Below are 57,671 nucleotides of genomic sequence, written 5' to 3' on the forward strand. Positions count from 1 at the left end.
GGGATGGATTCAATCGGTGCGTAAAATTCTATTCGGAAATTGCCGTAGTACTTACCGTTCACAGGTTTCAACTCGATTTTTGTTTCGGACTTTGTTATCTGGTTGAGTAATTTACTGAGGTTGCTTTTCTCATTTTTGTGTACGTACGTAACATTCACACCGTCTAAGAATTTCATTTTCTCTTTCCTCCTTTTTTAGTACAGTTTGAAAATCTTTGCTGGGTTGCCTATGTAATCGGCTATCATGTGGACCATAACTCCTGAAAATGCGCTGATACCGAAGAATATAGCTGAGCTGCTTTTCGGTGATGCGAAAAGGTACACAAGAAAACCATAGATTGCTGCAAATGTAACTGAGTGTGCAAAACCCCTGTGCGAAAATATTGGTAATGAGAGAAATAGGTTAATAAGCCCAAGGCCTATGAGCATGGATATTGCAACAGAAAATGCTAATACAATTTCTTTCGGAACTACTGACAATTGTTCAATTGCGCCTAATTTATCGTATATAAAAGCTGTGAAGACGTATATAGCAAAGGCCAAAGAAATTGATTTTGTGAAATTCCTAAGTGGTGCATTCGAACTATCCAAGTCCGGCAGATCGCTTCCCAAGATAAACACAGCGTAGCTGATAGCAATTTCAACAGGTGCTGGAGAAAATTCGTAGCCCAAAAGTTTTGCTACTATGCCGTAGATTAACAAAAAAATGGGGTAGGAAATCATACCTATCCTTAGGTGAGCTACTAAATTTGGCATTATCTCAAACCTCTCTTTCTTCAGATGTCTTGTAATTTCTTTATTCTCTCGTCAATTGAAGGATATGTGCCCGATATGAAATTCACCTTACCTTTTGCATCTGCACAGTGTGGATGAACGAAGAAGTGATACCTTATGAAAGAAAATTCTGTATCGAACTTCTGGCAGTTTTCTTTTGCTTTGGAAAGCAAGCTGATCACGGCATCTTTTCCAGCCAATTCTGAGGCAAAAAGGTCAGCATCGAATTCTTTTCTTACGCTTACAAAGACATTAGAGAGAAAACTTAGTGGTATAAAGAGAATAGAAAATCCTATTATTAAGGAATGTAAAAGCAAGCTATTTATAAATTCTTTTGTGCTAATTTTATTATCATTCCAATTCCTTTTCAGCTTTAATAACTTCTCGCGTGAAAGCTTATAGATAAGCATCGGACTTCCAAAAGTTCCACTGACCGTTGTTAGGTAATCCGTGTCTTTTTGGGTTATGTGGTACAACTCGTGAAGAAGTAATGCCTTCAATTCATCTATTTCAAGTTTCTCCAAAGCTCCTTTCGTGATGCACACCGTATGAGTGTGTTCTCCGCGCCCAACAGAAAGAGCATTTATACAGGAAGATTCTATTAGCATTAAATCAACGTCAGATTTCAAATTCAAAGACTCCTTTATCTCACTTAATATGTGCCCAGCGGTTTCAATTTCGATGTCTTGGGTTTTGTTGTTGTTTCTCAAGCTCATAAGCCTCACGATTATCTTTCCGACAACCGATAAGCCAAAGATCACTTGGAACAAGGAAAAGAGACCAAAAATGATAGTGAAAAGCACTATGGTCCCAAGTAAAGTGTCCAAAATAAGTCCGAGCAAGAGGCTCAACATTAAAAAAATTACCATCACGATGTACATTGAAATCTTGTTTGATAGCTTACGGTCAAATTTGGATTTTTTCACAATGAATGAATTGCGCATTTTTCCATCCCTTCTATTATTTTTTCCTTATCCAATGTTCGAAAGGTGGATTTTTGTATGCTTCATTGATGATAGTATTTACCAATTCTTCGAAACTCAGGCCATAGGCCTTTGCGGACATGGGTAAATCACTCAGTTCAGTCATGCCTGGTAAGGTGTTAACTTCTAGGAAATAAAATGTGCCGTTGCTGATGATACCATCAACCCTAGCAAAGTGTTTGCAACCGAGTTTATTGTAGATTCTCAGCGCGATATTCTCGACGGTTTTTGTCATTTCTTCACCGATTTGTGCGGGAATTACAAATTCCGTCATCCCATCTGTGTATTTGGCTTCGTAGTCGTAGAAAAGTTTTTTTGGGCGGAGTTCTAAAATTGGTAGGACGGACGGGACACCGTCGATATCTATTATTGAAACGGTGATTTCAGTACCTTTCACATATTCTTGAACTATCATTTCCTCGTAGTTTTGAAATTCACAATTCAAGTTACTCAATAGTTCTGCTTCTGAAAAGCATATATGAGTCCCTATGCTCGAACCTTCTTTCCTTGGCTTTATTACACATGGGAGTCCTATCTGTTGCTTTACCTTTTCAATTCCATGTTGGGTGAATTCTTGTCGAGTTAGCAGTAAAAACTTCGGCACGTGTGCTACATCTTGGACGTATAGATTGCAGATGTATTTATCAAATGCAATCATACTCGTTTCCATTCCAGAACCTGTGTAAGGTACCTCAAGCGCGTCGAGAATAGCCTGAAGGTGCCCATCCTCACCAAATGTGCCGTGCAAAATATTGAAAATAGCGTCGTAGTTCTTCAGTTGTTTTAGGTTTTCCATATACGCCAAAGTGAAATCTATCTCATCCACTTCATGTCCAAACTTTTTCAACGCTTGAGCTATTCTCTTTCCACTTCTGATAGAAATTTCCCGTTCCCTTGATATTCCACCAAGTAGCACTGCTATTTTCAATTTCTTTCAACCTCCAATTCTTGTTTTGTCCAAGAAATACTCTACGTAGCTCTTACTACAAGCTCGGGTTTTAAGATGTATTTCTTTGGTTTTTCTTTCAACTTTCCGGCAATGCGCTTTACAACAGTTTCTGCTGCCAATCGTCCCATTTCTGCGATTGGCTGTTTAACCGTGGTGATTTCGAGAATTTGAGCGATGGGTAGATCATCGAACCCGCACACCCGAACATCCTCGCCAACTTTTAATCCCATTGTTCTTGCGACTTCTATTATTGGAACGGCCAGATAGTCTGTTGTTGTAAAGATGGCACACCGCTTGAACCTGTAGAATATCCGGCGAGCAACTTCGAAAGTGCTTTCCCAGTCAAGTGGGACGTAGTAAACTTTGTCTATACTTCTACCCTTTTTTTCAAGCGATTCTTGGAAACCTTCGAGTCGCTCGTCGAAAACCGTGCTTTCGAGTTCATGACTTTTCCTGTGAGTTACCACAAAGATATCCATATCTAAGTCCGCAAAGTAATCTCCTGCTATAACGCCACCGTAATAATTGTCCACCATTATCGAATCGTAGTCTTCTGAATCTTGTTCGATGCAGACAACAGGAGTTTGAGGATTAATGATGTTACTTAACACTCTGTCAACGCTTACTGCATCAACTATCAGGCCATCAGTGGAGAGGATTATATCGGAAGATTTCTTCAACGCTTCGTACTTTTTTTCGTTGTAGAGTGGATACAAAAGCGAAGAGTAACCGTATTTGAAGAGCACTTCATCTATCGCAGACATCAGGATTTGATAAAAGTCTCCCTTCATTTCGGGAGTGATGACGGTTATAAGCTCACTTGAACCCGTGGATAATCGCCTTGCATGGGGATTAGGAACGTATCCTAAAGTCTTTATCGCTTCCAATACCCGCTGTCTTGTGAATTGGTCAACGTGTGGACTGTTGTTGAGAACTCTTGAAACAGTTCCAACACCAACTTTAGCATACTGAGCCACGTCTTTAATGGTTACTCTTTGGAAGTTTCTCTTTGTCTTAGCCATCTTAAAATCCCTCTCCTCGCTATATCAAATGCAAGAAGTGTACTCCTTTTTCTCACCATCTCTCGATTGCCTCTCAAATTGTGTGTTACCGTGTGTGTGAACGAATCAGACGAAAAAGCAAAACAAACGGTCCCCACAGGTTTTGCTTCAGAGCCGCCAGTAGGACCTGCTATGCCTGAAACCGCAACGGCAAAATCACTTTTAAGGATTCTTCTAACGTTCTCAGCCATGAACTTGACACACTCTTCACTAACAGCTCCATAAGTGCTAATTATGGTTTCTGGAACGTTTAAGAGGGATATTTTAACTTCATTCGAGTAGGCCACAACAGAACCGTTGTACACCTTTGAAACTCCCGGAATATCAACAAACTTTGAAGAAATCATACCACCAGTACAAGACTCGGCAAAAGAAATTGTCAAACCATTCTCACTTAAGAGCTTATACACAACATCCTCGATGTTATCGTCGTCAGTTGCATAGACGTTCTCGCCCAAGGCTTCTATCAGTTTGAGGGCGATTTTATCTATTTCTTCCTTCAAAGATTTACTTCCGGTAAGCCTGACCTCGACCCCTCTTTCATACGAAGCCATAGTTGCCACGGTAATATTTGGGTTGGAGTAGATTACATCCTTGAAATCATCCATCAATACAGCTTCGGGAATGCCTATCGTTTTTATTCTTCTTGTGTACAGCGCATCATCGGCTTTTAATTTCTCGGTGATGTTTTCAAAGATCGGTATCATTTCAGCGGGAGGACCGGGCAAGATAACAACAGCTTTTCCATCAAACTCAATCATTTGACCAGGAGCAGTTCCGACAGGATTATCCAGTACCTTCGCTCCTTCGATAACCATGGCTTGCTTTTTTACACTCTCTGGGGCTTTTCCGTAGTATTTTAAGGCCCGTTCTATCAGCTCTTGTGCTATATTTTCGTCCAAAATGAGCTTTCGTCCAAGTGCTTCTGCTAGCGCCTCTCTTGTCAAATCATCTTCTGTAGGTCCCAAACCGCCGGTTGTTATGAGTAAATCAACTTCAAGAAGGCCTGTTTTGAACCTTTCGACTAGAACATCGAATCTGTCTGGTAAGGTCTCTATGCGAATAACGTAATATCCTAGTTTTTTCAACTTTTCGCTTAAGTATTTTGAATTTGTATCTAAGATAAGCCCCTCAACAAGTTCGTTGCCTATCGAAAATATTATTGCGTTCTTCAGAACCATCCCCCTCTTTGAATCATTTTATGAAGAAATGACAAAGAACCATAAAGAATTATACCATAAAAAGAAAAAAGCTACACCACAGAAGGTGTAGCTTTTGGAATACCTTTGTATTTGCCATATTTGGCGTGCCCGGCGGGACTTGAACCCACAACCTCCAGATCCGCAGTCTGACGCTCTATCCAGTTGAGCTACGGGCACGTCTTATTTCTAAGCATTCAAAAATGGGTGATGAGATAAGTCAAGCTCATCACCCAAAACCTCCCGGTTTTGGCGGAGAGAGAGGGATTCGAACCCTCGGTGGAGAAACCTCCACACTTGCTTAGCAGGCAAGCGCCTTCGACCACTCGGCCATCTCTCCGCATAATCATCAGCGATCAATTACATCTTCAAAAATTAAGCGAACGTTAAAACTCTTTTTTCTGTCTTTGCGTTAAGATTGTACCATATACTCGAAAAATTTCAAGGGGGAAAGTACTCAGCGCAAATTATGATATAATTAAAAATTGGTGCATCCCAAGTTTTGCATTTTATTGGTACAGGAGGGAAAAAGTATGGGTATAAAGCACAACACTTTTTCAAAGCACATTCTTATGCTGGTTCTTATGACTTCCATTTTTCTATGTTCTATTTTTGTATTTTCGTACACGAATTCGTTTGCTGACTGGTACGGACTGGGTTACATTCAACCTTCTCCTATGGCACAGAAATTTATCAAAAATTCTGGACATGAATTGTCATTTTTTGATAGTGTCGCTGTTTTTTATTCATTCGAGTCGAATGCAAATCCAAGAAATCCTTCGTTGCTTTCCAACAGTTTTACATTAAAGAGCACGATTTTTAACTATCTTCCATTTTCAGAACTTAGGTACGGAGTTATCGGTGTAAGTTACGATATTAGTGCTAAGTTAATTGAAACGCTTATCGGCGGTATGAAAAAGGGTATTATATTTGGCTTTTCCGGAAAGATAGGAGCTGAACTGGAAACGGTGAGTTTGCTTGTTGGAAGCTCTTCAAACTTTGCCGATTTTACAACCAACGATTTCAAACATTATAATAGCGTATCAAACGTGAATTTGATAGGTTCCTTAGGACTTTTTGCCCAATTACCGATCGATTTGAGAAACTTTCCAGATATGCTTTTATTTGTTAGCTACAACATTGGCATTTCTTTGTTTGGACCTTTCACACCTGATCTCCAAAGAGTTGAAGGAGATTACGAAAGAACGTTCACAAATATTGAGCTAAGTTTTGCGTTACGCTATAAGTTTTAATTCTTTACCAAACGCTTTTGGAATCAGAGAACGTCTCTGAAAGGTGGCTGAAACTGATGTTGCTTAAATTGGAGTTTAAGAGAATCTTTTCCCGCCCCATGACTTATGTGGTGTTGTTAGCATTGCCGGTTCTTTTTGTCCTGCTCGGTAGTGTGTTTTTTAATTCGTTCGGTGCCAATAACTTGAAGATAGGGGTGTACAGCGAGGATAAATCTCCACTTTCGAAATTTACAGTCGGTGTAGTTATGTCCCTATTTCATGGGCAAACAATACAATACGTTGGTGCAGATTATGTAGAGAAATTAAAAAGTGGTGAACTTCATGCGGTTGTCATTATTCCAAGAGATTTTACCACATCTCTATTTTCGGCAAGACAAACACAAATCAAGTACGTTCCAAGTCCTGTAGACACACAACTGTCAGCGGCGGCGTACCTCGTTTTTAAGAAACTTTTTGAAGATTTAAGCGGAGGACCTTTCTTCAATCCGAAGGTATTGCAACAGATGTACACTTCTTCGAATGTACCTGCTCCAAGTCTTGTAACGGATAGGGAAGTGAACTTCAGCCAAGTATTTGCACCGAGTTTGATGCTTCTAATAACGATGTTTGCAGGCATGTTGTTAGGAGCAGGTAGTATTGTGAATGACAGAGAACGAGGGTTATTTATTTATTATTCCCTTGGTAAAGTCAAATCCATTAATTATTACTTTGCAAAGTTCACGACTACTTTCGTAATATCTTTTGTTGCCGGTCTAATTTCGTACGCGATGTTTTTTGCAAACGGTTTTTCTGTGAACTGGACTGTGGTCCTAATTATCATCCTGATAAACGCCCTTTTCCACACATCACTCGGAATCACAATATCGGTACTTTCTAAAAGCTCGATGACGTCAAATCTCATCTCAACGATCTTCAGTATTCTTCTGCTTTTTTCAAGTGGCTCTTTGACATCCGTCTCGTCTTTACCAGAGTTCGGTAAGAGGATTTTGAACGTGATTCCGATCTATAAATCTGTGTATCTACTTCGCATGGCACAGCTTTTCCCCGCAGACAATGATTTCACCGTATTACTAACCAAGAATGTGCTTTTCTCTATAACTGTTAGCTTTCTTTTTGCTATTGTCTCAATTTTGGGTATAATAAGAGAGTTCTTGCCAAAATCTGATTTGGCAAAGTGAGAAAATATGATTTTGGGGGGATTGGTTTGGAAGAGGTTGCAAAGTTAGTTATCGTTTTCCTACTGATCGGTTTAGTATTTATCATTTCAGTGTCTTCCAAAAGACAAATAAAATGGGATTGGCAATATTCTCAACAGCCAGCAGAATTTAGCGAAACCAGAGCTTCCACTGAGTCTCAAAACGTGGGGATGGAAACTTCCTCGGAGGTTCCACTTTCCACTTACCAAGAGAGTTCCGCACAAGAAACTTATACTCAAAGTGTTCCCAGAAGTGCAGAAGAGATAAAAACCACTACAACCGGAACGAAGGTACTTGAAACCGAAACCGAGGAAGCAACTGGCATATTGTTGGTACCTCTTGCAACGACAACACAATCTGATACCACTTCGTTAGAAAATTTGGGATTGACTGCTGAAGATATATACAATGAGCTTAAAGTCGTAGAACAAGCTGCTAGAAGTTATATAAGTGGTGGGTTTAAAATATCGACGTTAAACTCTGACTCAATTTATTCCAAAGGATACATGGAAAAACACTTGGCTGAAAGATACGAGGTGGGATACAAGGTTTCTGGCGAAGGGTACATGATATTCATTAAACCTAAGTACGAAATTCCTGCGGTTGTTTTAGAGGAGATCTCAAAGCAACCAAAAGTTCGGCTAGACGGAACAGCCGTTGTCTACGAGTTTTGGATAAGGGCATACAGATAAGCTCTTTTGATAGGTTCTGTGGTATCAAAAATCGTGCCCGGGGGGTGCTGATATGCCGGGTAAACTCAACATCTTTAGTTGTTTGATCGTTATACTTTTCTTTACCGCAGTAATTTCATCGGTGGGATATTCGCAACTCATAATTTCTCACGAGTCAGGATTTTACGATCATCCATTCACGTTAGAAATCAAATCTACGGTTGGTGGGCTAATTTATTATACTATTGACGGTAGCGAGCCTGTTTTGGGAAGAGAAGGGACATTTCGGTATAAAAATGGTATCCCCGTAACCGAAAGCTACTATAACACATTGATGTACATACCAACATCGCCACTTTGGCAAAAGCCACAAGGTGATTTCAAAAAGGCAACGGTTCTAAGGATTATCGAAGTTGTAGACGGAAAGGTCACAGATAGTGCAGTACGGAGTTATTTCGTCGGAATTCGTCATGATTTGCCGGTTGTATCGATAATCACAGAACCTTCGAACCTTTTTGATGAGGAAAAAGGAATTTATGTACCAGGGAAACTTTTTGATCCCACCAATCCGTATTGGACTGGAAACTATCATCAAAGAGGAAATGAATGGGAACGAGCAGCTGTTATGGAATATTTCGAAAACGGCAAACTCCTGTATCGAACTGACATAGGTTTGAGAATTCACGGTGAGTTTACTAGGAGCCTCCCGATAAAATCATTGAGACTATATGCAAGGAACAAGGAAGGGGAGTTCACTTATCCGTTTTTCGGGAGAGCTGGTTACAAGAAATTGGTCTTGAGGAATTCTGGCAACGATTGGGAAGACACCTATATCAGAGATTCGGCAGTTCAAGAGATCTTCAAAGGTCTGAAATTTGATACACAAGATAATTATCCTGTTGTACATTACATCAACGGAGAATACTAGGGCATAACGTATTTAATGGAATACTACGACCAAAGGTATTTGCAAGTTAAACACGGTGTGACTGAAAAAAACACAGTGATTATAAACGGTGATCTAAGTATCCAGGATGGAAAAGAAGGCAGCCAAGAAAGCTTTGTCAAACTTGCGGAGTTTGTTCGAGACAACGATCTCTCAAAACCTGAAAACTACGTTTTCATTTCTCAGGTTATTGATATTGATAGCTATATTGATTACTATATAGCCGAAATCATAGCAGGCAATATGGATTGGCCTGGTAATAACGAAAGGCTCTGGAGGGTATTAAAGCCTGAGAATAGGACTTTCGGTGATGGAAAGTGGAGATGGATGATGTACGATATGGACCTTTCCTTTTGGGAACCGTCGCACAACACATTAAAAGCTGCGATGTATGGTGACCCGAATGCACCACATATACTAACAGTCGGAGCAACTTCAACCATTCTTTTCAGAAAAATACTTGAAAACGAGGAATTTAAAAAGAAATTCCTCGAGCGGTTTGATTATATAATCAATGTAGTGTTTAATAAGAATAGGGTGATTAATATTATAGACGAACATGCAAAGAGAATAAGCACAGAGATAGCTTTTCATTCCAAACGTTGGGGAAAACCAGAAACGGATACATGGGAAGAATCTGTGGAGTGGATGAAAGAATTTGCGAAAGAGCGCAGAGGCTACCTTATGAAATACTTGAACGAAATCTTCGAAACTGATCAGTAAAACAGGAATTTATTGATTCATGTTTCGAAGGTCACTAGTTTAGACATTTAAGAAAAGAAAATAAAAAATTAAACAAACACAAGTATAAATTAGAAAAGCCACCTTTTGTAAAGAATTTGTGAAAGGTGGCTTTTTTCTACTTATGAGACTTTCGGTGAAGAAAATTGCTACTGTCTAACAACTTCAAAATTGTCGATTTTTAGGAGACTGAAACTTTGTTTTGTAATTGAAAGTTCGTAATACTTAAGATAAGATATTCTTGTAATTCCTCATGATATAAACTTGAAGCCATTTGCTTTTCTTGTTTTGTTTTCTCTGTTTTGTTAATCCTCAAGACTTTTGGGAGGTGTGGGTAGTTATGGCTAAGAACAAGTCGGTAAAGAAAGCTGGTGAGGTTACTAAGTTGAGCTCACACGAAAGGGAACACTGGGGCAGTAAGTTAGGACTGATTCTTGCGATGGCTGGTAACGCCATAGGTTTGGGGAATTTTTGGAGATTTCCATACCAAGCAGCCAAGAACGGTGGTGGCGCTTTTATGATACCCTATTTCGCTGCACTGTTGTTCATGGGAATACCTCTTCTGATTATAGAGTGGTCTATGGGGCGTTACGGCGGCCGGTACGGTTATGGTACGATAGGACCGATGGTTTATCTTCAAGCCAAAGAAGGTACTACTAAAAAGGTGGCTCTATTTCTTGGTTCGTTAGCTGGTGCGTTTGCACTTTTGATTGTTGTGCTTTTGAATTCGTACTATAACCATATTATTGGCTGGACACTTGGGTATGCTTGGTTGACCGCAACTGGTGGGTACATGGATCCTTCGATTGATACAGGAGCTTACTTTGTAAACTATATCCAAAGTCCATGGCTTGTATTCACCTTTTGGCTCATAACCTTAGCAATGCTGTAGTACATAGCTCGCGGTGGCGTGCAAAAAGGTTTGGAAAGGCTCGCAAAGATTGCGATGCCTTCAATATATATCTTTGCATTAATTCTTCTTATCAGAGCTCTCACTCTCGGCACACCTGTTAAAACAGAATGGACGCCGATTAAAGGGCTGGACTTCTTATGGTCACCGCGCTGGAATGAACTGAATTGGTCGGCCACACTTGCGGCAGCTGGTCAGATATTTTTCACACTTTCACTTGGAATGGGAATAATACAAAATTACGCGTCTTATCTGAAAGATGAGGATGATATCGTAACATCCGCTGTTGCAACTGCTTCGCTTAATGAGTTTGCGGAGGTAATCCTTGCCGGAACGGTAGTGATACCTATAGCGTTCACGTTCCTTGGACCGGATGGTTTGAAAAGTGGTGTGGGGCTTTCGTTCATAGCTCTGCCTAATGTATTCAGATCGATGGTTGGAGGCAGCATCGTTGGAACATTTTGGTTCTTGTTGCTCTTCTTTGCTGGCATAACAAGTTCAATAGCGATGTTCAACTATCTGGTCGCTTTCCTAGAAGAGCAATTTAACATCGATAGAAAGAAAGGTTCGACGTTGATATTTGCACTCTACGTTATCGCCGGTTTGCCTGTAGCGTTGGAGCCAATTCTCACAAAAACGAGTGAACTGTTATATCTAACGGAACTGGATAACTGGGTTGGTTCTTACTTGTTAGTTCTTTTGGGACTTATAGAAATAATCACGGCGGTCTGGCTTTTCAAAGAGAAGGGATTGGAAGAGGTCAACAAGGGGAGCTACTGGAAGATACCGAGATGGTTCTATTCCATAGTCATGAAACTAATCACACCTGCATTTATAGTGATATTGCTTGTATTCTCAACCGTTGAGTACGCCAGAAATGGTTATCTAAAATTGGTACCTGACTTTGCGAAGAATTATCCAAATTTGATTCCTTGGGTTTTCGCTGCAAGGGCAGTTATGGTCTTCCTGTTTGTGCTATGTTTCATCACAATTTACAACGCGTTAAAAAATATGCAAGTAGACAGGGCAGGTGAGAAATGATGAGTACCCAAGCGTTGGCATTCATGCTTTCAAGCTGGGGGGTTATAATTATCCTGGCCGCAATTTCAGTTGGGACGATTTTGAGCAAATCAAGAAAGTGAAGGAAAAAGCCGCCTTCGAGAAGGGCGGCTTTTTAATTTAATTCAGGCATTCCCTTTCGACATTGGTTCGATTAAATTTCCGGAGGATTGAGCCTTACAATCCAATCACCTGGGTATTTGGTCTTAATTTCGTTCAGTAACCGGACTATTCTTGACGAATGCACAGTTTTGACAAAAAACTGGTAGCGATATTTATTCGCCACTTTAAATATTGGATGTTCCGATGGACCAAGTATTTCAATATACAGTCCTTCAGCATTTGAAATATCTTTGTAGACAGCATCTATCGTTTCTCTGGCTATTTCTTCTGACTGGTTTGAGTACATGACATGAACGACATCGGCAAAAGGTGGATAGCTTAGTTCTTTTCTTAGCGCCAATTCTCGTTCGTAATATCCCGTAACGTCTTGCGCACTCGCGTAAATGATGACCGGATTGCTCGGATCGTAGGTTTGTATAACCGCTTTCCCTTTTTGTTTTCTTCCTGCTCTGCCGATTACTTGGACAAGTAGTTGAAATGTTCGCAGAGGCGCATTTATATCAGGATAAAATATCAGTGCATCGACGTCGATGATTCCGACAAGACCTATGCGGTAGATGTCAAGCCCCTTTGTTATCATCTTCGTTCCCGTAACGATTTCCAACTTTCCTTCTCGGAGGTCTTCCAGAACCTTTTTCAATTTCTCAGGTGTATCAATTATTTCTGCATCTATGCGACCGATGTTTTTCCCCGGGAAGAGTTCTCTGAGTTCTCTTTCGACCTTTTCGGTCCCGGTACCTTTATCGGTGAATATTTGCGAACCACAGACAGGGCACACGCTCGGAACAGGTTTTTCTAAACCACATAGATGGCATTTCAGTTTTCCCGCATCTGAGTGGTACGTCATCGATACGTCACAGTTATCGCACTTTGCTATGTAACCACATACAGCACATTGGACCCTTGAAAACCCCTTCCTTCGTGTGAATATTAAGGCAGACATACCGTCGTTCAAAACGCTTTCGATCTCTTCGCGCAACGTTTTCGATATAGATGGTGTCGATTTCTTCTCTTTTCTCATGTCGATGATTTCAACTTCAGGTAGTTCTACGTTGAACCTTTTTGTTAGCACATGGAATTGGTAGATACCATCTTTTGCAAGTTTGTATGTCTCAAGGTGAGGAGTTGCAGAGCCAAATATAACTGGGATTGGAAAATACTGGAGCAGTTTTCTGACATCGTAAAAAGGTTCGCTGTTGTTGTAATAACCTTCGTCGTGTTCTTCGTCAACTATGACGAGTTTCAAATTTCTCATTGGAACAAAAAACGCACTTCTGGGACCAACGAGGATACCGAGCTCGCCTTTTACCGCCTTAGCCCAAATTTCTACCCTCTTCGCATCCGTTTGATAGCTGTGGTAAACTCCTATCGGAACATCTGGAAAGTGTTTCCTTAATCTTGCAATGGTTTGTTCGGTTAGTGAAATCTCCGGAACTAGATAGATCACACTACCAAAGTTCAGAGCGTGTCTGATCACATCCAAATAAACTTCCGTTTTTCCACTTCCTGTTGGTCCGAAAACCATGTGTTTTAGGCTTTCTGAACGCACGCTAATGCCATCAATTTCCTCTAAAATGCTCTTTACAATCTTTGATTGTTCTTCTGTCAATTTTCTGACCAACTGCCCGCTTTCTTCATCAGCGATTAGTTCATCGTTTATCTTAACAATGCCCTTGTTTTTCAGTTGTACCAAAACACTCCTCTCGACATTTTCATCTTCCAAATCGTTGAGCAATTCATCAACTTTTGCAGTGCCTTTTAAAAGCAAATAATTGACCACTATCGATTGTTTTGACGTCAGGCGAAGTCTTGGCAATTCGTCTGGCGGAATAATAATTCTCACATATTCTTCCTTACTTCTTGGTCTGGGTTTTTTAGACTCAAAATCACGGTATATCCTGACCAGTCCGCTTTCGATGTATTCTTTGGCTTTACTCATTTTCTTGAAATCGTCGTATCTCATCTTAGGTATGTTGATCAGTGGACTGTTGCTTTCGACGAAAAGAGAGAAATACTTGTCAAAGCTAGGGGGGAAGGATAAGTCGAATAGACGACCAATGGGATATCCTAAACCCAGAGCGCAGTTGACAAAAGTAGCTGTGCGCTGATTGTCGATGAAGGAGATGTAATCACATCGTTCAGTTATTTTGGGAATTTTGGACGCAACAACGTGTGTTCTTTCCAAGTCTATAATTTCTTCTAAATTGCTTTCTGTTATTTCTTCGATACCTTCAAATTTCTGAACTACATACGCTAGGTTTTTTTTATTTCTAAAAGGTACAACAACCCTTTCACCAAGGGCTATATCTTCCGAAGAGGCATATACGAAGAGTTTGTTCTCAGAATAGTTGGATATTGCCACTGCGTAGTACATTCGTATCTACTCCTTCTTTATTCCACTCTCTTCTGGTCCTTAATATTGCGACATTACAGCATCTGAGACGACTTTTATCGTTTCCATCTTTCTTGTTGTTGAGGTGAGATAAAAGCCATGAACATATGGGGCAAGTTTTTCGATAATGGAAACACACTGGTGTTTTGAGTACTCTTCCAAGTGCGAATCATCTTTTTGCCTGAAGTATTCCTTCGGAACGTAGACACCTGGGACCTTTGAGAAGTGTTCGAGTTGCTGGAACGATTCAAAGACCATTAGGGCGATGTAGATTTTGGTTTTCTTAAAGATTTCCTCAGCTTCAGACTTTTCGAGGAATTTGATTATAGTATCGGCGTTGAAAATGGGTTGCGAGACGAAGAAGCTGCAACCGTTTTGTATTTTAAGCTCCATTCTTTCCAATGTTTGGTTCAAGTCTTTTTCAAATGGACTGAAAACACCACCCGGGTTAAATGAAAAAGAACCATAGATCTTCAATCCTGCAAGGTCTTCTCCTTTTTCGTTGAGCAATTTAGTTAATTTGAACACGTCGTATATGCTGAAGTCTTCAATACTCGATGAGAACGGGTAGGTTCCAACCCTTGGATCATCACCTGAAAGAATCAAGAGGTTCTTAATCCCAAGCATGTGGACAGCAATTAAGTCTCCTTCTATTCGAATCGCATTTCTCGTAGTCCTTGAAAAATGCATTAACACATTGAAACCCAATTCCGATAGCATGTGTGCAGGTGCTATAGGCGAGACCCTCGCACTGCCCATTGGTAGGTCTGTAACTGCGATCACTTGTGCACCGTAATCCACAGCTTCTTTGCAAAATGCGATGTACTTATCGGGGTTCGTTCCCCTCGGCGGGAGTGTTTCTAAGATAAAACGATTTTCAAAAAAATCTTCTCTATTTATTTCATTCATTGGGAGCACCTCCCTGTATACTGAAAGATGGTGGAAACGGCGCATCTTACCCTTCGCAGACGAGTTTTCTGGTTGATTCCGAAAGGTACGCTTTAACGATGGAATATTCCCTTTTTCTAAGCTTTTCTAAAAGGTATTTTCTCAAAAGCCTTGGGTCTTTTGTTTTTTCATAGCCTTTGACAAAATAGTTTTCGTCGCTTGTTAAATAATACATGATTTCATAGTACTCAGCTAACCGATCGCTTATGTTTTCCATTTTCTTTCGTAGAAGTTCCTCCAGATCTTTTCTAACAACACCTTTTGGAATACCTGTTCTTAGGTAGTTGTAAATTATCAGACAAGATTCTATATCGTACGCGGATTTGGATTTCGCAATCTTTTCTTCAAAATAGTTTTCTATATCTTCGAGCGCTTGACCTGCGTAAAGTGCTACGTCCATGTGTGGAGCTTTTTGCAAAATTCTAAGGTATTTCATAACGTCTGGCTACGGACACACGTGGCTTCAGCCATGAACAAGTAGCCCTTTCCCTCCTTTCGAACATCAGTGTCTTGGCTCTCTCAAGTAGCCTTAACTTTGTATACTTTACGCTATCGCTTATTTTTTCTCCATTAAGACTACTTATCGAAAAGTATCCGCTACTCCTTAAACCTGATACGATTCCTATTTTGCCTTCACACTCAACTCTATCAAACCTTCTAAACCCCTTCACTTGTTTTATTGTGTTTAATGGCCGTTTGCCACCTTTAATTGGGTTAGCTTTATGCAGCGACCTGTTTTGCCTTCTCAAGAGTTTACCAAAATACCACTCGTTTGCTCTTTCTTGAATATTCCCACCAGCTATCACAAATGCGTCATCTCTGTGCGACTTCTCAAGCCCATACGTGGCACGTCTTGCTTTCGTAATGCTACCATAAGTAATTGCTACTTGATAGTTTTGCTTTAGTTTGTTAACTATGTACCATCCAATTGCTGAAACGTGAGCTGCATCCTTAAGCACCTTTACTTGTTCTAATCTAGATTTAGGTATCTTTATCTTGCCTTCGTGCAACATTTTGTGTTCTTGTGTTGTTAGCACTATTAAATTGCTTGGTGTATCAGCGCCACCTTCGCTTCTTGGAATGATATGGTGGACTTCTAACACCCCTGTTTTTCCAGATAGCTCAGATTTATATCCAGCTCTCCAAAGGCAGTACTCTCTTACATCAGCAAATCCTTTCTGCGGACCGTTTTGGTAATCTTCTCCTTCTATGTCTGGATTTTGTACTTTCTGGATATCAAATGGTGCAACTTCCACAACGACTTTTGTTATTGGTATTATTTTGCTGAGCTTGTTTACTATCCTGACGTGCGCATCTACCTTCCACTGCAAACTTGGAGGCAACCAACCATCTTCCTTTCGTCTGTTTAGAAATCTGGGTTTGCGATATCTTGTTTTTCTGTATCTTCTGAACCTTCTATGCTGCCTGCGCTCAAGCAATAATTTACTGATGTCTTGCCTGAGCTGGATTTGTGCAGAGAATATCTCTTCCTTGTCAGTGATGGCAGACACACCAACAACCTTAGAGCCTATGTCTATTCCAACAGTAACAGGTTGTGTGTAGTTTGTTGTTTCGTACAAAAGCTGGATGGTAAATGGTTCTCTGTTTACTACCTTTGCCAGTCCTTGTTTCAAGAGCCTTCTAACCTTTCCATGTCTTTTGGTTGGCATGAGTGGTTTTCCATCTTTTGAAATCACGAATACCCTGCGGTAAGCCTCCTATCGGAGTTAGGTGCTCATCCCCAAAGTTAGGCTGGCTTTAACGTCTTGCCACACTGTCCCTACCCATCAGGACTGTTTAATGTCAGACGGCAGAGCATGGAACTTGAGCAGCATTCCATGGTGCCGTGACCAGCCTAACGTAGCCGATTGGCTGAGGGTAGTCAACCAGGGCTTTTTACAAGCCCGCCACTTCAGTGGTGGGTGGTTGACAGGATTTTTGACAAACAAGTAGCGTTTTACAAACGGCTGCAGCATAGAGGCTATTAACATCAATCCTAAGTTGTAGCCCAGATAAGCAAAGTATTCACCTTTCAGCCTAAAAAGGTAAACACTTCCCAGTAAACTTAGTAAGCTACCAACGAGAAAACTTACGACAACAGGGGTAAAAACCCTTATCGTTGTTATGAAAATGACTTGGACCCAGATGATAGTCAGAACAGTTAAAGAGTAAGAAAAAAGAAATATCTTCCAAATCTCAGTGATTTTGTTGAGCAAGAAAAAAACAAGTAAGAAAGTTGCAGAGGAAATAACCGCATACGTCAGAGATGAAACGTACAGTTCGTAAATCTTTTCAAATTCCTTTTTGTATATCAAGTCGGCCAGATACCTTGTTACAGAAGTGGATACGCTTCCAAAGAGTATTGTGGAGAAAATGAACGTGTATATAATTGCAGAGATGAAGAATGAGATTTCGTTTTGAGGGATGAGTAATTGTATGACAACAAGAGTAATTGAGGACATTATCCAAGGTCCAGCACTTACATTTGCTGAATAGAAAAAACCAAATATGTCAGAGAAGAACGAATTCCTGCTCAGTAATTTGTTGAGTTCAAAACCTATCCCCGCCATATTAACACCTTTCCAATGTTATTTGACCAACACAAAGAAATTATACCACACAGGAGAGTGAAATAAAAAAATACCCCCGGTCTATCAATCCGGGGGGTCTTGAAAAAGTTTTTCAACTCTTCCAAGGGGGGATAGGGGGGTCGCTGCACATATATTTTGCTATATCCAACGTAAAGTTTCAAGTATCCAAGTGTTAATGAAATGATACGATTGGCTCAAATTTGTGTTTAGCTCATCACTAAACACTTGGATATTTTGCAGCTTCACTGGGAAGTTAGAGCGTACGAGGGCATTGAATCCGTAAATATATAAAGCAAAGAAAGAAGAAAAGAAATAGTACTTAGCTCAGATTTGCATCACGTATCGTTTTGGTGTATAATAATATAAAACAACGAGCTTGTATTTAATATTTGGTTTGTGTGGCGCTTTCATTAATTTTCTTGTTTTTCTTTCATTTTTGAATGGTTATGATTTTTATTTCACATACTTTCGGAGGTGAACGGTGTGGTGGTTGTTTACTCAGCAGTCCTGCTTGGAGGACTCGGTTTTGCATTCGGTTTGTTTCTGTCGTACGTTTCAGAGAAGTTCAAAGTTGAAGAAGACCCAACGGTCAAGCTTATTTTAGAAGCGTTGCCAGGGATAAATTGCGGTGCTTGTGGCTACCCTGGATGTGAAGGATATGCAAAAGCCATAGTGAAAGGTGACAAACCAGATAAATGTTTGCCAGGTAAAAAATCAGGTGTGGAAGAAAGAATTAAAGAGATACTTAGCCAGCGTGCCAATGGCAATTAGTATGCTTCTGTATTTTAAGATGAGTTTAATTTCTACTTATTTTAGTAACGCGTTTTAGTAACGCGTGGATAACTCGGGGGATAGGGAATGCGGCTAGATTTTGATACTTCGGTAAATATTGTTGCGTTCTCGAAAGTATTTAGAAAAAAAGTATCCGAGATAGAAGAATACCTGCAATACGACACAAAACTTTTCGAAGAGTCGGCAAACTCTTCCTCTGTTTTACTCGACTTGGTAGGGAAATTGAAAAGTTACCTGAAAAAATCGGACGTTAGGCTGATGACTTACTGGGATGATGAATATCCAGATTTGCTCAAGAACATACCGGACCCACCGGTATGTTTATTTGTTAAAGGTAAATGGGAGTATTTGTCGTATAATCTTTTCGCAGTTGTTGGAACGCGTAAGATGACTAGCTACGGCAAACAGGTAACAGAAAGATTTGTTAGCGAAATTTCAAAACATTTTGTAATCGTGAGCGGTATGGCTTACGGAGTTGATACCATAGCACATTCGAGTGCTTTAAGGTTGAACAGACCTACCATTGCTGTGCTTGGATGTGGCGTGGATGTGGTGTATCCTAAATCAAATAAGATGCTTTACGAACAAATAATAGATAACGGGTGCGTAGTTAGCGAATATCTGCCTTGGGAATCGCCTAAGAAATTCACATTTGTAGAGAGAAATAGAATAATATCTGGTCTTTCGGTAGGTGTATTGGTCACCGAAGCTGGTGTTGAAAGTGGTGCGCTCATAACGGCAAAGTACGCTATTGAACAAGGAAGAGATGTTTTTGCAGTTCCAGGAGATATCTTTAGAACAACTTCTCAGGGGACAAATTACCTTATTAAAAGCGGAGCCTTTGTTGCAACCGAACCTTCTGATATACTTGAATACTACGGCTTTAAAGACCACAGAAAGATAGTTGAACTGACGGATGATGAAGCTCAAATCTTCGGTGCCATTGAAAGTGAGGTAACAATAGAAGAAATGTCAGAAAAACTAAATGTCCCAATCTCGCAAGTTATGCTCATTTTAACGACTTTGGAGCTCAAAGGTCTTGTTTACAGGACAGAACGCAATACGTATGCAAGGGCTAGGTAAACATTAAAAACGGTGTAATAAAACGCACGCCAATATGCGGCGGTAATATCGAATATCGATTGTTCGAGATGTTTTTGCGAACGTATGGAAGGAGGCGAAAATATGCGCCTTGTTCACACAATAGCGGAAATGAAGAAGATAGTGAACGATATCTTGAAAAGCGGCAAAAGTATAGGTTTTGTGCCTACAATGGGATATCTTCACAAAGGACATTTGAGTTTGGTGGAAGCCGCACGCAAGGAGAACGATGTTGTTGTTGTCAGTATATTTGTCAATCCGACACAGTTTGGACCAAATGAGGATTACAGCAGGTATCCGCGTGACCTCGAGAGAGATTTGAGATTGCTGGAGCCCATAGGTGTAGACTATGTTTTCAATCCATCCGTTGAGGAAATGTACCCAGCTATGTATTCAACATACGTCGAGGAAGTTGAACTTTCAAAGTATCTGTGCGGTGCAAGTAGGCCTGGGCATTTCAGAGGAGTTTGTACCGTTGTGACAAAGCTTTTTAACATAGTGAAACCAACGAAGGCTTATTTCGGTCAAAAGGATGCCCAGCAGTTCAGAGTTTTGAAAAGAATGGTAAGGGATTTGAATATGGATGTTGAGATGATAGAGATGCCCATCGTTCGGGAAGAAGATGGGCTGGCTATGTCTTCGAGGAACGTATATTTAAATCCAGAAGAAAGAAAAGAAGCAACGAGGTTGTATAAATCACTTTTGAAAGCTAAAGAGCTTATCGAATCTGGGGAACGTGATGTACAGAAAATAAAAAGCGAAATGTTAAAAATACTTGACCATCCACTTTTAAAGGTTGATTACGTAGAGGTAGTTGATGAAGAAACGTTGCGACCAGTTGAAAAAATAGAGAGGAAAGTCATTGTGGCTCTTGCAGTTTTTGTTGGTAAGGCAAGGTTGATAGACAACATGATTTTTGAGGTTTGAGTATCGGGGAATATAAGACATCAGGTAAACAGACGAAAAGTGGGAGGTTTTGAAATTGATATACAAACTCGTGTACGGAGAACCAGACATCGAAAGTAGTGCGGTGCTGAGTAGGTTCACTAACAAAATACCTTTATCAAAATCCGATGAATTTATTTCCTTATTCAGAGATTTTCAAGCACAAACTGAAGAGTACAACGGTCAGGTATTTTTTGTTCTAAAAAGGCAATACGACTCAGACGGGTACTTTTTCGGATTTGGTGATAAGGTCGGTCCCCTTGATAGGAATGGGCGCAAGTACACGTTCTGGAATACCGATAATTTCACACACCATCCGAGTGCAGACCCTCTTTACAAATCCTTCCCGTTTTATATATACGTCTCAAAGGATCTGAAAACCAAATATGGCTGTTTCACGGACTTCCCGGGATATTTAGAAATAGACGTAAACTCGAATAACGATAATACTCTAACCTTCAGATCAAAAGGTAAGGGGTTTGTTCAGTACATAATTATCGAAAATTCAGTGAGAAAAATCGTGGAGCAGTATCTTAAATTGACCGGAAAGAATATAGCCTTCCCAGTTTGGGCTTTCGGTTACCAGCAATCCAGATGGAGCTACTTCAGTGAAAAGGAAGTTTTAGATATCGCTCAGAAGTTTAGAGCGAAAAAAATCCCTTGCGACGTGATTTATCTTGATATAGACTATATGGAAAAGTACAAAGTGTTCACTTGGAACAAAAAGAACTTCCCAAATTACAAAAAGATGCTAGAATCACTACATAAAGACGGATTTAAGGTGGTATCGATCCTCGATCCCGGAGTGAGGGTGGAAGAAGGGTATTTTGTGTTCGAAGAAGGAAAGAACAAGTACTTTTTAAAGGATCCTTCGGGGAAAGATTTTGAAGGTGCGGTTTGGCCTGGTAGGGTTAGGTTCCCTGACTTTTTAAATAAGAACGTTCGAAATTGGTGGGCAAAGAATGCAAAGAAATACTTGGACGATGGCGTAGATGGTTTTTGGAACGATATGAACGAAATTGCGATATTCGCAACGGAAAAGGATTTACAAGAGGCCAGAGAAAAACTGAAAGAAGCGAAGTTAGAGGACGGCATCAACCTTGCTGGTTTACTGGGAACAATAGGTGAAATAGGGCGCAGGGGACATGGCGATGACATTGTACACCTTGATGGAACTCCGCACTGGAAAGTGAAAAATGTGTACGGTCTCAACATGGTGCGTGCTACGTCCGAAATGCTTCAAAAAGAAAACAAAAGGCCTTTCTTATTAACACGCTCAGCTTACTCCGGTATCCAGAGATTTGGAGGAGTGTGGACTGGAGATAACCACAGTTGGTGGGAACACATCCTTCAGGAAATAGTGAGGCTCAATTCTCTAAGCCTTGCTGGCGTGTTTTATAGCGGATGTGATGTTGGTGGTTTTGGTGGGGATGTGAATGCACAATTGCTTATCAGATTCATGCAATTCGGTTTGTTCACGCCGATGTTCAGAAATCACTCAGCTATCGGAACAAGAAGGCAAGAACCTTGGGAATTTGGACCTGAAACCGAATCAATTCTCAAAGAAGTAATAAACTGGAGATATAGGCTGATTCCGTACATCTACACACAGTACATGATTGGTGTTCTTAAAGACAAACCACTCATGAGACCTCTGTTCTACGATTTTGAACAACCAGAGTCGTTCGGAATAGAGGATGAGTACCTATTTGGTGATAGCATCTTGGTTGCTCCAGTGTACAGACCAAACGTTCAAAAGCGTGTCGTTTGGTTACCAAAAACAAGTATAGGAATTTTCGATAACAAAGTCTACAAAAAGGGTTGGAATGTTGTAGATACTCCTATTGAATATATACCGGCGTTTCAAATAGTGAATTCAGCCATTCCTACGATTGAACCAACGCAGTACGTTGACTTATCTAAAGTGGATAAGATAGTCTGGAAAGTTTTCAGGACATCGGAGCGCGCAAAGGTAACTGGATACCTCTACGAAGATGATGGTAGCACGTTTGATTACAAGAAAGGTGTCTATAACTTAAAACAGGTCACAGTGAAGGACGGATACGTAGAAGTCAAGACCTTGAATAGTAAGTACGTGACAAGAGAACGTGAGTGGAAATTTGAAATCTTGGATTCCAAAGGACAGATGAAAAAGTTGAGTGTCGTGGTGGGAAGCGATGGAGAACTTAAGATTCCAATCCAATGAATCTTTGAATTTCGAAACACTTAGGGATTTTGTTGAATATATCCATAGCAGGCTCAAAGAAACGAATATTCTTTCTCAAAGGTACAGATTCGTTGCCGATGTTGTAAAGGTGAAACCGTACAATGGTACTTTGTATATCACTGTTTCACAAGAAGGTGAAGATGGAAAGAAGTTTGAGCTCACCGTTGTTGTATGGAAACACCTTTTGAAAGGTATAATGTCATACCTTTATGCTTTTGGAGTTAAAAGTATAAACGATTTGGAGCACAAAAAATGGGAGTTTCAAGGCAGGCTTTCTTTTTATCCAGACAGGTTTCAGTTCAGCTTTTGGGCTGATTCCATTGCACCGCAAGGTGAGTCGGATATATTAAGAAGAAGACAAAAGATAAGAGAAGAGTTGAGAAAGCAAGGATTGCTCATGGAAGTGACTCACGAACTTTCAGAACTCGAACCCATCAAATTGATTGCTGTGATTACTTCAAAAACCGCTCAGGGGTACTTCGACTTTCTTTCGAACCTTTTGGTTCCAGAAACCTATCGGCCTGTGATACACCTTTACGAATCTTCAATGCAAGGTGTATCGACAGCGCAGGAAGTCATTGCAGCGATGAACAGGATCGAGCTTTTCTGTAGGACCAACAACGTGAGGTACGATGTGATAGCGATAATCAGAGGTGGTGGGGGACCAAGTGACTTGATGTTCTTCGACGACTACGAACTCGCTGTTCGAATAGCGTACATGAACAAGTACATACCTGTCTTAACAGGAATTGGGCATGAAAAGGACGAGACTGTTGCCGATTACGTTGCCTGGAGACGCTTCCCAACTCCGACAGCTGTTGCAAAAGAAATTTCCAACCAGTTGAAAACTTACATTGACAACATGGAGAGGAGTTATAACGAACTAAGTCAAAAACTAGGAGCTATTGTTGATATAACAGAAAGCAAGTTGCAGTCTGGAACGTTTGGTTTCCTGAGTGATTCTTTCAAAAATAATTTAGTAAGATCGGTTCGTGATATAAAAGAATACGCTAAGTATTTTGTAAGCAAGATAAATATCTCCGACTTGGAGAAGAGGCTTTCAGTAGAATTTGCAACCAATGTTTCGAGGAACTTGGACTCGAGACTCTCTGAATTTGGGCAATTTGTAGACAATTCGTTTAGTACGATTAGTAAACAACTAACAGTGAACTTAGAAAGAAAGATTAACGAAGTGAAAACCTTTGAAAACATATCTACCCTTATGGACAAAAGCTACATAGCTTTTTACAACAAAACGGAAGGAGTTAGAGCGGAGCTTGAGACTATTGGAGGCCCTTTGAGAGCACTGTCTGTAGGTGGAGCGTTAGTTACAAAAGATGGCGAGATAGTTAGCAGCGTTAAGCAAATAAAAAGTAAAGACATTGTGAAGGTCAATTTTGTAGATGGTCAGGTAACTTCAAGAGTGATTTGATATTTTAAATCCCAAAACTTTGTTAGGAGGGCATATAAACATGAAAGTAGCGGAAACGTACGACATTGAAAAAATATTATCGTTGGCTGAAGAAGAGATCAACAAACTCACTTTCAAAGAACTCATGGAACTTATTGATACAATTAAGAACTACTTTATCTCTTCAGAACTCGATATTGAAAAACAGATAGAACTTTACGCGAAGGCCATACTTCTACTCACGAAAGCCAGGGAAAAGCTTATAACGATCAAAAAACAGAAAGAAGAAATCGATAGAAAGTACGAAGAATTTTTGAAGAATGTAGAAGAGTAAACAAGCCGAAAAAACTAAAAGTAGGGGGATACATATGCTCGAAAAGACGGACAAGAGTTTCTTCAAAAAGTTCCCAATTGGTTACGCTTTAACGCTTGCTGTGGGGGTTGCTCTTCTTTACTTGGATTTTTCTTTTGTATCGATACTCAAAGACTACATGACGATCGTTGATTTTACGAGAATAGGTCTCAGCATCATCTTAATTGCGTCCGGTATTTTTGAAATCATCGCTTATCTTTTTAGTTTTGTTCCAACTTCCAGATACGATAAAAACATCGAAGAATTGAAGACAATTGTTGTAAACCAAATCAGAGAGAAGGGACATTCTGTTCTTGGTGAATTTCTTTCATTCCGGCCATGGATGGAAAGTGAATACTATGCAAAATCAAGGCGCGGAGTAACAAAGTATTTCTATCCTGTTTACTACGTTGTACTTTCAACCGCTAACAACGTACTTTATGTTACTGAGGTCAGGCTTAATATACTCAATAAGAGTTTTCATATGGTTGGATACAATATTTTGCCGTTGAAATCGATTATTTCTGCAGGCGTAGTCCAAGACAGAATCCTCTTTTCAACACTTTCAGGCGAGGATGCAGCAACTACGTATTTCTTGGAAGTAAGAACTATTGGCGGAGTTGTTAGAATCCCCGTCTTCGAGGAGGAAATCAGTAGCAAATTTGGTGATATCAGGGATATTCGTGACGATGTTTTCAGAAAACTTACACTAACTGTGCAGCTTCTTACACAACAAAAATCAAGTTAATAGTTCTTCTAATAGATGAGCAGACAACAAGCATACTTGTTTTTGATAAAGAATAAGTGCCATTTTTTGAAAAAAACTATTGCAAAATGTTCCCATTTGTCTAAAAAAATCAATTCTAAGAAACTTGTAAGTTACAACCAAATTGTGGTATAATACATGTTAGTCGACTTTCTACATGCATTATTGTCGCCTAAAGTGTAACTGAGAAAATTCAGGGCTAAAACTCTTAATTAAAAAAGTAAATCGAATTCTAAAGATACAGCATTGAAGGAGGACTGGTAGATTTGGACCCCATTCTCAGCGTTAGAAACTTGAGCACTTGGTTTTATCTCGAAGAAGGTGTACTAAAAGCGGTTAACGATGTGTCGTTTGAACTGTCCCAAAACGAAGTTCTTGGAATTGTCGGTGAAACAGGTTCTGGCAAGAGTATCACCGTTCGAAGTATTATGAGGCTTATCCACCATCCTGGTAAAATTGTGAACGGTCAGATTATATACAGAGGCCGTGGAAGAGAAGAAGATATTGTAAAGATGGACGAGGATGAACTTACCGAAATCCGAGGTAAAGAGATATCAATGATTTTCCAAGACCCACTTACATCTTTGAACCCACTTTACACGATTGGCGACCAGTTAATGGAAACGATTATTCAACACCAACATGTTGACAGAGCAACAGCGTGGAAACTTGCAGTTGAGATGTTAAGGAAAGTTCAAATTCCTGAACCGGAAAAGAGAATGAACTCGTATCCTTTTGAGTTTAGTGGAGGGATGAAACAGAGGGTTGTTATTGCTATTGCTCTTTCTTGTAATCCGAAGATACTTATAGCTGACGAGCCAACAACGGCACTTGATGTCACCATACAGGCACAAGTTCTTGAATTGATGAAAGACCTTCAAAAAGAATTGAAGACGGGAACAATTTTCATCACCCACGACCTTGGGGTTATTTCTGCAATGGCTGACAGGGTTATGGTAATGTACGGTGGAAGGCAGATGGAATTAGCACCTGCAGAAGATTTGTTCCACAAGCCGATGCATCCATATACCAATATGCTCTTGAAATCTATCCCAAGGGTTGACATAAAGCAAGACAAATTAGAATCGATACCAGGTCAACCACCGAGAATGATAGATGTTCCCGAAGTTTGTCCATTTGCGCCAAGATGTCCAAGAAGACTTGATAAGTGCGCGAAAGAATTGCCACCATTTGCAGAACTTGAACCAGGGCACTTTGTCAGATGCTTTAACCCAGTAGAAGTCGGAGGGGATATAAATGCCAAGTAATGAAGTAGTTATCAGAGTCCAGAACTTAAAAAAATACTTCCCTATATACAAAGGTTTTCTTGTCAAAAAGCATGTTGCGGATGTTAAAGCCGTTGATGACGTTTCTTTTGAAGTCAAGAAGGGCGAAACGTTTGCTCTTGTGGGTGAATCCGGATGTGGAAAGACAACAACGGCAAGAGTCATGCTAAGACTTATCGATCCAACGGATGGAAAAATAGAAATAATGGGAACTGATATTTCCAGATTGTCGAGAGAAGAACTTTTGCCTTTCAGAAGAAAGATGCAGATAGTATTCCAGAACCCAATTGGTTCTTTGAACCCGAGGATGACGGTTGGACAGATTTTGACAGAACCAATGTTGTTCCATAAGATAGTTAATTCAAAGGAAGAAGCTGACCAAAAAGCTATAGAGCTTTTGAGAATGGTTGGTTTGAAACCATTTCACATGGATAGGTATCCACACCAATTCAGCGGTGGTCAGAAACAAAGGATAGCTATTGCAAGGGCACTTAGTGTTGATCCAGAGATAATATACTTAGATGAACCAACATCGGCGCTTGATGTCTCTGTTCAGGCTCAGATTGTCAATTTGCTTTTGAAGTTCCAAGAAGAACTTGGGTTGACATATGTGTTCATCTCTCACAACCTTGCACTTGTTAGGTTTATTAGCCACCAAGTTGCGGTTATGTATTTGGGTAAGATTGTTGAGATGGGAGATGTAAACGAAGTGTTCGATAATCCTGTTCATCCATACACAAAGGCACTGCTGTCAGCTTCACCAATTCCAGACCCAGCAATTGAGAAGAAAAGGAAAAGAATCATCCTTACGGGAAACGTTCCGAGTCCGATAGCAAGACCAAGTGGTTGTTTCTTCCATCCGAGATGTCCATTCAAAATGCCTATTTGTGAGAAAGAATATCCAGAGATGAAATCTGTTTCTTCAAACCACCAGGTTGCTTGCCACCTGGTAGATAAAAGGGAGGTGTAGGTATGAGGAAGGTTCTCGTGTCGCTTTTGTTAACTCTTGTTGTTTTCTTTGCATTTGCTAACTACCTTGGTTACGACGCAACAGGTAAGAAGGGTGGAACACTCATTCTTCCAACATTGAGCGGTCCAAGAACATGTAACGACACAGTGTCCAAGGAAACAAGCTCATCCGATGTTATTGCTATGTTCATGAGTTGGGGTGGAACACTTATCGAAAGGTCCGCTATCGACGGAAAGTTCTACCCGGCACTTGCGGAAAAATGGGACGGTCCAAGGCTAACAAAAGACGGTGGTATGGAAATTATTTGGTATCTCAGAAAAGGCGTAAAGTGGAGCGATGGTGAACCATTCGATGCAGATGATGTCGTATTCACGCTCAACGAAATCTATACAAACCCTGACATCCCAAGCTCATTCAAAGATGTTATAAGAAGTACAAACGGATATCTACCAAAAGCCACAAAGATCAACGACTACACTGTCAGAATGTACTACCCAGAGCCATTCAGGCTAGCTCTCAGATACCTTGGTGGAATGTACATATTCCCAAAACACAAGGCAGAAAGCTGGGTAAAGAATAAGAAATTTGCAGAGTTCTGGACAGTTGATGCAATCAACAAGAAAGAAATCGTTGGATTGGGACCATTCATTCCTGTTGAATACGTGCCAGACCAATACGTAAGGTTTGTTGCAAACCCGAACTACTGGAAAAAGACAAAAGACGGAACACAACTTCCATTCCTTAAAGAAGTAGTTTACAAGATAATCTCCTCGCAAGATGCTCAAAAACTTGCATTCGAAAAGGGAGAAGTTGACATCTACTCGCAAAGAGGTACTGAATTCAGAGGTACTGAATTCAACTACTTCAAAGAAAATGAAAAGAAATTCAATATCACAGTTCTTGCTTATGGTCCAGCATATGGTACACAATTCATAACGTTCAACTGGAACAACAAAGACGAAGCAAAGAGAGAATGGTTCAGAAATGTCCACTTCAGAAAAGCAGTTGCGTACGCGATGGACAAGAAAAAGATGATAGATACTCTCTTCAACGGACTTGCAGTTGAACAATGGTCACCAGTTTCTATGGCATCGCCATACTACAACGATAAAGTTACTGTGAAATACCCATACGACCTCAACAAAGCAAGAGCAGAACTGAAACTCGGAGGTTTCAGCTGGGACAAGAACGGAAAACTTATCGACAGCAAAGGTAGACCAGTTAAATTCATTATTGAAACAAACGCCGGCAACACGGTCAGGGAAGGTATGGGTAACATCATAACAGCAGCTCTTAAACAACTCGGTATGGATATAACATTCGTTCCTGGCGATTTCAACACACTTATTAACAGAATGCTCAACGTAGGTGACTGGGATGCCATCATCATTGGTTTGACAGGTTCCGATGAACCACAAGGTGGTAGGAACGTTTGGGCAATTGATGGTTCACTCCATTTCTGGAACCTCTCACCGAAGGTAGCAGACTGGGTTGATCCAAATGCTTATTGGCTACCAGACTTTGAAAAGGAAATTGATAAGATATTCGCAGAAAACGTCAGGATCCTTGATGACAACGTCGTGAAAGACTACTGGGCGAAATTCCAGAAACTCGCATCTGAAAATCTCCCGCTTATTTACACAGTCAACCCACTCAGGCTCTTTGCATGGAGAAACACAATTAAGAACGTTAAGATAACAATGCTTGGTGGAACAACATGGAACCTTGACTGGCTCTGGAAAGAACAATAATTTAAGCTGATTGTGTTGAGAGGGCGGGCCTCGCCCGCCCATTATTAGATTTTAGGCTTTTTGGAAAGTAAGAAAGTTAAATTAACAAAGTATGTCGAGTAACCATTAGATAAACAAAGGGAGAGGTGAACTGGGTTGATAAAATATATCGCACGTAGACTTATTATAATGCTGCCAGAGTTGTGGATAATAACTATTATCGTTTTTGCACTCATTCAGTTATCACCTGGAACATTTTTGGATCAGTACAAACTTGATCCCTCTATTTCGCAAGAAACATTGAAGGCTATGGAAAAAGAGCTTGGATTGGACAAACCGGCCATAGTTCAATATTTCTACTGGCTTGGTAAGGTAGTTAGAGGTGATTTCGGTTACTCTTTCTACTACCGAAGACCTGTTGCTTCGCTTATCGGTGAACGTTTGCTTGGAACGTTTGTTTTGTCACTTTATTCTTTTGTCCTTTCTTGGATCATCGGCGTTGTTTTAGGTATTGTATCCGCATTAAAAAAGTACACGCTTACCGATAAGATTCTTACAGTTGTAGCATTTAGTGGTCTTGCACTCCCTGGTTTCTTCCTTGCACTTGTGCTTTTGTACATGGCTGCGCGGACCGGTTGGTTTCCAATCGGTGGTATGTATAGTCCGGAAACATCCCGACTCGATGTATGGAATGCGTTTAAAGACATCTTTTGGAGGATGCAATTACCAGCCTTTACTTTGACTTTCGGTGGTTTTGCCGGTTTGATGAGGTACATGAGGGGTTCGTTGCTTGATGTTCTCAACGAAGATTACGTTGAATTTGCAAGAGCGAAAGGAATGCCCGAAAGGGTTGTTATATACAAGCACGCTTTAAGAAATGCCATCAACCCGTTAATCACTATGTTCGGTTACAGTCTTTCAGGTTTGTTGAGTGGAGCCGTTATAACTGAGACAATCTTCTCATGGCCAGGACTTGGTAGGTTGACTTATCAAGCCTTGCTGCAAAAAGACTACTACGTTGTTATGGCAAGTACCGTTATCGGAACAGTATTGCTTGTCTTAGGAAACTTAGTTGGTGACATCTTACTTGCCGCGGTTGACCCGCGCATAAGATACGAGTAAGTAGTGAGGGAGGCTTTGAGATATGGCTGAAGATAAAAAGAAGAACATCAATCAGGTTCCTCAGCAAGAAGTTACTGGAGAAAATGTAGCTGATAGTACGGAAAGTATTGACTTCGAAGAAGTCTACCTTACGCGTGGGCAACTGATGTGGCGAGCTTTCAAGAAGAACAAGCTAGCAATGTTTGGTATGTGGGTTCTCATAATCATGTACATCGCAATGATTTTTGCAGACTTTTTGGCACCGTATGATCCATTTAAACAGAATCTCAACCATTCTTTGAAGAAGCCAACAACAGTAATGATGAAATACAACGTAGCGGACCTCAAGACAACAATGTCGCCGTATGTTTTACCTGAGGTCAGCTATATTGACAAGCTTGACTACACACAGAACTTCAAGACAATGCTTTTCCCAAGCAGGATTAAGTTGAAACTCAAAGACGGGACAGAGCTTGCAGTGATTGACAAGCATGTGGTTGAAATTAAGGAAGACGGAACGATTGTTCCAAAGTACCTTCCAAAAGGTAGAAAACTTGATGAAAAATTTGTCCTTGCTGAATCTATAAAGCTCGTTGTCAGAACCATTGCTTATGCACAAGTTGATGGTCAATGGGTGCAGTACAAAGACGAAACTGAGGATGTCGATGCTCTTGTCTTTGGTGTGGATAACAGCATCCTGGAAAAAGGCAAGAACGAAAGAATAACTGAATCAAGAACAGCAAGGTCATTCGTCGCTCAAAACGAGGGTTGGAAGTTTGGGTTCTATGCCATGAATGAACAAGAGGCAATGAACCGCTTAACGGCTGTTAAGCTCGAACAAGACCTTGTTGGTATCAAGTATTACGATGCAGATTTCAACGAACATGAAATATCACTCGATGAAGCACAGATTGTTTCCTACGACTACAAATTCTATCCAGTTAAATGGTTTGTCAAATCATGGGGTCCTGATAGTACTGATCCGGAACGTGTTGGATATCTATTCTGGATCATCCCACTTCACTATCACCTCTTCGGCGTAGACAACTACGATAACAACGAATATGTTTCTATCAACATATTTGGTGCAGACAGATACGGTCGAGATGTCTGGAGCAGAATCATATTCGCATCAAGGGTTTCACTGACGATTGGATTCATAGGCTTGTTTGTTACACTGGTGCTTTCACTCTTCTTCGGTGCTCTCGCAGGTTTCTATGGAGGAATTGTTGACGAAGTCATAATGAGATTCTGTGAAATCTTAATGGCAATCCCAGGATTCTATCTGTTGCTCCTGCTGAGAGCTGTGTTGCCCATAGACCTTCCAAGTTCACAAACGTACATGCTATTGATATTCATCCTTGCATTCCTTGGTTGGCCCGGTAGGGCAAGGATTATCAGGGGACAAATTCTGGCGGAAAGACAAAGAGAGTATGTTGAAGCAGCAATCGCGCTTGGGTTCCCAGATACACGTATTATGTGGAGACACATCATACCAAACCTTGCAACGTACATTATCGTAAGTTCAACACTTTCAATACCAGGTTACATCCTTGGTGAGGCAGGTCTTTCATACCTTGGACTCGGAATTAGAGAACCATCTGCATCGTGGGGTAATATGCTAACTGCCGCACAGGATGTTTACATACTCGAAAAGGCTCCGTGGTTACTGATTCCAGGCGCATTCATATTTGTAGTCGTTCTTGCATTTAACTTCGTCGGTGACGGACTCAGAGATGCATTCGACCCAAGAGCGCTTGGATGATTGAAAAAGATAATGAAAAAGTGGCGGGAGACCGCCACTTTCAGACTGTTGACAAAGTATAACTTGTTCAAGTATAATCTCTTCAAAAGAGGATCCTTTCCAAACAGGATCCTCTTTTTTTACACAAATAGTAGGAGGAATATACATGCTGACCATCAACAAAGATAAATCACGCAGAGAACAAATCGAATCCGTCTCCATCGAGCAACTCGTCCCTCATGACCACCTCGTCAGAAAAATCGAATCCGCCATCAATTTCGATTTCATCTACGACCTTGTCAAAGACAAGTACTGCCTCAATAATGGCAGACCTAGTATTGACCCCGTTGTGTTAATTAAAATTACCATTATCCAATATATGTTCGGCATAAAATCCATGCGTCAAACCATAAAGGAAATACAAACAAACGTCGCATACAGATGGTTTCTCGGATTCGGGTTTTCTGATACCATCCCTCATTTCAGCACGTTCAGTAAAAACTACGAACGTAGGTTCAAAGGAACCGATTTGTTTGAGCAAATCTTCAACAAAATACTGCAGCAAGCAATCGAGCATGGCTTGGTAAATATGGATGCCGTGTTCATGGATTCAACACACATCAAAGCAAGTGCGAACAAGAAAAAGTACGAGAAGGTATTTGTAGAGGAGCAAACCAAGACATACAAACAAGCTTTAGAAGAAGAAATAAACAAAGATAGGCAAAAACACGGATTGAAGCCTTTGGATTTCACACATGAGAAAGTAAAACTGAAGGAAATAAAAATAAGCACGACAGACCCAGATAGCGGGATGATAAACAAAAATGAAAAAGAACACCAGTTCGGATATTCTGCACACATAGCATGCGATAAGAACGGGATAATACTAAGCTGTATAACAACACCAGCAAATGTCCACGACAGCATGGTGTTTGAGAACTTATTCAATAAAACAAAAAAGAACGCTGGCAAATCGAAAAGGGCAGCTTTGGATGCAGGATACAAGACTCCACCGATATGTAAGCTATTGATGGACGAAGGTATAGTCCCGTGCATGCCATACACACGTGCACAACACAAAGAAGGGTATTTCAAAAAAAGACAATTCGTATACGATGAATATTACGATTGCTACATATGTCCACAAGGGCAGATATTAGAATACTCAACAACAAACAGAAAAGGGTACAAAGAATACAAATCGGATCCGAAGGTATGTGAGAAATGTGAAGATTTAGGTAGATGTACAAGCAGTAAGAATCACACGAAGATAATCACCCGACATGTATGGGAAGAATACATGGAAGAAGTAGAGTATTTAAGGCACACGAAAGAATGTAAAGAGTTGTACAAAGAAAGAAGCAAGACGATAGAGAGGGTATTTGCGGACTTGAAGGAGAAGCACGGTATGAGGGTGACGATGCTGAGGGGGATAGAAAAGGTGCACATGCAAGTGTTATTGACTTGCACATGTTTTAACATGAAAAAATTAGCGAATTGGATATGGAAAAAGGGGAAGGGAGGTCCAGGGAAGGGCAAAAATTTGGAAGTTTTATTAGAATTTTTCTCAAAAGTTGTATTGGCGATAATAAAACCCCACCTTTCGTTTATCGAAAAGTGGGGGTTTGTCAACAATCTGAAAGTGGCGGGAGACCGCCACTTTTTTGTTCATTGATATTCGACTTCAATTTTCATAGGAATTTTGGCTGCGGACACACACGACTTTAGTCACGACCAAGCAGCCTCTACCATCCTTTCAAACATCAGTGTCTTACTTCTCTCAATAACCCTTAGCTTCGTATACTTTACAGTATCGCTTATCTTTTCACCACTAAGCTCACTAATCGAAAAGTATCCGCTACTCCTTAGACCTGTTACAATCCCTATTTTGCCTTCACACTCAACTTTATCAAACCTTCTAAACCCTCTCACTTGCTTAACTGTGTTAATTGGTCTTTTCCCGCCCTTAATCGGATTGGCTTTGTGAAGCGACCTGTTTTGTCGCCTGAAGAATTTACCGAAGTACCATTCGCTTGCTCTTTCTTGAATATTCCCACCAGCTATCACAAATGCATCATCTCTGTGCGACTTCTCAAGTCCATACATGTCCCGTCTTTCTTTTGTAATACTACCATACGTGATTTCGACATGGTAGTTTTGCCTGAGTTTGTTGACTATGTGCCACCCAATCGTTGAAACGTGAGCCGCGTCCTTAAACACCTTTATTTGCTCTAATCTTGATTTAGGTATCTTTATCTTGCCTTCGTGCAACATCTTGTGTTCTTCTGCCGTTAGCACTATTAAATTGCTCGGTGCATCTGTACCACCTTTGCTTCTTGGAATGATATGGTGAACTTCCAATATGCCAGTTTTTCCAGATAGCTCAGATTTGTATCCAGCTCTCCAAAGGCAGTACTCTCTCACATCAGCAAATCCTTTCTGCGGATCGTTTTGGTAGTTCTTTCCTTCTATGTCTGGATTTTGTACTTTTTGAATATCAAACGGTGCAACTTCCACAACGACTTTTGTTATCGGTATTATCTTACCAAGTTTGTTGATGATTCTCACATGAGCATCTACTTTCCACTGCAAACTCGGTGGCAACCAACCATCTTTCTTCCGTCTGTTCAGAAATCTGGGTTTTCGATATCTTGTTTTTCTGTATCTTCTGAACCTTCTATGTTGCCTGCGCTCAAGTAGTAACTTTTTGATATCTTGTCTAAGCTGGACTTCTGCAGAGAATATTTCTTCTTTGTCAGTAACAGCAGACACACCTACAGTCTTAGAACCTATGTCTATCCCAACTGTGACAGGTTGTGTATAGCTTGTTGTTTCGTACAAAAGCTGTATGGTGAACGGCTCTCTGTTAACTACTTTTGCCAGTCCTTGTTTTAATAGTCTTCTGACCTTTCCATGCCTTTTAGTTGGCATAAGTGGCGTTCCGTTTTTTGAAATCACGAATACCATGCGGTAAGCCTCCTATCGGAGTTAGGTGCTCATCCCCAAAGTTAGGCTGGCTTGTCGTGTCTGCCACACTGTCCCTACCCATTAGGACTGTTTAGTAGCAGACGGCAGGGCATGGAACTTGAGCAGCATTCCATGGTGCCGTGACCAGCCTAACGTAGCCGAAAAGCTGAGGGTAGTCAACCAGGGCTTTTACAAGCCCGCCACTTCAGTGGTGGGTGGTTGACACTTCAGCCAATCGATTATTTCGTGAACATATCCAAATGCCAGTGCAACAACCGTGTCTGCCCCACCGTAATATACCGCAAGCCTACCGGTATCCGCATCGACCAATGCAGCGACAGGGAATACGACGTTTGGCACATCGCCGACGCATTCATAGAGCGTTTGAGGCGATAAGAGATACGATTTCGAGCGTTTTATCACCTTCCAGGGTTTATCAAGGTCCAGCAAAGCAGCTCCAAAACTGTAAACATATCCATTGCAGGATAGAAGTACGCCGTGATAGATGAGCAGCCATCCTTCGTCGGTTTCTATTGGCACAGGTCCAGCTCCGATTTTTAAAGACTGCCAAGGTGTATAGCCAGCAGCCATGACAAACCTGTGAACTCCCCAGTGTACCATATCAGGACTTTCGCTGTAAAAAATATCGCCAAAAGGTGTATGTCCGTTATCTGAAGGTCTGCTAAGCATTGCGTATTTTCCGTTGATTTTACGTGGGAAAAGAACACCGTTTCTGTTGAAAGGTAGGAAAGCATTTTCGATTTGGTAGAATTTCTCAAAATCGAAAGTGTATCCCACACCTATCGTTGGTCCATGATATCCATTGCACCACGTTATCCAGTAACGGTCATCGATAAAAACCACACGCGGATCGTATTTATATTCGCTTTCTATCTCGTCTTGAGTTTCTTGAATGAACTCAATAGGCTTATCGTCTATCTTCCAATGAATCCCATCATTGCTGAATCCTCTTCTAATATTCATCCTCCTTTGCCTGTCGTCCACTCTAAAAACTCCGGCAAATCCATCTTTAAAAGGAACAACTGCACTGTTGAAAATACTGTTCGAATCTTTGGCTTGGTCTCTGCGTATAATTGGATTTTTCGAGTACCTCCACATAACGTCACTACAACCTTCAGGCCTATCTTCCCATGGAATGTTTGGAAGACTTGTCGCGTGTATTTTCATCTAAATCCCTCCAGTTCCTTAATTGTTAAGGATTAATTATTAATTATTCCCAACCACAGCGGTTGCCAGCGGTTCGATCCATTTTTCAGACCACCTATCGTATATGCCAAACCCCGCACAGAATTCCCAATACGCATAGGAAAAACCAAACTCTTCAGCGGTTTTTCTCACGGTTTCCGTCCATTTGACTCTTGAATCCATGTCCGCCTTCGAATAAGCACCAAATTCGCCAAGAAAGATAGGCACGTTATTCTTTTTTGCCCAGTCACTAACGTATCTGAAATGATTTTTGATCTGATTTACTTCCCAATCCTCCCCGTTCCACTTCACACCAACTGGTGGAACAGGATTGACCCATTCAGCACCCTGATGTGTGAAATTGAAAGGTTCGTAGTAGTGAAATGAAACGATGATACGTTTATCGTTCACTAATTTCAAACTGCTTATCGCACTGTAATGAGCCCAGTTCGGAACGTCTATGATAACTACTCTGTCCGGATTGCTCTCTCTAATAACCTCAAGCACCATTGGATAGAGCTTGTTCCACTTTTCGCCTGTTAAGTTCTGCGCAGGTTCATTGTAGATTTCGAAGAATAACGTTTCAGGATAGTCTTTGAAGAAACTGGCAACTTGGCGCCAGATTTCAACCAGCACTCCACCATATTTGTCTGGGTCTTGGTAGAGTTCTTCGAAATGATGGGTGTTGATAATCACAGTAAGGTTATTCTCAAGTGCCTTATCTACTATATGTTTAACCCTTTCGAGAAAATATTCTTCGATTTTGTACGGCGGTTTATCGGAAATGTGCGCCGACCATCTTATGGGAATCCTTACAGAGTCAAATCCCCTTTTCTTTATGACTTCGAAGTATTCGTCCTCTATTCTAACTCCCCATGCACCTTCAACTGGTGCTTCCAAAGCATTTCCTATATTTACTCCTTTCCCAATCATTTTATTCAATTCAAAGACAGATTTACCTTTGGTTGATTGAACCATATCCTTCTCTCCTTCTTTAGTTTTATCTTTATCGCACTGGGCCGATATCAAAGTGAATGCGGAAATGACCAATAAAATAATCAGAAGATAATTCCAGTTACGCCTTTTCATATCGATCACCTCTCGGTTTGATAAAAAATCGAAAACGATTTTACTTCTGCATGATATTCCTTACAGAAGCACGTTCTACGAGGTTTGTTGGAAGTACGACGTTTCGGTGGATGTTTGGTCCAGTCTTTAGAATTCTCTCAATTAGCAACTGTGCTGCGGTTTGCCCCATCTCCCACCTTGGCTGGTGTATCGTCGTCAGTGGTGGGTACAAGAACTCTGAATACGGTGCGTTGTCAAATCCAATCAATGATACATCATCCGGGATCGAAAGGCCCGATTCCCTGAGAGCGCGCATGGCACCTATAGCTGACCAATCGTTTATAGAAAAGACGGCTGTGAAGTTTTTGCCGAATTTTTTCAGGTGTGTCGCAACCGCTTCGTACCCGTGTTCCGGCTCATACCCTTCATTCTCGCTGAGATAGATTTCCACATCCTTGTGTTTATCCAAGAACTTTCGTATACCTTTCTCTCTTTGCACAGCTGCGGGTGAGTAATGTGGACCTCTCAGGAACAGGATCTTCTTATGACCGTTTTGATATAGATATTTCAATGCAATTTTTGCTCCAGAAAGATTATCTATGTTCACGGAATCGCACAAGATTTCTTCGATGTAGTAGTCCAATGTCACTATCGGGACACCGCTCTTGATGAAAGGTTCTATGTAATTTACACCACCAAAAAGTTCGCATAATATGACTCCGTCGATTTTCCTTTTGAAAAACTGATCCAGTACATGTTTCTCTGCTTCAGGCATCATCTTTGGAACGGATACCATCACTTCAAAACCATGCTTGCTTGCGTAATCTTCAATTGCCATAGCGATTTCGTTGTAGTGGTATCCCCTTAAATCTGGTAACAAAACGCCTATTGTGTAAAGTAACTCCGATGCCTTCCTTAAAGAAGGCATCGGCTTGTAACCAAGATGTTTGACTGCACGGAGGACTTTTATTCGCGTCTCTTCACTGACGTTTTTTGCACCGTTCAATACCCTTGAGACTGTTGCGATCGACACGCCCGCCGCTCTCGCAACATCGTAAATATTGGGCATTGGAACACCCCTTGTTTATTTTATCAAAATTTCATGAGTCCGTACGGATCATACCCCTTGAATTGGTCAATACTCCTTGTCTTGGCAATTTCTCTAAAGACGTACATAGAAGGTCTTGGTATGTATAACTTCTTTTCGAAATCCGTGTAGGCAAGGCCAAATCGCTTGCTGTATCCCTTTGCCCATTCGTAATTATCAACTATCGACCAATGCAGGTATCCTCGGACATCAACGCCCTCGTTCATCGCCTTTTCTACAGCGTATAGATGCGATATGAGCACCTGTGCACGGTATTTATCGTTTTGGTCGGCAATACCATTTTCCGTTACAATCAAAGGTTTGTTGTACCTTTCGTATATCGCCTTGAGTAAGTAATAAAGTCCTTCAGGATAGATCTCCCAACCAAATTCACTTGCTGGTCTGCCTGAGAGTGCAAAGCCACCTTCTTGACATGCATAACCGTATCCTCTCACAACGTACCAGTTGAGTTCGAAATCTTGAATCTCGATAGGCTTAGGTAGTTTATCAATCATGGCGCGGGTGTAATAGTTGACACCGATGTAGTCGACTTTATCTTTTACTTGATCCATGAAATTCCAATTCGCAAGCCACATAGCGTTCTCAAATATTTCACTGTTGTTTGGCTTGAGTGTATCGTACCAGGTGAAAGAATAGATAACACCAACGGGTTTATCAGTGTGTCTTTTAATAGCATCGTAAGTCAAATTATGTGCAGTTGCTTCATTTCTGAGACTTTTGATGTACCATTCAGGATTGAAATAGCTTGGTGGGAAGCCTGCCAGTATTTGGAAATAACCGAGCTGAGCAACGACATGCGGTTCATTCATGCTTGACCAGTAATCGACAATATCACCAAATTTCCATGCGATGTATTCGGCGTACTTTGCAAACTCAACCGGCGCATCATCACTTACCCAACCGAGCTTATCCGTAGGTTTACCTTTCCTAACCGCCAATGGATCGTGTAACCACAACGGTAGCGTGAAATGATTCAAGTTTACGAAAACCTTTAATCCCTTTGATTTCATATCCTCCATGATCTTTCTGTAATGTTCAACTGCGTCTTTATTTGCGATACTATCAAGCTTTTCGAGCATCCCCTCACCAAAAGGAATTTCCCTTGTTGAACTTGGGAATATTCGTGACCATTCGATACCTATCCTCAGAGTATCCATCCCGAAATCAACTGCGAGCTGATGTATCTTTTCATAACTTTTCCAATAACCTGCACCGCTTTCTGGCAAATCACCACTCACGATGCCGTTTAAAAGATTCTCAAGGTCCCTGACCCAAACGAACCAGTCAGTTTGAGTATCAAGCTCACTTGGGTCACTTGGATTTCCCATTTCGAACTGGAAACCCGAAAGCGAAGCACCGAACATGAATGAATTTGGAAACACAAAGATCCCTCCTACATAAAAATATGGTATAAATAATTTAGCTTAAAAAAATTGAGGGCAGGACAACTTATGTCACCTTGGCTTTTAAGCCATTTAAGGAGTCTGTTGCCTGCCTTTAACCATGATTAGTTGGTTGGGCTTTCAGCCCTCGTCAGCATGGAGGATTGGTTCAGCAGGCTCCCTGCCCTCATCATTCGAAAGGAGGATTTTTCATGGATAACTTCCCTGTTTTCGTCGGCATCGATGTTTCCAAGGATAAGTTCAACGTCTGCGCTATCTCTAATCCCAGTTCCATCATCTTCGAATCTTCTTTCGATATGTCCCAGCAAGGCTTTTCCTCCTTCGCAAACAAACTCTCTGCCTTCCCAAAACAATCCATCATCATCGCTATGGAATCTACTGGCTGTTATCATCTCAACCTTCTGGCTTTCCTTTCTTCCAACGACTTTGCTTGCGCTGTTTTTAATCCTCTAACTGTTAAAAACTTTGCTTCTCTTCGAAAGACCAAAACCGACAAAATCGATGCTCGCATTATCGCTACTGCTTTGTTTTACCTACAACATCAAATTCCTTCTTCTGCTTTTGTCAACTCTGAGCTTCGTGATATTGTCAGAGCACGCGAAAACATTATCCACCGCATCGCAAAAGTTAAAGGCAATATCGAAAAACTGCTCAACGTTCTTTTCCCTGAACTCGAAAGAGTTACCAATATCTACAGTGACACTATCCTCAATCTTCTTTCTCATTTCCCTTCTGCCAAGGCTATTCAAAAGGCTCGTAATCTGGATGTGTTCTTTTCCAAAGACCGTGGCAGAAGTACAAAACTTAATGCTCAAAAACTTAAAGAACTCGCTAATAACTCGATTGCTCAATATTGGCCGATGAAAGAAAAGATTCTTGTGCAAAATATCAAAGAACTACAATTTTTACAGCAACAGCTTGAAGAATACGACAAGATGATGAAAGAATATTGCGAATGTAGTGCGATAAACCTTGATATCGAGATACTCACGTCAATACCAGGTATTGGTGAAAACAGCGCGATGCATTTCTTGGCAGAAGTTGGAGATATCTCAAGATTTAGTACATACAAAAAACTCATTGCGTATTGTGGACTCGATCCAAGCATTGCCCAATCAGGCAAAAGCAAAGTAGAAGGACACATATCGAAAAGGGGCAATGCCCACCTAAGACGAATACTATGGCTAATGGCAGTGAGTGTAGTGATTCACAACGAATATTTCCGAACATACTATGAACGAAAAAGGCAGCAAGGTATACCGTACAAAAAAGCGATAATGTCAGTAGTACACAAGTTATTGCGAACGTTGTACGCAATGTTGAGAAAGAAAGAGAAGTTCAATATTGATTATGCTATCTCACACTCAAAACAAAAATTTAATTTTGCATAGTTGACTCCTTAAGATTTACAGAATTTTATACCTTCGTACATGCTACGAAATGACCGTTCTCTACTTCTCTTAGTTCCACGTTCTTGCAGTTGATATCTCCAAGTGGGCACCTATCGTAGAACTTACAGTATCCTTTCGGCACACTTTTTCCTTCAAGAGCAACGCTGCTTTTTTCCCATTTCTTGTGAAGTGTGGGCACGGATTCCAGGAGCATTTTTGTGTACGGATGGAGCGGGTTATTGAAGACTTTTTCAGTCTCACCGTGCTCCATTATACTTCCTCGATAAAGAATTATAGTCTTGTCGCTTGTATAGTAACCAAGTGAAAGATCGTGAGTAATGAACAGAACTGAAAGTCCTTTTTCCTTCAACTTTATCAGAGTGTTCAATACATCGATTCTGGTAGAAGCATCAAGCATACTTATTATCTCATCAGCTACCAAAAATTTCGTTTCCATAAGCAAAGCACGCGCTATAAGAAGTCTCTGAAGTTGTCCACCGCTTAGCTGGTGCGGAAATTTACCCAGAACTTCTTTCGGATTTAAACCGATATCTTCGATGACTTTTTGCAATCGCTCTTGCCAATCGCTGCGCTTGACATCTGGATAGAATTCCTCCCTAACCATCTCAAAGACCCTGTCTACCTTGAAAATCGGATTGTACGAGCTAAAAGGATCTTGGAACACCCCCTGCACATGGCGGTAGTATTCCTTTAGGTTTTTGAAGGATGATATGTCAAAAGCATTGTAAAATATCTTTCCAGAAGTTGGTTTGATCAATCTCAATATAAGTTTTCCAATGGTCGTCTTTCCGCTGCCGCTTTCCCCTATAAGGGAGACTATTTCCTGATCTTCTATTTTAAAGCTCACATTGTCAACTGCGTAAAACTTTTCCCTTCCAAATGGACCGATTGGATAGGCTTTCGTCAAATTCACTATCTCAAGCATTCGTGTTCACCTTCCAGCAGTACGCAACGTGATCTTCTTCTATCTGAACTTTTGGAGGCTCTTCGTCACATTCTTTCCCCCTCAACGGACATCGTTCTTTGAATCGACAACCGGTAGGTGGATTTAAAAGCTGTGGTGGTTGCCCTGCTATACCGGTCAGGAGTTTTTCCGTATAGCGCACTCCCACCTCTGGTAATGAATTCAGAAGCATCCTTGTGTAGGGATGTGCGGGATTTTCGATAAGTTGACGAGTTCTGCCTATTTCAGCTACCTTACCGGCGTACATGACCATTATCCTATCGGCAATTTGGTATAACACCGAGAGGTCATGAGTTATAAATATCATTGATTTGACTATCCCATCGTCTTTAAAACCCTTAATCATAAGACAAACCGCTTTTTGCGTCGACACATCGAGCGCTGAAGTTATTTCATCAGCTATCAGCAAGGATGGATTAAGCAAAGTAGAGATAACCATAACCACACGTTGTTTCATACCTCCTGAAAGTTCTATTGGATACATTTTCAAAACCTTTTCTGACAAATTGACGTACTTTAGCCTTTCAATTAGCCTATCCCAAACACTTTCAGGTTCTATACCTTTACTAATTAGAACGTCACTTACGTAAGTTCCAAGCTTTTTGGTAGGATTCAGTGCATCCATTGCGTATTGTGGAATTATAGAGATTTTCTTGAACCGAAAGTCGTTCATTTTCTCGAAATCATCTATCGGAAGTTTCTCACCGTCAAGTTGGACGTCCCCACCGAAATAATTCAACGGTGGCTTGAGCAATATTAAGCCATTTCCAAGTGTTGATTTCCCGCATCCTGACTCACCTGCAAGACCAAGCAACTCTTCATCCCTTACCTCGAAGCTCACATCGTCAACAGCTTTAACAAACCCTCTCAATGTCTTGTAGTACAATTTGAGATTATCAACTCTTAGCATCTACATCACGACCCCTTTAAGCGACTACATCTCTCTAAGTCTTGGATTGAACACTTCATCCAGTCCGGTGTTCATAAAGTACAGAGCACCAACGATCAAGGTTATCACCAATCCGGGAGTTATCGCCCACCACCACATACCTAACTGAATAGCATTCCAAAGCACAGCGTTCTGGAGCATCAATCCTATCGAAATACCCTTTGTTGGCCCCAGTCCTATGAAATCAAGACCCACAGCGGCAAGTATCGCACCGCCAAATTGAAGTATGAAGACCATAAACACGTACGACATCATGTTGGGCATTATCTCGTAGAGAATGATTTTCAAATGACTCCGACCAGTTATCCTGGCAAGGTTCACGTACTCGCGTACCTTTAATGACAAAGTTTGCGCTCTCACGGCTCGGGCGGTCCATGGCCATGCGGTGAAACCGATGATAACACTTTGGATGAATATACCCCTGTACGGAAGATAGGAAGCAATGATAATCAACAACGCAAGGGTCGGTACAACAAGAAGTATATTAGTAACCATCATCAGCAACTCATCGATCCAACCACCTTCGTAACCTGCGAAAAATCCTATAATTAAACCAATCAAAGTGGCCAATCCCCCACCAAGAAACCCTATGAAGAACGAAGACCTCAGTCCAAAAACCAGCTGCGTGAACACATCTTGCCCAAACGTGGTTGTACCCAACCAGTAATTTCTACTTGGTGGTTGATAGCCGGGACCTACGTACTCTAACGGATCTTTGTACTTGGAAATGTACGGACCTATTATAGCTAATACAAGAAAGAAGACAACAATGGACAGCCCTATTCTGAGTTTTTTGTTTCTCAATGCGAAAAACAAAATTTCCCTCATCAAATCTCACCACCGTAAGAAAATCTGACCCGTGGATCGAGCGCCAGGTATACAAGGTCAACGGTGAAGTTTGCTACGAGCACTCCGATTATGATGAACAAGAAACAGCCCTGAATTAAAAAATAATCTTGGTTTAGTATCGCCTGAGTTAGTATATATCCTATCCCTGGATATGAAAAGACAACTTCCGTGGTTACTTGACCAGCGATTACCGTTCCAAGCTGGAGAGCAAGACCAGTAATCTGGGGCAATATAGCGTTCCTGAATGCGTATTTTCTGATAAGTTTTCTTTTCACACCCAAAGTTTCCAGATACCTTGCGTAGTTACTCTCAAGTTCGTAGATAATCATATTTCTCATACCTATTGCCCATCCGCCAAGTTGAATTATAAAAAGCGAAAGGAATGGTAGAATCCAATGTTTCAGAAAATCTCCGACAAAAAGCCAAGACCAGTGTGGTCTTAGAGCAAAACTGTAAGCTCCGGCTATTGGGAAAATCCTGAGCACAACACCAAGAAAGTATGCAAGCAAGATTCCTATCCAAAGGTACGGTGCTCCGGTTATGAAATACATGATAGGTAACATAATAGAATCCAATCTTTTTCGGCGTGCTGCAATGGCACCGAGATTGTTACCAACGAACCAGCTTGCCAGTATGGAAGGTATCAGTATCCCAAGCGAGTACGGAAGAGCGCTTTTGAGAACATCTACGACAGGTTTTGGGTAAAGATAGATACTTACTCCAAGGTCGCCCTTAAAGAATGCGATCCAAAAATTCAGGTACTGCCTCCACATTGGAAGGTCCAAGCCAAATGCTTTTGTGAGATAGCTATAAACGATTTTCGAGGATTCTGGCAAAGTTGCAAATCTTGAAACTAAAACAAGTATAGGATTCCCAGGCATGAGCCTGGGAATCAACCAATCGATAGTAACAGCGAAGATAAACGTAAGGATATAAACAAATATCTTTGTTCTCAGATATTTCTTCATCAAGAGCACCCCTGCATTGTTAGGTTATTTACTTGATATGCCTATCAGCATGAGTATTCCTCCGGTCTGCCATCTTCCGACCCAGGTAACTGGATAAGCATATGGATTCTTTTCACTTGGCCAATTCTTCCAAACTTGCGTACTTGCCTGGAACCACATACCATTGTACCATAGAGGTATCGCCGGCATATCTTTGAGGAAGATCTCAGCTATTTGTTCCACAATACGTTTATTAGCAGCAATATCATCCATTGGTGTCATGTTAAGTTGTGTGACTAAATCGAAGAGTTTTGGATTGTTGTATCTTCCGAAATTACCGTTGTACATATATTCGTCGATGTTGGAATTAAAGACCCAGTTGAACATCGTCCACGGAGAGACGCTCATCTGGGAATTGAAGTTGTTGATCGCCATATCGAATTTTCCGCTTGTTAAGTCTTCCCAGTACTTACTGTAATCGGGGAACTGAGCTTCTGCATTGATACCGACGGCTCTGAACTGTGAGGCGATAAGCTTAGCGGATTCCATCCAGTCGGTCCATCCGAACGGAACAATTATAGAGACTTTGAATTTACTTCCGTCCGGTGCTTCTCTGTAGCCATCTTTGTTTACATCCTTGTATCCTGCTTTATCAAGTAATTCTCTTGCTGTCTTCGGGTCATACTTAAATCCAAGTTGTTTGACAGCATTTTCAGGATAGTACTTCATCCAACCTTTGATTGGGAGGAATCCAACAGGGTTACTTGGCACAACTTGTCCTTCGAATACTGTTCTGGCAATGACGTTCGGATCAATTGCGAAAGCCAAAGCTCTTCTAAGGTTTGGATCATTTAGGGGCTTCTTTGTTGTGTTGATAAACAAATACGCTGTGTTGTCGGAAAGCATGTAGGGTTCTTTATCAAACCACGTATGAATTTGAGAATAACTCTTCTTTAATGTTGGGATACCTGGCAGGAAGAAATTGGAAATGTCGAGTTCACCTTTGAGTATCATTCCGACTGCCACGTTGTTGCTGAGCACTCTTAAGTATACAATCCTCTTTGGCTTTGGCTGTCCGAAAACCTTGTTTCCCCACCAGCTATCGTTTCTCAGGTAAATCATACGATCATCTGAGTATGTTTCGGCCATGTAAGGTCCTGTTCCAATTGGCTTCTCATTTGCGCCGGAAAGAATTTCATCTTTTGACCTTTTCGACCAGATGTGCTGTGGTATAATCGGTAACTGGTAAAGTTGGTAGTTCCATTCGTGATACCTTGGAACTGTGAAAGTAAAAACAACCGTATAATCGTCCGGAGTTTCTACCTTTGCAATCCAGTTCCACAAATAGCTGTAGGAAATTTCGGGGATTTGTTTTGCAAGTTCCAGTGTGAATTTCACGTCTTTTGATGTAAACGGAGTACCATCGTGCCAAGTTACACCCTTTCTCAGCTTAATTTCAAAGGCGTTCTTTTGAAGCCATCTTCCACTTTCGGCAAGCCACGGTATGAGTTCGTCTTTGAGAGGATCGTAACCATACAACGTTTCGTAAATCAATCCTACAGTCCCAGTTACTGCGTTCCATGGTGTGATCGGGTTCCAGTTGGATGGTGGAGACCACATACCACCACCTGCGTACAACGTTTCATCGCGTTTGTAGACAACATCAGCAAATAAAGCTGTTGTAAGAAAAACCGCCAGAAACACCAGCAGGAAAAACCTTCTCATAACGACCCCTCCTACCTAAGTGATTTGCCCATCAGGGCGGGCTTATGATTCGTTCGTATTTTAGCTATGTAAATATTTACAGTCATAACTGTAATAACCAATCAAATTTTGGCTTTGTGAAAAAAGAATTAAAAAGTCATTCTGAAATAAATTTTTGCTGAAAATATTCGCATTTTCATTCCAGAAGTTTTCGGTTAAGAAATCAATAGTTGCTTCTTGAAGATGCGAAAGCATGAAAAATAGAGATTTAAGCGAACAGCCCTCATTAAATTCAAGTCTCTCGAGTCAAAAATTGAAAATCTTCAAAAAAGTATTGCAAAATTTGAAGAACTTGGTGGTATAATATAGCTGGTGTTAACATACAGGTAATCCAAAAATCTGTTAAATCGCGATTTCAATCACAACCAAAGGGGGGAGATTTCATGAGGAAAGTATTCCTATGGTTTTTTGTTCTTCTCGCACTTGTATCTACTATAGCGTTTTCGCAAGTGACACAAACAACGCCTTTAGCAAGGTTGTATTACGAGCTGAAAGCACTTCTTGAAAACCCGAACGTTGACCTCAAAGAAGCACTCGACACGTTACTTCAAAAGTACGCTCCCATCGTTGAACCAATCTTACCTCCAGGTGAATACGAAGAGTACAGCCTTGGACTTTCAGAACTCGACAAGGCACTATTAGAAAACGGTATTTGGATTACGAGAGCTACTGTCGAAATATTCAATCAGGAAGTTGTAGAAGGTCCGTTCCTTTTGAACTACGATAGAGAAACTGGTCAGGCAACCGGACTAATTACGAAGCTCAAAGCAGGTAAATACAACGTAATCGTCAAAGTCCTCGGTTTAATCGACAAAAAGGACGAAAGAGTGGTTGCATACGGTCGAAGAGACGGAGTAGAAGTTGTGAGAGATAGGATATCTCTCGCAAACATTCCATTAACGGTTTTAATAGGTTCCGGTGGAGTGCTCATCAACGCGTTGATCGATTTCCAAAATACTGAGTTTGTGCCTGGAGAATTCGAAGGAATTGAACCACTAGACGGTGCTACTGACGTGCTTCCAACAGTTACTTTGGAATGGCAATCGAAACGCGCAAAAATGTACGACATTTACTTTGGAGAAGAAGGTAACCTACAACTGTTGGAAAAGAACTACTTTGATAACAAATACGAAGTCAAAGGTTTGAAACCTTCAACAACATATGAATGGAAAATAGTTGCCAGAAATGCTTTCGGAGAAACAGAAAGCAAAGTCTTTAAGTTCAGAATAGGCGATGCTCCAACTGTTCCAGATAACCCCGTTCCGTACGACGGTGCACAGAAGGTATGGATTGAGCCTCGTCTGATGTGGCAATCAGAAAGAGCTTCGAGTTTCGATTTGTACCTTGGAAAATCTCCTGATGAATTACAACTTGTTGCAACCGTTGATGAACCGGAATATGACACCAAAAAGCTTGATCTCGGAACGGCTTACTATTGGAAAGTTGTTGCGAAAAACGCGTATGGTGAGACCGAAGGACCTGTTTGGATCTTCTCAACCGGTGATGTTCCAACCAAACCAGAACTAATTGAACCAAAAGGTGAAAAAGTTTGGGTACAGCCAACATTTAAGTGGATAAGCGAGGATGCGAACGAATATGAATTGTACCTCGGAACAGATGCGAGTAGCTTAGAGCTTATAGCTACAACCACGGAACTCGAATTCACATTGCCATATGAACTTGAAATGGACACTGCATTTGTTTGGAAAGTAGTTGCCAAGAATGATTTTGGCTCAAGTGAAAGCGAAATGGAAACATTCAAAACTGGTAAGGCTCCAGTCTTCTTGAACATTTTGAGCCCGGCTGATGGTGAAGAAGATGTCTGGAAAGATCCAGAACTTGCATGGGAATTCGACTGCGCAGATACCTACGATGTGTACCTTGGAAAATCCAAAGAAGACTTAGAACTTATTGCGGAAGATATTAAAGATAGCAAATTGGTTGTGAACGACCTTGAACTTGGTACAACGTACTATTGGAAAGTTGTTGGAAAGAATAGATTTGGCGAGGCCGAAAGCCCAATTGTCAAATTCACCGTTGGAAATGTTCCAGCACAGCCGTTTAATCCTTATCCTGAAGACGGTGCAGTTGATCAATTCAACAACCTGGTGCTCAGATGGGAAAGTGCAAAAGCGGATTCGTATGATCTATACATAGGGTTCTCACCAGACAAGCTCGAATTGTTTGCTTCAGACATGTTAGAAAGCGCAGTGGAAGTTACAGACTTACTATTTGGTACAACGTATTATTGGAAAGTTGTTGCAAAGAACAGATTTGGAAGCACAGAAGGACCTGTTTGGAAATTCACAACAGGTCAAGTACCAGAACAACCGAGAGCAGTTTATCCAGAAAATGGTGCAACAGAAGTTCCAGTTGATGTAACATTAAAGTGGGAAAGTGGAAGGGCTGAAGAATTTGATCTCTACTTTGGAACGGTATCGCTGGAATTAATTGCTCAACTCAAGGAAGCACAGGCAGAATACGAACTTCCAACACTTCACTTTGGAACGGAGTACAAATGGAAGGTCATAGCCAGAAACAAATTCGGAGAAGTTGAAAGCGAAGTATTCTCATTCAGGACGAAACTCCCGACAATTCAAAAACAAACTTTGCTCGGTCACTCAGGTCAAGATACAGCAAGAAAAGTTGTCAAGACAAGCGATGGCGGTTACATACTTGTTGCAAGCACACAATCGAGCAAACTCGAAGGTTTCAAAGGTGAGTCTGATATACTCGTTATAAAGCTGAACAAAGAACTTGAAATTCAGTGGATGAAACTACTTGGTGGTACTGGCTGGGATGAAGCTGCGGATGTCAAAGAGGTAGCAGACGGATATGTTGTGCTTGGGTACACATTGTCGAAAGAAGTTGATGGTCAAGTTAACAAAGGTGGATGGGAATACCTGCTTGCCAAACTTGATAAAGAAGGAAATACTAAATGGCTAAAACTCTACGGTGGAACGGGTAACGACATACCATCCAAAGTCATCGTAACATCCGACGGCGGTTTCTTAATCGTTGGTACAACCAACTCAGTCAACGGTGATACTCGCGGAAACATCGGAACATGGGACAGCTGGCTACTCAAACTTGATTCACAAGGAAACATCGTTGCAAGTAAGACATTCGGCGGTTTGGATAGAGATAAGGCTATAGATGTAATTGAACTCGAAGACGGTTACCTTGTTGCAAACGTTACATACTCGCTTGAAGGCAACATTCCATACAACCATGGAACATCTGACATCTGGATATTCAAAGTGAGCAAAGACTTGAGCACAATAAGCATAAATGTTGCAATTGGAGGAACAGATCAAGACGAGGTCTCGAGAATAATCAAAACAAGGGATGGTAACTTCTTAATTGTAGGTTACACAACATCTGTTGATGGAGACGTTCAACAAAACGCTGGCTACTGGGATGTACTTGTTGCGAAGATTAACCCAGAAGGTAAAATCCTGTGGCTCAAGACGTTTGGTGGTGCTGAAGAAGACATCGCTTACGCTGGTGCGGAATTCGTAGATGGAGGCTTTGCAATTGTTGGATACACGTTCTCAAAAGTCGATGGTCAAAAAGGTGCCGCAGACGTTTGGTTGATTGATATTGATAACGATGGCAACCTAAGATGGTCAAAGACATACGGTGGAAGCTTGGCAGATTACGGATATGACGTATTTATCGAAGAAGACGGCACAATACTCGTAGTTGGCACCTCGTTCTCCAGGAATGGGGATCTTGGAATCAACCTTGGTGGTAGCGATATTTGGCTGTTTAAAGTAAAATAAGTAATCTTAATAGCAATCGGCGCTCGAAAGGGCGCCGATTTTTTCTATAGCAAACTCAAAATCTATCTTGAAAAATTCCTGTATCAATGATAAAATAACATACGCCCAAAGCGAAGTGCCGAGGTGGCGGAATTGGCAGACGCGGTTGACTCAAAATCAACAGGGGTTCAAACCCCGTGCGGGTTCAAGTCCCGCCCTCGGCACCAAAAATAAAAAATAAAAAGCGGTGGAGCAATCCACCGCTTTTTTCTTGTTTCTGGTCGGAGTTATGGCTATCCAAGTAACCTTAGAACATTCAAGGCGTTCACGTTAGATTGACCAAGTATACCCGCAGTTGCCTGCTGCTGCAATCTTGTCCTTATCAAATCCATCATACCACGTGCCATATCTGTGTCTGTCAAAACACTCACGGAGGAGGTGAGGTTTATCATCGTATTGCTCAGTTCCCTTGCTGCACCTTCAAGCCGGTTTGTTACACTACCAACGTAACTTCTCGTTCGCGAAACATTCTCTATTGCCGTATCAAGAACTTTAAGGGCATTTTGAGCATTTTCAGTACTGTTAAGATTCACATTTTCAAGTCCTAAAGACCTAATGTCCATGCCTGGGAGGGTGATCCTCATTCTCTGCCCTTCATTTGGACCAAGTTGCACTTGCATGTCCTTAATATCACCACCAAGAACTCTTCTGTTGTTATATGTAGTCTGATCGACCACCTTGTTTATACCTTGTGCCAACTGTGAAAATTCCTGCTGTAAAGCCGCACGCTCATTTTCCGAAAGAGTCCCATTCGAAGCTTGAACTGCTAACTCCCTCATTCTTTGGAGGTTGTTTGAAATGCTTTGAAGACCGCCTTCTGCAACGTTCATAACGCCGATTGCATTGTACGTACTCATCATAGCTTCGCGATAGCCGTTGATTTGCGAACGTATGCGCTCGGCTATCGCTCCAAAAGCCACGTTCTGTTGAATTGGTACAGTTGCCTGTGCCAAACTCTGCATCTGGCTATTGTGATGCGTTTGTAAATTTTGAAGGTACCTAATAGCCCACATTCCTACGTTGTTATTAATCCTCATAACCATCCCTCCCTACCGGCATGGACGGGGAATAAATATCGCAAAAATCTAATAAACTTTATCTAGCCATTTCTTGTGCTCTAATATATTAGACCATCGATGGGTGAAAATCGTTCAAAGGGAATTTAGTAATAAATTTATAGGAACCAATGTTATCATTCCAGAAAAATAAAATCGAACAACGGCAAAAGAACATGTCAAAATTGATAAAAGTATCTTAAAAAAGGGCCAAAAACTTTCTGCGATTTGTTCAGTGAAAGTCGAAGCACAAGAGGCAGTAAATGGAAAAGCGCGGATAACCTTAAGCGATTTTTCAAAAACAGCATTTTAATGGTCAATGGGATATAATTTACAAGATTTTGTTATTGAATGCAAGTCTTTTTGCATAAGTGTCCGACTATTATCTACGAATAACGAAAGGAGATGGTTAAAATAGGTCTTAAAATCTCAAGGGTTGGAATAATAGGTACTGCTCCACACAGGTTTTTGGATATAACTTTGGTAAGTGAAGTTGAAAACTTGAGATATTTTCATTTCTCTTCTGATAATGAAGCGTTTCAGGCTCTTCTTGATGTTGGATTGGCATGGGACGATTTCACTAGAAAATTTAGCGGTAGAAGGTTTTCATGGGATACTTTTTACAGAAATTACGCGTCGTATTTACGACCTGAAAAGAAACTGATAGACATACTACCAACTGAAATGCTTCGAGTAGTAACGCACGAAATCTCGAAAAGCGATATGGTTTGGGTTGGGGACAATGATTTCGATAGCTCTTTCGTTTTTGCAACGCTCTTGGGAATACTGGGCATTCCATATGTATTAACTTTCAAGGAAACAAGAATATATCCAAACGAATTTGAGTTTTTTGCTCTTGAGAACGCAGAGCGAATTATAGTTCCACATGATGGATATTTGGAACTCTTAAGGAAAAAGTATAATAAAGATTTCTCAGAAAAAATAGAATATGCAGATGTCGATTGGCGCTCAAAAGTGGTCTACGATTTTCTTGAGAAACAAAAAGTTCGAAAACTATCTGAAATGGACAACAAATTTCATGTGTGCATTCTGAGCGGGAGAGTAATTTGGGACAAAAATGAGACAAGATCTCGTGGCAGATATTATTATGTAGACATAATTGAGGAACTCCTTAGGGCTGGATTTACTGTACATCTCCATACGAAAGCATTGATTAAATCTGTTAATGAACCAATCTTTGAAAAAGACAATCCATATTTTAAATTGAAACAAAGGTACCAGAATTCATTTTTTATTGAGGAACCGATTAATCTTCTAAAACCAGAAGGATATCTTGAATTAATGAAATATGACCTGGGATTACTTACATCTGGAGCAGCGACTGAGGACCCTGAGTTTATGGAGTTTGAGCAGTACAACATTCCAAACAGATATTATGAATACCTAATGGCTGGAGTTATCCCAATTGCTCCTGAAGGAACATTAAAGTATATGGAAAAAATTACAACAACGTCATCTTTTTCAAACATTGTAAAGAGATTCGTGATAAACTAAGGAATACTTGTATTTCAACAGTTCCTGAGAAATTCTTTTGCGACCTCATAAAGGTGGTAGTCAGCTCTTATTGATAGATTTACTTACAGAAACGGGGTGGGCGAATGGAAAGTTTAGTTTCCAACAGGATAACTCTTTTTACAGGCAACTTCAGCGGTTCTAATACAGTTGCTCTGTACAAATTTCTGAAATCAAATCAGAATATTTTTGACGTGAAATTAATTATTAGGAGTGGAAATAATTCCTTAGAAGAACTTGAGTTTATCAAAACTTCCAGGTTTTTAATTTATACGGCCTATGATCCAATAAAATATTCAGACGGGCAAATTGTTATTCAAACTTGGCATGGTTTTCCATTAAAAACCCTTGGTGTTTTAAACCAAAATGATTGCTTGCGAGATAATGGAATATACGTTGACTCTTTAGCAAGATCAGACATAGTTTTGTCTTATTCCAAAACATACCAGACATTTTACAATGCTTGTTTTCCCACATTTGCTAGTAAATATTACATTACTGGCATGCCACGAAATGATTTTTTATTTCTTCCTTTTGAAAAAGTAAAAGAAAACCTCGAAAGGATATTTGGGATTTGCAAGAGTTCTGAAAAGTTCATTCTTTTTTCGCCGACTTACAAATTATCAGGATACAGGGGAGATGACTATCTCCAAACATCGTATTTTGAGTATCTTGACCAAATTTTTAGTGATGAATTTGTTTCGTTTTTGGATGAAATCAACAGCGTTTTGTTTTTAAAACTGCATCCTGTTGAAAAAAGGTTCCTTGAATCTTCAGGTTTAATCAAGAAAATCTTTCAGTCAGTAACGAACCGACAAAGAATTTTCTTGATCAAAGACGAAGATTTGAAAAGAAATTTCACAGACCTTTATGAATTACTACCATGCTTTGATTTGCTTATAACAGACTACTCTTCTATTGCCTACGATTGGCTTTTAACCGACAAGCCTGTAGTTAACTATATACCAGACAGGGAATTATACAAGAAGCAAAGAAACTTTCTGGTAGAACCTTTGGAGTTGTGGGTTCCAGGAGCTATAGCTAAGAATGTTCACGAGCTTCAAAGGGAGATACAGAATTCTTTGAGTGACAAGAATTATCAGAAAAACAAAAGAGAATTGCTGAAGAGAATTGTACACCACTATATGGACTCAAAATCTTCGGAACGGGTCTTCAATTTGATTAGAAGTATCTATGAACAGATTGGTTAGACAGATAGACATAGACTTTAGAGGTGATAGCATGAGCTATTTTAACATGAGAAATCAGTTAGGTATAAGGGACAATCGCATAGCGCTCATAACACATAATTATTCTGGTTCAAATTCTTTGGCACTTTATAAGTTTCTGATGCAGAAAAAGCCGACCAACGTTGAGTTCAGATTGGTTTCTCAATATTCGGTGATGAATGATAAAGATACTAAAGATTACATAGCGTCTTCAAAGGTTGTCTTCACTACATTTGTACCCTTTAAGTTTAGTAAAGAGCAGATTTGTGTTCAAAGTTGGCATGGCTTTCCTTTGAAAACCCTTGGATTACTCGACCTAAAAGATGAAAAAAATTTGGGATATATTTTGGAAATGATAAGTAAAACAGATATTGTGTTGTCCTATTCAAGTCTGTATACTACGCTTTTCAATTCTTGTTTTCCACTGACATACGACAATTACGCAATCACTGGTATGCCGAGGAACGATTTTCTTTTCTTAGATAGAGAAACCTCTGTTAGAAATCTTGCCAAAATCACCAGACTTAGGGAACATGACCTGAGAAAATCACAAATCATTTTCTACATGCCATCGTATAGAGTTACAAAATATAGAACGGACAGACAAGAAACTCTAAGTATTGTTGAGGAAACTTTTTTCAACGAAGAGTTCAAAAGGTTCTTAGAGAGGGAGAACTACTTTCTTATTATAAAGCTACATCCATTTGAGGATTCCAAGGCTTACGAAATGATGGACCGTTCTCCAAGTAAGCGAATAGCCTTTGTTACAGACTCTGAACTAGAGAAAAATTTCCTGGACTTCTATGAATTGCTACCTGCTGGAGACATTTTAATAACGGATTACTCATCCGTCTATTTTGATTGGTTATTACTTAACAGGCCAATAATTTTCTTTGTTCCTGATATTGAATTCTATACTGAACGAAGGGATTTTCTATTGGAACCTTTGGACATATGGATGCCGGGTCCGATTTGTCACAACACAAACGAACTGATAAGGTCCATAAGTGAAGTTCAAAAGGATACATCATCTTACGCGTCTAATAGAAAATTTGTAACCGAAAGCGTACACGAGTTCAGAGATAACAAATCTTCCGAGAGAGTGTGGAATCTCTTTCAGGAGTTACTAAGTGGATCGCGTATGCTTCCAAAAAGTAAGCTAGTTTATAAAAACCTTGGCTTTTCGCCGGTGAATGCGATAAGCTACGAGTATCTAGAAAAAATGTTGTTGGAAGGCAGATTCGAAGAGGTAATAAAACTTTTAACAGAGGAGACCAACCCTACCGAATATTATCAATTTATGGCATTGGCAATCTCCTATCTTAATCTCGGCTTAAAAGAAGAAGCTCTAAAAAACATCGAAAAAGCCCGGACATTAAAACCAGAAGACGGCGAAGTCTTGGTTAATTATTCGGAGATCTTATATCTAAATAATAAGCTCTCTCAGGCGGCTGAGATAGCTATCCAAGCTTTGGAGTACGTTGAAAACGATAGTCATTTGTACGATATTTTGTACGATTTTACTTCTGAAACAGGAGAACATGAAATAGCTTTAAACTTTGCGCACCTTGCAGCAGCAAGCGCACCAGACAATGAGACCAAAAGCCTTCTGAGTAACAAGTATAAACTCTTAAAAAACAAAAGAAAGGTAATTATCGTATTTGGAGAACTTGTAAATCCAGAGTTGTTGTATGGCTTGGTAAAAAAGGGGTTTGAGATTATTATTCCTTATTTGAAGAATTCTGATCCATCCAATAGAACCTTTGTTAGAAGCCTTGGAGCAACGATGGTACAATATCGGAACTTGTTTGAACTGCTGAACCAGAAGGAAGTTTCTGCAGTCTTATGTTTTGGTAACGCCGTCGGTAATTACTCTTCACCATTCGAGATATCACAGATTGTCAGATGTCTTCATGAATTCACAAAAACATACGAATTTCTCAAGACTAAAAATCCAAAAGTAGTTTCTATCTACGGATTTAATTCGAAGATATCACTTTTTGAGGATCAAACTTTCAATTCGTTATTGGCGCGCAGTCTATCAAACGTAGATTTGATAATCTTCCCAACAGAAAACATGAAGAATTATTTTGAAAGTAGATTCCCTGAACTATCTTCCGTTAAAAAACAGGTAATGCTCTTGGACACGTTTGTCGATTTCATAGCTCCGAGTACCGAGTCGTCTAAGGTAAATAAGTTTTATCTTGCCCTCCCCAATAACTTGGAAGGTTACAATCCGTTGCCCAAAGCGAATTTTGGAAAAATTGACTTCGACCTTGAAAGAATTAACAAATTAAGTTTTTGGTCTTGGAAGCGGAATTTGAAAGACCTTGCAAATAGACTTGGTAACTTTGTATTCGGATTAGGTTATTTTGGAACATTTTACACTCACAAAGCGAGCTTAGATGATATTCTTACATTCAGTCAAAAGAGCTCAGATATGATGCTGACAGATTCCTTAATTTCTCATATTAATCATATAATCAACGTGCCTCAAGATGTCTTGCTATATTTAGCCTTAGGATTGGTGCCTATTGTACCAGAGAATGAAAACGACTTTTATTCGTTGATTACTAAAAATGGAATGGCTATTTCGATTCCAAAGGATTGCGAATACTTTGAACATTTTACCGTAAGCGAAACCGAAATTGAAGAGATGAGAAAAAATATTAGGCTTTCTAAACATTTATGGACTACAGAGAAATTTTTAAAGTTTTTTGACTTTCTTTTTTAAAGATGGAGATTTACCGACTAATAACCACATGACCTAATTAATTTTCACTGTTCGAAAAAGAACGTTTTGCAACTTATTTGGACATGAGTCCATCAAAAAAAGCAGAAGACCAAGCGGATCATATTTTAATAGTTTTAACAGTGTCCATTGGCATCAAGTATTTTCTGCACTAACCTAAAGACAAGTTTTTGCGTACGATGCTTAAGCATGATTCATCGAAATTGATAGCCTGTATATGATCTTTTAAGTGATGAGGTTACTGTGATGGAGAAGGTAATTGAAAAGACTCTATCATTCAGCACTATTCCCTGAAGATGGTACTTTTTTCCCGAAGTTTATGTAAGTTCGACCATTTGTACGAATACTGTGATAGTATTTATTTGCCAAGAACAGATGGAATATCAGCTACGGCTTAGAAGTTTATTTAACTGCTTATCCA

Annotated in this window: 45 protein-coding genes, 3 tRNA genes and 1 pseudogene (1 of these 49 cut by a window edge); 25 read left to right on the forward strand and 24 right to left on the reverse strand. The window is 40.5% G+C overall.

The window, feature by feature from the left end; genetic code table 11:
• From CBS1_RS06455 to CBS1_RS06490, 8 genes are all read right to left on the reverse strand, one after another.
• Positions 1–176, reverse strand: the start of a protein-coding gene (locus tag CBS1_RS06455; protein ID WP_033192298.1) for a hypothetical protein. It extends 334 nt beyond the left edge of the window; the window shows 176 of its 510 coding nt (coding positions 1–176); the start codon lies at positions 174–176; its stop codon lies beyond the left edge, outside the window.
• 18 nt (positions 177–194) lie between these two features.
• Positions 195–755 carry a metal-dependent hydrolase gene (locus CBS1_RS06460; RefSeq protein ID WP_033192299.1) on the reverse strand — a complete coding sequence of 187 codons (561 nt, stop codon included), beginning with the start codon at positions 753–755 and terminating at the stop codon, positions 195–197.
• 20 nt (positions 756–775) lie between these two features.
• Complete coding sequence (locus CBS1_RS06465) at positions 776–1,717, reverse strand: M48 family metallopeptidase (RefSeq protein WP_033192300.1); 942 nt, start codon at positions 1,715–1,717, stop codon at positions 776–778.
• A 16-nt stretch (positions 1,718–1,733) separates the two neighbouring features.
• Positions 1,734–2,684, reverse strand: coding sequence for a D-alanine--D-alanine ligase (locus CBS1_RS06470; RefSeq protein ID WP_033192301.1), 951 nt, complete (start codon positions 2,682–2,684; stop codon positions 1,734–1,736).
• Between the two features lie 41 nt (positions 2,685–2,725).
• Positions 2,726–3,727 (reverse strand): LacI family DNA-binding transcriptional regulator, encoded by a 1,002-nt coding sequence (locus tag CBS1_RS06475; protein ID WP_033192302.1) that lies wholly within the window; start codon positions 3,725–3,727, stop codon positions 2,726–2,728.
• Positions 3,694–4,947 (reverse strand): competence/damage-inducible protein A, encoded by a 1,254-nt coding sequence (locus CBS1_RS06480; protein WP_236938364.1) that lies wholly within the window; start codon positions 4,945–4,947, stop codon positions 3,694–3,696. Before CBS1_RS06480 ends, CBS1_RS06475 begins: the two co-directional genes overlap by 34 nt.
• Before the next feature lie 121 nt (positions 4,948–5,068).
• Positions 5,069–5,145: transfer RNA gene (locus tag CBS1_RS06485), tRNA-Arg, on the reverse strand.
• 70 nt (positions 5,146–5,215) lie between these two features.
• Positions 5,216–5,305, reverse strand: a tRNA-Ser gene (locus tag CBS1_RS06490).
• A gap of 193 nt (positions 5,306–5,498) precedes the next feature.
• Between CBS1_RS06490 and CBS1_RS06495 the strand changes: the two genes are divergently transcribed.
• The 6 genes and pseudogenes from CBS1_RS06495 (at position 5,499) to CBS1_RS10665 (ending at position 11,723) form a co-directional block, all read left to right on the forward strand.
• Positions 5,499–6,218 (forward strand): hypothetical protein, encoded by a 720-nt coding sequence (locus tag CBS1_RS06495; protein ID WP_090221770.1) that lies wholly within the window; start codon positions 5,499–5,501, stop codon positions 6,216–6,218.
• A 152-nt stretch (positions 6,219–6,370) separates the two neighbouring features.
• Entirely contained in the window at positions 6,371–7,396 is a 1,026-nt protein-coding gene (locus CBS1_RS06500; RefSeq protein WP_407918640.1) for an ABC transporter permease, read from the forward strand.
• A 26-nt stretch (positions 7,397–7,422) separates the two neighbouring features.
• Positions 7,423–8,106, forward strand: a complete 684-nt coding sequence (locus tag CBS1_RS06505) for a hypothetical protein (RefSeq protein ID WP_090221771.1) — start codon at positions 7,423–7,425, stop codon at positions 8,104–8,106.
• Positions 8,107–8,158: 52 nt separating this feature from the next.
• Positions 8,159–9,754 (forward strand): annotated as a pseudogene (locus CBS1_RS06510) (CotH kinase family protein).
• A gap of 358 nt (positions 9,755–10,112) precedes the next feature.
• A complete protein-coding gene (locus CBS1_RS10660; RefSeq protein WP_241685494.1) occupies positions 10,113–10,664 on the forward strand; it encodes an SLC5/6 family protein in 552 nt (183 codons plus the stop codon).
• A gap of 18 nt (positions 10,665–10,682) precedes the next feature.
• Positions 10,683–11,723, forward strand: a complete 1,041-nt coding sequence (locus CBS1_RS10665) for an SLC5/6 family protein (RefSeq protein ID WP_241685495.1) — start codon at positions 10,683–10,685, stop codon at positions 11,721–11,723.
• A gap of 172 nt (positions 11,724–11,895) precedes the next feature.
• On the opposite strand, the gene priA is transcribed toward CBS1_RS10665, so the two are convergent.
• From priA to pelG, 5 genes are all read right to left on the reverse strand, one after another.
• Positions 11,896–14,238, reverse strand: coding sequence for a replication restart helicase PriA (priA, locus tag CBS1_RS06520; RefSeq protein WP_090221772.1), 2,343 nt, complete (start codon positions 14,236–14,238; stop codon positions 11,896–11,898).
• Positions 14,239–14,277: 39 nt separating this feature from the next.
• Positions 14,278–15,165: a methylenetetrahydrofolate reductase gene (locus CBS1_RS06525; RefSeq protein ID WP_090221775.1), complete on the reverse strand. Its 888-nt coding sequence runs from the start codon at positions 15,163–15,165 to the stop codon at positions 14,278–14,280.
• 46 nt (positions 15,166–15,211) lie between these two features.
• The gene (locus CBS1_RS06530) at positions 15,212–15,640 is read right to left on the reverse strand and encodes a hypothetical protein (RefSeq protein ID WP_176759467.1); all 429 of its coding nucleotides are present in this window, start codon (positions 15,638–15,640) and stop codon (positions 15,212–15,214) included.
• On the reverse strand, positions 15,627–16,901 hold the full coding sequence (gene iscB / locus CBS1_RS06535) for an RNA-guided endonuclease IscB (RefSeq protein ID WP_241685496.1): 1,275 nt from the start codon (positions 16,899–16,901) through the stop codon (positions 15,627–15,629). The genes CBS1_RS06530 and iscB (CBS1_RS06535) overlap by 14 nt, the downstream gene beginning before the upstream one ends.
• A gap of 90 nt (positions 16,902–16,991) precedes the next feature.
• Positions 16,992–17,774, reverse strand: coding sequence for an exopolysaccharide Pel transporter PelG (pelG, locus tag CBS1_RS06540; protein WP_241685497.1), 783 nt, complete (start codon positions 17,772–17,774; stop codon positions 16,992–16,994).
• Between the two features lie 504 nt (positions 17,775–18,278).
• Here pelG and CBS1_RS06545 point away from each other — a divergent pair.
• From CBS1_RS06545 to CBS1_RS06605, 13 genes are all read left to right on the forward strand, one after another.
• Positions 18,279–18,566, forward strand: coding sequence for an RnfABCDGE type electron transport complex subunit B (locus CBS1_RS06545; RefSeq protein ID WP_033192306.1), 288 nt, complete (start codon positions 18,279–18,281; stop codon positions 18,564–18,566).
• An 87-nt stretch (positions 18,567–18,653) separates the two neighbouring features.
• A complete protein-coding gene (gene dprA / locus CBS1_RS06550) occupies positions 18,654–19,670 on the forward strand; it encodes a DNA-processing protein DprA (RefSeq protein ID WP_090221777.1) in 1,017 nt (338 codons plus the stop codon).
• Positions 19,671–19,772: 102 nt separating this feature from the next.
• Complete coding sequence (gene panC / locus CBS1_RS06555) at positions 19,773–20,615, forward strand: pantoate--beta-alanine ligase (protein ID WP_090221779.1); 843 nt, start codon at positions 19,773–19,775, stop codon at positions 20,613–20,615.
• Between the two features lie 55 nt (positions 20,616–20,670).
• Positions 20,671–22,839, forward strand: coding sequence for a TIM-barrel domain-containing protein (locus CBS1_RS06560; protein WP_090221780.1), 2,169 nt, complete (start codon positions 20,671–20,673; stop codon positions 22,837–22,839).
• On the forward strand, positions 22,811–24,292 hold the full coding sequence (xseA, locus tag CBS1_RS06565) for an exodeoxyribonuclease VII large subunit (RefSeq protein WP_090221781.1): 1,482 nt from the start codon (positions 22,811–22,813) through the stop codon (positions 24,290–24,292). The genes CBS1_RS06560 and xseA overlap by 29 nt, the downstream gene beginning before the upstream one ends.
• A 40-nt stretch (positions 24,293–24,332) precedes the next feature.
• Positions 24,333–24,605, forward strand: coding sequence for an exodeoxyribonuclease VII (locus tag CBS1_RS06570; protein ID WP_176759468.1), 273 nt, complete (start codon positions 24,333–24,335; stop codon positions 24,603–24,605).
• Positions 24,606–24,639: 34 nt separating this feature from the next.
• Positions 24,640–25,371 carry a hypothetical protein gene (locus CBS1_RS06575; protein WP_033192311.1) on the forward strand — a complete coding sequence of 244 codons (732 nt, stop codon included), beginning with the start codon at positions 24,640–24,642 and terminating at the stop codon, positions 25,369–25,371.
• Positions 25,372–25,655: 284 nt separating this feature from the next.
• On the forward strand, positions 25,656–26,657 hold the full coding sequence (locus tag CBS1_RS06580; protein ID WP_090221783.1) for an ABC transporter ATP-binding protein: 1,002 nt from the start codon (positions 25,656–25,658) through the stop codon (positions 26,655–26,657).
• Positions 26,647–27,645, forward strand: a complete 999-nt coding sequence (locus CBS1_RS06585) for an ABC transporter ATP-binding protein (RefSeq protein WP_090221784.1) — start codon at positions 26,647–26,649, stop codon at positions 27,643–27,645. The genes CBS1_RS06580 and CBS1_RS06585 overlap by 11 nt, the downstream gene beginning before the upstream one ends.
• A gap of 2 nt (positions 27,646–27,647) precedes the next feature.
• Entirely contained in the window at positions 27,648–29,396 is a 1,749-nt protein-coding gene (locus CBS1_RS06590; protein ID WP_090221786.1) for an ABC transporter substrate-binding protein, read from the forward strand.
• A gap of 135 nt (positions 29,397–29,531) precedes the next feature.
• Positions 29,532–30,497, forward strand: coding sequence for an ABC transporter permease (locus CBS1_RS06595; protein ID WP_090221788.1), 966 nt, complete (start codon positions 29,532–29,534; stop codon positions 30,495–30,497).
• A 22-nt stretch (positions 30,498–30,519) separates the two neighbouring features.
• On the forward strand, positions 30,520–32,241 hold the full coding sequence (locus CBS1_RS06600; protein ID WP_090221790.1) for an ABC transporter permease: 1,722 nt from the start codon (positions 30,520–30,522) through the stop codon (positions 32,239–32,241).
• Between the two features lie 145 nt (positions 32,242–32,386).
• Complete coding sequence (locus CBS1_RS06605; RefSeq protein ID WP_128998129.1) at positions 32,387–33,895, forward strand: IS1182 family transposase; 1,509 nt, start codon at positions 32,387–32,389, stop codon at positions 33,893–33,895.
• Positions 33,896–33,948: 53 nt separating this feature from the next.
• Here the strand turns inward: CBS1_RS06605 and iscB (CBS1_RS06610) are convergent, their stop codons facing one another.
• The 5 genes from iscB (CBS1_RS06610) to bgaS all read right to left on the reverse strand — a co-directional run bounded on the left by iscB (CBS1_RS06610) (position 33,949) and on the right by bgaS (position 39,951).
• Positions 33,949–35,187, reverse strand: a complete 1,239-nt coding sequence (gene iscB / locus CBS1_RS06610) for an RNA-guided endonuclease IscB (protein ID WP_128998130.1) — start codon at positions 35,185–35,187, stop codon at positions 33,949–33,951.
• Positions 35,188–35,376: 189 nt separating this feature from the next.
• A complete protein-coding gene (locus CBS1_RS06615) occupies positions 35,377–36,375 on the reverse strand; it encodes a glycoside hydrolase family 130 protein (RefSeq protein ID WP_090223361.1) in 999 nt (332 codons plus the stop codon).
• Positions 36,376–36,414: 39 nt separating this feature from the next.
• The gene (locus tag CBS1_RS06620; RefSeq protein WP_090223359.1) at positions 36,415–37,482 is read right to left on the reverse strand and encodes a glycoside hydrolase family 5 protein; all 1,068 of its coding nucleotides are present in this window, start codon (positions 37,480–37,482) and stop codon (positions 36,415–36,417) included.
• A 40-nt stretch (positions 37,483–37,522) separates the two neighbouring features.
• Entirely contained in the window at positions 37,523–38,530 is a 1,008-nt protein-coding gene (locus tag CBS1_RS06625) for a LacI family DNA-binding transcriptional regulator (protein ID WP_090223357.1), read from the reverse strand.
• 23 nt (positions 38,531–38,553) lie between these two features.
• On the reverse strand, positions 38,554–39,951 hold the full coding sequence (bgaS, locus tag CBS1_RS06630) for a beta-galactosidase BgaS (RefSeq protein WP_090223355.1): 1,398 nt from the start codon (positions 39,949–39,951) through the stop codon (positions 38,554–38,556).
• A 212-nt stretch (positions 39,952–40,163) separates the two neighbouring features.
• Between bgaS and CBS1_RS06635 the strand changes: the two genes are divergently transcribed.
• The gene (locus tag CBS1_RS06635; protein ID WP_236938522.1) at positions 40,164–41,363 is read left to right on the forward strand and encodes an IS110 family RNA-guided transposase; all 1,200 of its coding nucleotides are present in this window, start codon (positions 40,164–40,166) and stop codon (positions 41,361–41,363) included.
• A 25-nt stretch (positions 41,364–41,388) separates the two neighbouring features.
• Here CBS1_RS06635 and CBS1_RS06640 read toward each other — a convergent pair whose 3' ends face one another.
• Genes CBS1_RS06640 through CBS1_RS06660 form a run of 5 tightly spaced genes read right to left on the reverse strand, consistent with a single transcriptional unit; the run spans position 41,389 to position 46,818 of the window.
• Positions 41,389–42,309, reverse strand: coding sequence for an ABC transporter ATP-binding protein (locus CBS1_RS06640; protein ID WP_090222239.1), 921 nt, complete (start codon positions 42,307–42,309; stop codon positions 41,389–41,391).
• A complete protein-coding gene (locus tag CBS1_RS06645) occupies positions 42,302–43,258 on the reverse strand; it encodes an ABC transporter ATP-binding protein (RefSeq protein WP_090222237.1) in 957 nt (318 codons plus the stop codon). The genes CBS1_RS06640 and CBS1_RS06645 overlap by 8 nt, the downstream gene beginning before the upstream one ends.
• A 24-nt stretch (positions 43,259–43,282) precedes the next feature.
• On the reverse strand, positions 43,283–44,125 hold the full coding sequence (locus tag CBS1_RS06650) for an ABC transporter permease (RefSeq protein WP_033192322.1): 843 nt from the start codon (positions 44,123–44,125) through the stop codon (positions 43,283–43,285).
• Entirely contained in the window at positions 44,125–45,114 is a 990-nt protein-coding gene (locus CBS1_RS06655; RefSeq protein ID WP_090222235.1) for an ABC transporter permease, read from the reverse strand. Before CBS1_RS06655 ends, CBS1_RS06650 begins: the two co-directional genes overlap by 1 nt.
• A gap of 24 nt (positions 45,115–45,138) precedes the next feature.
• The gene (locus CBS1_RS06660) at positions 45,139–46,818 is read right to left on the reverse strand and encodes an ABC transporter substrate-binding protein (RefSeq protein ID WP_033192324.1); all 1,680 of its coding nucleotides are present in this window, start codon (positions 46,816–46,818) and stop codon (positions 45,139–45,141) included.
• Between the two features lie 422 nt (positions 46,819–47,240).
• On the opposite strand from CBS1_RS06660, the gene CBS1_RS06665 reads away from it, so the two are divergent.
• Together CBS1_RS06665 and CBS1_RS06670 are read left to right on the forward strand one after the other, a co-directional pair.
• Positions 47,241–50,642 carry a fibronectin type III domain-containing protein gene (locus CBS1_RS06665; protein ID WP_090222233.1) on the forward strand — a complete coding sequence of 1,134 codons (3,402 nt, stop codon included), beginning with the start codon at positions 47,241–47,243 and terminating at the stop codon, positions 50,640–50,642.
• Between the two features lie 117 nt (positions 50,643–50,759).
• Positions 50,760–50,848 (forward strand) — tRNA-Leu (locus tag CBS1_RS06670).
• Between the two features lie 66 nt (positions 50,849–50,914).
• Here the strand turns inward: CBS1_RS06670 and CBS1_RS06675 are convergent.
• Complete coding sequence (locus tag CBS1_RS06675) at positions 50,915–51,718, reverse strand: flagellin (protein WP_090222232.1); 804 nt, start codon at positions 51,716–51,718, stop codon at positions 50,915–50,917.
• Between the two features lie 423 nt (positions 51,719–52,141).
• On the opposite strand from CBS1_RS06675, the gene CBS1_RS06680 reads away from it, so the two are divergent.
• From CBS1_RS06680 to CBS1_RS06690, 3 genes are all read left to right on the forward strand, one after another.
• On the forward strand, positions 52,142–53,251 hold the full coding sequence (locus tag CBS1_RS06680; protein ID WP_090222230.1) for a hypothetical protein: 1,110 nt from the start codon (positions 52,142–52,144) through the stop codon (positions 53,249–53,251).
• A 104-nt stretch (positions 53,252–53,355) separates the two neighbouring features.
• Positions 53,356–54,480, forward strand: coding sequence for a CDP-glycerol glycerophosphotransferase family protein (locus CBS1_RS06685; RefSeq protein ID WP_090222229.1), 1,125 nt, complete (start codon positions 53,356–53,358; stop codon positions 54,478–54,480).
• Positions 54,481–54,511: 31 nt separating this feature from the next.
• Positions 54,512–57,232, forward strand: a complete 2,721-nt coding sequence (locus tag CBS1_RS06690; RefSeq protein ID WP_164969255.1) for a CDP-glycerol glycerophosphotransferase family protein — start codon at positions 54,512–54,514, stop codon at positions 57,230–57,232.
• The last annotated feature ends 439 nt before the right edge of the window (positions 57,233–57,671 follow it).

It is taken from the genome of Fervidobacterium changbaicum (assembly GCF_004117075.1).
GTDB classification, from domain to species: Bacteria; Thermotogota; Thermotogae; order Thermotogales; family Fervidobacteriaceae; genus Fervidobacterium; species Fervidobacterium islandicum.

Bases quoted from the DNA above. Each gene is read 5' to 3' on its own strand.
- CBS1_RS06460 (WP_033192299.1), bottom strand. From the start codon at position 755: ATGCCAAATTTAGTAGCTCACCTAAGGATAGGTATGATTTCCTACCCC.
- CBS1_RS06465 (WP_033192300.1), bottom strand. From the start codon at position 1,717: ATGCGCAATTCATTCATTGTGAAAAAATCCAAATTTGACCGTAAGCTA.
- CBS1_RS06475 (WP_033192302.1), bottom strand. From the start codon at position 3,727: ATGGCTAAGACAAAGAGAAACTTCCAAAGAGTAACCATTAAAGACGTG.
- CBS1_RS06480 (WP_236938364.1), bottom strand. From the start codon at position 4,947: ATGGTTCTGAAGAACGCAATAATATTTTCGATAGGCAACGAACTTGTT.
- CBS1_RS06495 (WP_090221770.1), top strand. From the start codon at position 5,499: ATGGGTATAAAGCACAACACTTTTTCAAAGCACATTCTTATGCTGGTT.
- CBS1_RS10660 (WP_241685494.1), top strand. From the start codon at position 10,113: ATGGCTAAGAACAAGTCGGTAAAGAAAGCTGGTGAGGTTACTAAGTTG.
- priA (WP_090221772.1), bottom strand. From the start codon at position 14,238: ATGTACTACGCAGTGGCAATATCCAACTATTCTGAGAACAAACTCTTC.
- CBS1_RS06525 (WP_090221775.1), bottom strand. From the start codon at position 15,165: ATGAATGAAATAAATAGAGAAGATTTTTTTGAAAATCGTTTTATCTTA.
- CBS1_RS06530 (WP_176759467.1), bottom strand. From the start codon at position 15,640: ATGAAATACCTTAGAATTTTGCAAAAAGCTCCACACATGGACGTAGCA.
- pelG (WP_241685497.1), bottom strand. From the start codon at position 17,774: ATGGCGGGGATAGGTTTTGAACTCAACAAATTACTGAGCAGGAATTCG.
- dprA (WP_090221777.1), top strand. From the start codon at position 18,654: ATGCGGCTAGATTTTGATACTTCGGTAAATATTGTTGCGTTCTCGAAA.
- panC (WP_090221779.1), top strand. From the start codon at position 19,773: ATGCGCCTTGTTCACACAATAGCGGAAATGAAGAAGATAGTGAACGAT.
- xseA (WP_090221781.1), top strand. From the start codon at position 22,811: ATGGAGAACTTAAGATTCCAATCCAATGAATCTTTGAATTTCGAAACA.
- CBS1_RS06570 (WP_176759468.1), top strand. From the start codon at position 24,333: ATGAAAGTAGCGGAAACGTACGACATTGAAAAAATATTATCGTTGGCT.
- CBS1_RS06575 (WP_033192311.1), top strand. From the start codon at position 24,640: ATGCTCGAAAAGACGGACAAGAGTTTCTTCAAAAAGTTCCCAATTGGT.
- CBS1_RS06585 (WP_090221784.1), top strand. From the start codon at position 26,647: ATGCCAAGTAATGAAGTAGTTATCAGAGTCCAGAACTTAAAAAAATAC.
- CBS1_RS06590 (WP_090221786.1), top strand. From the start codon at position 27,648: ATGAGGAAGGTTCTCGTGTCGCTTTTGTTAACTCTTGTTGTTTTCTTT.
- CBS1_RS06600 (WP_090221790.1), top strand. From the start codon at position 30,520: ATGGCTGAAGATAAAAAGAAGAACATCAATCAGGTTCCTCAGCAAGAA.
- CBS1_RS06605 (WP_128998129.1), top strand. From the start codon at position 32,387: ATGCTGACCATCAACAAAGATAAATCACGCAGAGAACAAATCGAATCC.
- iscB (WP_128998130.1), bottom strand. From the start codon at position 35,187: ATGGTATTCGTGATTTCAAAAAACGGAACGCCACTTATGCCAACTAAA.
- CBS1_RS06615 (WP_090223361.1), bottom strand. From the start codon at position 36,375: ATGAAAATACACGCGACAAGTCTTCCAAACATTCCATGGGAAGATAGG.
- CBS1_RS06620 (WP_090223359.1), bottom strand. From the start codon at position 37,482: ATGAAAAGGCGTAACTGGAATTATCTTCTGATTATTTTATTGGTCATT.
- CBS1_RS06625 (WP_090223357.1), bottom strand. From the start codon at position 38,530: ATGCCCAATATTTACGATGTTGCGAGAGCGGCGGGCGTGTCGATCGCA.
- CBS1_RS06635 (WP_236938522.1), top strand. From the start codon at position 40,164: ATGGATAACTTCCCTGTTTTCGTCGGCATCGATGTTTCCAAGGATAAG.
- CBS1_RS06640 (WP_090222239.1), bottom strand. From the start codon at position 42,309: ATGCTTGAGATAGTGAATTTGACGAAAGCCTATCCAATCGGTCCATTT.
- CBS1_RS06645 (WP_090222237.1), bottom strand. From the start codon at position 43,258: ATGCTAAGAGTTGATAATCTCAAATTGTACTACAAGACATTGAGAGGG.
- CBS1_RS06650 (WP_033192322.1), bottom strand. From the start codon at position 44,125: ATGAGGGAAATTTTGTTTTTCGCATTGAGAAACAAAAAACTCAGAATA.
- CBS1_RS06655 (WP_090222235.1), bottom strand. From the start codon at position 45,114: ATGAAGAAATATCTGAGAACAAAGATATTTGTTTATATCCTTACGTTT.
- CBS1_RS06660 (WP_033192324.1), bottom strand. From the start codon at position 46,818: ATGAGAAGGTTTTTCCTGCTGGTGTTTCTGGCGGTTTTTCTTACAACA.
- CBS1_RS06665 (WP_090222233.1), top strand. From the start codon at position 47,241: ATGAGGAAAGTATTCCTATGGTTTTTTGTTCTTCTCGCACTTGTATCT.
- CBS1_RS06675 (WP_090222232.1), bottom strand. From the start codon at position 51,718: ATGAGGATTAATAACAACGTAGGAATGTGGGCTATTAGGTACCTTCAA.
- CBS1_RS06680 (WP_090222230.1), top strand. From the start codon at position 52,142: ATGGTTAAAATAGGTCTTAAAATCTCAAGGGTTGGAATAATAGGTACT.
- CBS1_RS06685 (WP_090222229.1), top strand. From the start codon at position 53,356: ATGGAAAGTTTAGTTTCCAACAGGATAACTCTTTTTACAGGCAACTTC.
- CBS1_RS06690 (WP_164969255.1), top strand. From the start codon at position 54,512: ATGAGCTATTTTAACATGAGAAATCAGTTAGGTATAAGGGACAATCGC.